At 52.6% G+C, this 57671-nt stretch carries 53 protein-coding genes, 1 tRNA gene and 2 other annotated features (1 of these 56 running past the window's edge); of the genes, 47 read left to right on the plus strand and 7 right to left on the minus strand.

Features of this window, described 5'->3' with window-relative positions; translation table 11 throughout:
• Positions 1-1079, plus strand: a 1079-nt coding sequence (locus EJQ19_RS19345; RefSeq protein WP_206438451.1) for an S-layer homology domain-containing protein, incomplete at its 5' end; no start/stop codon positions are given.
• 894 nt (positions 1080-1973) lie between these two features.
• Here the strand turns inward: EJQ19_RS19345 and EJQ19_RS19350 are convergent.
• Positions 1974-2047 (minus strand) — tRNA-Arg (locus tag EJQ19_RS19350).
• A gap of 154 nt (positions 2048-2201) precedes the next feature.
• Between EJQ19_RS19350 and EJQ19_RS19355 the strand changes: the two genes are divergently transcribed.
• The 6 genes from EJQ19_RS19355 to EJQ19_RS19380 all read left to right on the plus strand — a co-directional run bounded on the left by EJQ19_RS19355 (position 2202) and on the right by EJQ19_RS19380 (position 8789).
• Positions 2202-3125, plus strand: coding sequence for a hypothetical protein (locus EJQ19_RS19355; protein WP_126142884.1), 924 nt, complete (start codon positions 2202-2204; stop codon positions 3123-3125).
• Between the two features lie 123 nt (positions 3126-3248).
• Positions 3249-4550 (plus strand): trigger factor, encoded by a 1302-nt coding sequence (tig, locus tag EJQ19_RS19360; protein WP_126142885.1) that lies wholly within the window; start codon positions 3249-3251, stop codon positions 4548-4550.
• Between the two features lie 202 nt (positions 4551-4752).
• Positions 4753-5343, plus strand: a complete 591-nt coding sequence (gene clpP, locus EJQ19_RS19365; RefSeq protein WP_126142886.1) for an ATP-dependent Clp endopeptidase proteolytic subunit ClpP — start codon at positions 4753-4755, stop codon at positions 5341-5343.
• A gap of 12 nt (positions 5344-5355) precedes the next feature.
• Positions 5356-6624, plus strand: coding sequence for an ATP-dependent protease ATP-binding subunit ClpX (clpX, locus tag EJQ19_RS19370; RefSeq protein ID WP_126142887.1), 1269 nt, complete (start codon positions 5356-5358; stop codon positions 6622-6624).
• Positions 6625-6723: 99 nt separating this feature from the next.
• Positions 6724-7821 carry a flavodoxin-dependent (E)-4-hydroxy-3-methylbut-2-enyl-diphosphate synthase gene (gene ispG, locus EJQ19_RS19375; protein WP_126142888.1) on the plus strand — a complete coding sequence of 366 codons (1098 nt, stop codon included), beginning with the start codon at positions 6724-6726 and terminating at the stop codon, positions 7819-7821.
• Positions 7822-7967: 146 nt separating this feature from the next.
• Positions 7968-8789, plus strand: a complete 822-nt coding sequence (locus EJQ19_RS19380) for a divergent polysaccharide deacetylase family protein (RefSeq protein WP_241242988.1) — start codon at positions 7968-7970, stop codon at positions 8787-8789.
• 1 nt (position 8790) lies between these two features.
• Here the strand turns inward: EJQ19_RS19380 and EJQ19_RS19385 are convergent, their stop codons facing one another.
• Positions 8791-9468 (minus strand): N-acetylmuramoyl-L-alanine amidase family protein, encoded by a 678-nt coding sequence (locus tag EJQ19_RS19385; protein WP_164716634.1) that lies wholly within the window; start codon positions 9466-9468, stop codon positions 8791-8793.
• A gap of 167 nt (positions 9469-9635) precedes the next feature.
• On the opposite strand from EJQ19_RS19385, the gene lonB reads away from it, so the two are divergent.
• The 15 genes from lonB (at position 9636) to hemG (ending at position 27067) form a co-directional block, all read left to right on the plus strand.
• Positions 9636-11363, plus strand: coding sequence for an ATP-dependent protease LonB (gene lonB / locus EJQ19_RS19390; RefSeq protein WP_126142890.1), 1728 nt, complete (start codon positions 9636-9638; stop codon positions 11361-11363).
• Between the two features lie 94 nt (positions 11364-11457).
• Complete coding sequence (lon, locus tag EJQ19_RS19395; protein ID WP_126142891.1) at positions 11458-13809, plus strand: endopeptidase La; 2352 nt, start codon at positions 11458-11460, stop codon at positions 13807-13809.
• 26 nt (positions 13810-13835) lie between these two features.
• On the plus strand, positions 13836-14501 hold the full coding sequence (gene yihA, locus EJQ19_RS19400; RefSeq protein WP_126142892.1) for a ribosome biogenesis GTP-binding protein YihA/YsxC: 666 nt from the start codon (positions 13836-13838) through the stop codon (positions 14499-14501).
• Between the two features lie 265 nt (positions 14502-14766).
• Positions 14767-15357 (plus strand): non-ribosomal peptide synthetase module, encoded by a 591-nt coding sequence (locus EJQ19_RS19405; RefSeq protein WP_126142893.1) that lies wholly within the window; start codon positions 14767-14769, stop codon positions 15355-15357.
• Between the two features lie 308 nt (positions 15358-15665).
• The gene (gene speD / locus EJQ19_RS19410) at positions 15666-16073 is read left to right on the plus strand and encodes an adenosylmethionine decarboxylase (RefSeq protein WP_126142894.1); all 408 of its coding nucleotides are present in this window, start codon (positions 15666-15668) and stop codon (positions 16071-16073) included.
• Between the two features lie 102 nt (positions 16074-16175).
• Positions 16176-16715, plus strand: a complete 540-nt coding sequence (locus EJQ19_RS19415) for a hypothetical protein (protein WP_126142895.1) — start codon at positions 16176-16178, stop codon at positions 16713-16715.
• A gap of 148 nt (positions 16716-16863) precedes the next feature.
• Positions 16864-18267, plus strand: coding sequence for a glutamyl-tRNA reductase (gene hemA, locus EJQ19_RS19420; RefSeq protein ID WP_126142896.1), 1404 nt, complete (start codon positions 16864-16866; stop codon positions 18265-18267).
• A gap of 31 nt (positions 18268-18298) precedes the next feature.
• Positions 18299-19129: a cytochrome c biogenesis protein CcsA gene (ccsA, locus tag EJQ19_RS19425; protein ID WP_126142897.1), complete on the plus strand. Its 831-nt coding sequence runs from the start codon at positions 18299-18301 to the stop codon at positions 19127-19129.
• Positions 19126-19854: a precorrin-2 dehydrogenase/sirohydrochlorin ferrochelatase family protein gene (locus EJQ19_RS19430; RefSeq protein ID WP_164716635.1), complete on the plus strand. Its 729-nt coding sequence runs from the start codon at positions 19126-19128 to the stop codon at positions 19852-19854. The genes ccsA and EJQ19_RS19430 overlap by 4 nt, the downstream gene beginning before the upstream one ends.
• Before the next feature lie 14 nt (positions 19855-19868).
• The gene (gene hemC, locus EJQ19_RS19435) at positions 19869-20816 is read left to right on the plus strand and encodes a hydroxymethylbilane synthase (protein ID WP_126142899.1); all 948 of its coding nucleotides are present in this window, start codon (positions 19869-19871) and stop codon (positions 20814-20816) included.
• Positions 20817-20821: 5 nt separating this feature from the next.
• Positions 20822-22384 carry a uroporphyrinogen-III C-methyltransferase gene (gene cobA / locus EJQ19_RS19440; protein ID WP_126142900.1) on the plus strand — a complete coding sequence of 521 codons (1563 nt, stop codon included), beginning with the start codon at positions 20822-20824 and terminating at the stop codon, positions 22382-22384.
• The gene (gene hemB / locus EJQ19_RS19445) at positions 22362-23354 is read left to right on the plus strand and encodes a porphobilinogen synthase (protein WP_126142901.1); all 993 of its coding nucleotides are present in this window, start codon (positions 22362-22364) and stop codon (positions 23352-23354) included. The genes cobA and hemB overlap by 23 nt, the downstream gene beginning before the upstream one ends.
• Before the next feature lie 197 nt (positions 23355-23551).
• Complete coding sequence (gene hemE, locus EJQ19_RS19450; protein ID WP_126142930.1) at positions 23552-24616, plus strand: uroporphyrinogen decarboxylase; 1065 nt, start codon at positions 23552-23554, stop codon at positions 24614-24616.
• A 1-nt stretch (position 24617) separates the two neighbouring features.
• Positions 24618-25568 carry a ferrochelatase gene (hemH, locus tag EJQ19_RS19455; protein ID WP_126142902.1) on the plus strand — a complete coding sequence of 317 codons (951 nt, stop codon included), beginning with the start codon at positions 24618-24620 and terminating at the stop codon, positions 25566-25568.
• Complete coding sequence (gene hemG / locus EJQ19_RS19460) at positions 25565-27067, plus strand: protoporphyrinogen oxidase (protein WP_126142903.1); 1503 nt, start codon at positions 25565-25567, stop codon at positions 27065-27067. The genes hemH and hemG overlap by 4 nt, the downstream gene beginning before the upstream one ends.
• Here the strand turns inward: hemG and EJQ19_RS19465 are convergent.
• Positions 27062-27724: a Crp/Fnr family transcriptional regulator gene (locus EJQ19_RS19465; RefSeq protein ID WP_126142904.1), complete on the minus strand. Its 663-nt coding sequence runs from the start codon at positions 27722-27724 to the stop codon at positions 27062-27064. The two genes, hemG and EJQ19_RS19465, sit on opposite strands and share 6 nt — an antisense overlap.
• Before the next feature lie 73 nt (positions 27725-27797).
• Between EJQ19_RS19465 and hemL the strand changes: the two genes are divergently transcribed.
• Complete coding sequence (gene hemL, locus EJQ19_RS19470) at positions 27798-29096, plus strand: glutamate-1-semialdehyde 2,1-aminomutase (protein WP_126142905.1); 1299 nt, start codon at positions 27798-27800, stop codon at positions 29094-29096.
• An 863-nt stretch (positions 29097-29959) separates the two neighbouring features.
• On the opposite strand, the gene EJQ19_RS19475 is transcribed toward hemL, so the two are convergent.
• Entirely contained in the window at positions 29960-31474 is a 1515-nt protein-coding gene (locus EJQ19_RS19475) for a phosphodiester glycosidase family protein (protein ID WP_241242989.1), read from the minus strand.
• A 281-nt stretch (positions 31475-31755) separates the two neighbouring features.
• Between EJQ19_RS19475 and EJQ19_RS19480 the strand changes: the two genes are divergently transcribed.
• The 6 genes from EJQ19_RS19480 to EJQ19_RS19505 all read left to right on the plus strand — a co-directional run bounded on the left by EJQ19_RS19480 (position 31756) and on the right by EJQ19_RS19505 (position 41544).
• The gene (locus tag EJQ19_RS19480; RefSeq protein ID WP_126142906.1) at positions 31756-32643 is read left to right on the plus strand and encodes an RluA family pseudouridine synthase; all 888 of its coding nucleotides are present in this window, start codon (positions 31756-31758) and stop codon (positions 32641-32643) included.
• A 117-nt stretch (positions 32644-32760) separates the two neighbouring features.
• Positions 32761-33888, plus strand: a complete 1128-nt coding sequence (locus EJQ19_RS19485) for a LysM peptidoglycan-binding domain-containing protein (RefSeq protein ID WP_126142907.1) — start codon at positions 32761-32763, stop codon at positions 33886-33888.
• Positions 33889-34151: 263 nt separating this feature from the next.
• Positions 34152-34410 (plus strand) — a binding site (T-box leader).
• Positions 34411-34478: 68 nt separating this feature from the next.
• Positions 34479-37139, plus strand: coding sequence for a valine--tRNA ligase (locus EJQ19_RS19490; RefSeq protein WP_126142908.1), 2661 nt, complete (start codon positions 34479-34481; stop codon positions 37137-37139).
• Positions 37140-37208: 69 nt separating this feature from the next.
• Positions 37209-38585, plus strand: coding sequence for a bifunctional folylpolyglutamate synthase/dihydrofolate synthase (locus EJQ19_RS19495; protein ID WP_126142909.1), 1377 nt, complete (start codon positions 37209-37211; stop codon positions 38583-38585).
• A gap of 7 nt (positions 38586-38592) precedes the next feature.
• Positions 38593-39981, plus strand: a complete 1389-nt coding sequence (gene murC / locus EJQ19_RS19500) for a UDP-N-acetylmuramate--L-alanine ligase (RefSeq protein WP_126142910.1) — start codon at positions 38593-38595, stop codon at positions 39979-39981.
• A 165-nt stretch (positions 39982-40146) separates the two neighbouring features.
• Positions 40147-41544, plus strand: a complete 1398-nt coding sequence (locus tag EJQ19_RS19505; RefSeq protein WP_126142911.1) for an SPOR domain-containing protein — start codon at positions 40147-40149, stop codon at positions 41542-41544.
• Between the two features lie 67 nt (positions 41545-41611).
• Here EJQ19_RS19505 and EJQ19_RS19510 read toward each other — a convergent pair whose 3' ends face one another.
• From EJQ19_RS19510 to EJQ19_RS19520, 3 genes are all read right to left on the minus strand, one after another.
• A complete protein-coding gene (locus tag EJQ19_RS19510; protein ID WP_241242990.1) occupies positions 41612-42100 on the minus strand; it encodes a hypothetical protein in 489 nt (162 codons plus the stop codon).
• Positions 42100-42885: a hypothetical protein gene (locus tag EJQ19_RS19515; protein WP_126142912.1), complete on the minus strand. Its 786-nt coding sequence runs from the start codon at positions 42883-42885 to the stop codon at positions 42100-42102. Before EJQ19_RS19515 ends, EJQ19_RS19510 begins: the two co-directional genes overlap by 1 nt.
• Before the next feature lie 143 nt (positions 42886-43028).
• Positions 43029-44282 (minus strand): N-acetylmuramoyl-L-alanine amidase, encoded by a 1254-nt coding sequence (locus tag EJQ19_RS19520; RefSeq protein ID WP_126142913.1) that lies wholly within the window; start codon positions 44280-44282, stop codon positions 43029-43031.
• Between the two features lie 143 nt (positions 44283-44425).
• Here EJQ19_RS19520 and EJQ19_RS19525 point away from each other — a divergent pair, with 143 nt between their 5' ends.
• The 18 genes from EJQ19_RS19525 to obgE all read left to right on the plus strand — a co-directional run.
• A complete protein-coding gene (locus tag EJQ19_RS19525; RefSeq protein WP_126142914.1) occupies positions 44426-44668 on the plus strand; it encodes a DUF4321 domain-containing protein in 243 nt (80 codons plus the stop codon).
• Positions 44669-44732: 64 nt separating this feature from the next.
• Positions 44733-45323 carry a Maf family protein gene (locus EJQ19_RS19530; protein WP_126142915.1) on the plus strand — a complete coding sequence of 197 codons (591 nt, stop codon included), beginning with the start codon at positions 44733-44735 and terminating at the stop codon, positions 45321-45323.
• A 111-nt stretch (positions 45324-45434) separates the two neighbouring features.
• Complete coding sequence (locus tag EJQ19_RS19535; protein ID WP_126142916.1) at positions 45435-45896, plus strand: RrF2 family transcriptional regulator; 462 nt, start codon at positions 45435-45437, stop codon at positions 45894-45896.
• A 108-nt stretch (positions 45897-46004) separates the two neighbouring features.
• Positions 46005-46694, plus strand: coding sequence for a RadC family protein (radC, locus tag EJQ19_RS19540; RefSeq protein WP_126142917.1), 690 nt, complete (start codon positions 46005-46007; stop codon positions 46692-46694).
• Positions 46695-46733: 39 nt separating this feature from the next.
• Positions 46734-47768, plus strand: coding sequence for a rod shape-determining protein (locus EJQ19_RS19545; protein ID WP_126142918.1), 1035 nt, complete (start codon positions 46734-46736; stop codon positions 47766-47768).
• Positions 47769-47795: 27 nt separating this feature from the next.
• On the plus strand, positions 47796-48659 hold the full coding sequence (gene mreC, locus EJQ19_RS19550; RefSeq protein WP_241242991.1) for a rod shape-determining protein MreC: 864 nt from the start codon (positions 47796-47798) through the stop codon (positions 48657-48659).
• A gap of 15 nt (positions 48660-48674) precedes the next feature.
• A complete protein-coding gene (gene mreD, locus EJQ19_RS19555) occupies positions 48675-49202 on the plus strand; it encodes a rod shape-determining protein MreD (RefSeq protein WP_126142919.1) in 528 nt (175 codons plus the stop codon).
• Positions 49203-49274: 72 nt separating this feature from the next.
• On the plus strand, positions 49275-49955 hold the full coding sequence (minC, locus tag EJQ19_RS19560) for a septum site-determining protein MinC (RefSeq protein ID WP_126142920.1): 681 nt from the start codon (positions 49275-49277) through the stop codon (positions 49953-49955).
• 109 nt (positions 49956-50064) lie between these two features.
• Positions 50065-50859 carry a septum site-determining protein MinD gene (gene minD / locus EJQ19_RS19565; protein WP_126142921.1) on the plus strand — a complete coding sequence of 265 codons (795 nt, stop codon included), beginning with the start codon at positions 50065-50067 and terminating at the stop codon, positions 50857-50859.
• 7 nt (positions 50860-50866) lie between these two features.
• Positions 50867-52015, plus strand: coding sequence for an FtsW/RodA/SpoVE family cell cycle protein (locus EJQ19_RS19570; protein ID WP_126142922.1), 1149 nt, complete (start codon positions 50867-50869; stop codon positions 52013-52015).
• A gap of 143 nt (positions 52016-52158) precedes the next feature.
• Entirely contained in the window at positions 52159-53046 is an 888-nt protein-coding gene (locus tag EJQ19_RS19575; protein WP_126142923.1) for a M23 family metallopeptidase, read from the plus strand.
• A gap of 76 nt (positions 53047-53122) precedes the next feature.
• Positions 53123-53914 (plus strand): M50 family metallopeptidase, encoded by a 792-nt coding sequence (locus EJQ19_RS19580; RefSeq protein WP_241242992.1) that lies wholly within the window; start codon positions 53123-53125, stop codon positions 53912-53914.
• A 26-nt stretch (positions 53915-53940) separates the two neighbouring features.
• A complete protein-coding gene (locus EJQ19_RS19585; protein WP_126142924.1) occupies positions 53941-55104 on the plus strand; it encodes an Rne/Rng family ribonuclease in 1164 nt (387 codons plus the stop codon).
• Positions 55105-55157: 53 nt separating this feature from the next.
• Positions 55158-55246, plus strand: a sequence feature (ribosomal protein L21 leader region).
• A gap of 12 nt (positions 55247-55258) precedes the next feature.
• Positions 55259-55570, plus strand: coding sequence for a 50S ribosomal protein L21 (rplU, locus tag EJQ19_RS19590; protein ID WP_126142925.1), 312 nt, complete (start codon positions 55259-55261; stop codon positions 55568-55570).
• Positions 55571-55583: 13 nt separating this feature from the next.
• Positions 55584-55937: a ribosomal-processing cysteine protease Prp gene (locus tag EJQ19_RS19595; protein WP_126142926.1), complete on the plus strand. Its 354-nt coding sequence runs from the start codon at positions 55584-55586 to the stop codon at positions 55935-55937.
• A gap of 4 nt (positions 55938-55941) precedes the next feature.
• The gene (rpmA, locus tag EJQ19_RS19600; RefSeq protein WP_126142927.1) at positions 55942-56253 is read left to right on the plus strand and encodes a 50S ribosomal protein L27; all 312 of its coding nucleotides are present in this window, start codon (positions 55942-55944) and stop codon (positions 56251-56253) included.
• A 189-nt stretch (positions 56254-56442) separates the two neighbouring features.
• Positions 56443-57198: a Spo0B domain-containing protein gene (locus tag EJQ19_RS19605; RefSeq protein ID WP_241242993.1), complete on the plus strand. Its 756-nt coding sequence runs from the start codon at positions 56443-56445 to the stop codon at positions 57196-57198.
• Between the two features lie 14 nt (positions 57199-57212).
• Positions 57213-57671 carry the start of a GTPase ObgE gene (gene obgE, locus EJQ19_RS19610; protein WP_126142936.1) on the plus strand. The gene runs 843 nt beyond the window's last position, so only the first 459 of its 1302 coding nucleotides appear in the window; it begins with the start codon at positions 57213-57215; its stop codon lies off the right edge, out of view.

Here is a 57671-nt window from a genome sequence, read left to right on the forward strand (position 1 = left end):
AGATTGCTGCTGGCGGAGAAGCTGCAATCAAGGTCGGAGGAGACCTTGTGATCTGGACGAAACATTTTACCCTGTTCGCCAGCTATACGCCGGTTGCGCCTGCGCAGAATTCCGGCGGGGGCAGCGGCGCTCCGGTTAACTCCGGATCGATTTCGGCGGCTAGCGGTGGCACGATTACCCTGAACGGCGTCAAAATTGATTTGCCCGCGGGAGCGGGGGAGGGCATCATTCAGGTAACTGTCAGCAAACTGAGCGACGCTTCTCTGCTGCCTGCTGACCGGGCACGGCAATTGGCAGGCGACATTTACGAGATTACGAAGAGCAAGGAAGGCGATTTTAACAAGCCGGCTGTTATCACGCTGCCTTTTGACAAGGCTAAAGTGAACTTTGAGAAATCGACGATCAGTCTTTACTGGTTGGACGGATCAAAGAAGCAATGGGTACAGTTGAGCAATGTGAAGGTAGATGCGGAGAAAGGGAACGTTTCCGGGGCATGGACTCATTTTGGCAAATTCGCTGTATTGGCTTCGGACAAAGTGAAAAGCGAGCAACCGGTCGCGGCCGATTTGACCGACCTTCAAGGACACTGGGCCGAAGCCAGCGTGCGGGAATTGGTGAAACGAGGCGCGATCAACGGCTACCCGGACAACACGTTTAAGCCGGAAAGTCCGATTACGAGAGCCGAATTTGTGTCCGTGATTGTTAAAGCCTTTCATTTTCAGGCCAAAGCCGGCACAAGCTTCGCCGATACGAAAGATCATTGGGCGAAAGAGGCGATTGCGACAGCCGCAGCGCTTGGTGTTGTGACAGGTTACGACGACAATACCTTCGGGCCCGATGCCCAAATAACCCGTGAGCAAATGGCCGTCATCGTGGTTCGTGCAGCCAGCTTGCAGGCGGCGTCCGGCAGCGTCAGCTTCTCGGATAGCGGAGCTATATCTGATTGGGCGCGTGCGGCAATGGCAACGGCTGTGGCCACAGGTTTGATCGGCGGCTATGAAGATGGGACGGTCAAACCGCAGGCGGATACGACGCGCGCGGAGGCGGCGACTATTATTCTGCGGGCTTTGCAGTCTTAATTGCATCATTTAGGTGGTACGGATCGACTGATGGGTCAAACGTATTGTTAACTTTAGTCGACAAAGGGAAGAGATTCCGGGAATCTAGATCCTATATAATTTAACTGACTTTAGGGTGTGAACTCGGTATTGTACCGGGGTCATGCCCTTTCGTCGTGCCTGAATACCGGAGGTATATTGTTAAAGATCGTTCTTTCCTAAATAAGCGTCAGTCTCGCTGAACTGCCAAAGCCTGCGATTAAGCAGGCATTTCCCGAAAAAACGGCATGCTCAGCAAAATACCTGCAAAAGGGCAGTTTTTTGGGCGGGCATTGCGCAAAAGGAGGACTTTCACCCAAAATGCCTGCTTTATCGCAGGCATTTCATCGAAGCGCAAGGGGGATGAGGGAGATTCCTGCCTTTTTGCAGGCATTGTTTCCGGTCCTCTCGTTTCTATTCCCAAGAGCCGCGTGAAAAAGTTCGGTTAAGTGAGCCCTCCACAGTCGAAAACTCCCGTATTCCGACTGCTCGTCGCAGTGTATGGTTTTAAATCATTCATCCTCTCGCGTAAGTTGGCTGTCTCTCCCACGTAACGATCTTTCCGTCAAGATTTCAGATCACATAGATACCTGAAAGCTTTGGGACATCCGTGGCCCATGCAGTTGTTCTATAGAAGTGAATGCGAGGGCAGTTGGCTAATTGACTTTCGACATTGGTACAAAGCCGATCAAACTCGTTCTGTGGCAACATCCTACCCCCTCCAAGTCAATGCAAATACTATTCGTTCAAATGTTGTTGTCATCCTGTTGTCCTAAATCGGACAAGAGGGCACCTGTGGGTAGTATTCATCGTACATCCTATATCCCCGAACAACAAAAAACCGCGCAACCGCGCGGTTTTTTTGTACTTCCGTTACGTCCCAGGAGGGATTCGAACCCCCGACCGCACGCTTAGAAGGCGTGTGCTCTATCCAGCTGAGCTACTGAGACATCTATCACTTCTTACCTCCCAGCACCAGGGCTGCTTGGCGAAGCAAGAGTTAATATATCACAAGGAGGAAAATGAAGTCAACTCCCTCTTTAAAAATTTTGCAATCCCTTAGGGGATCAAGTAAACTGACAGGAGCAGGTTTACCGGAACGAGGTGAAAAGCATAACGGAATCATCGAAAAACAACGTAATTTTATTTCCAAAGACTGCGCAGTATTACGAGGAAGAGCTGGCGAGGCTGCTGCGGAAAGAACAATACAGCGATGCGATGCAACTGCTCGCCTACTTGCTGCAATTCCCGGGAGTGGATCCCGTGAAGCAAGAGCAGTGGGGAGCGCTTCAGCAGTGGCTGCTGACCATGTTTCCGGAAGTGGCGTTTCCGCAAAGTGAGTCGCTAGAGGAAGAGGCCGGCGAAATCGAGTCGGATTTCGTCCGGCAGGCGATCCGCGAGAAATCGGCCGTCGACCAAGGCGAATTCACAGCCAAGCTGCAGCAGATGCTGGTGCAAGGAACGCTCGAGCAGCAGGTAAACGCGCTGGAGCAGATGGCTTTTCTCGATCAACCCGAGCTTGGCCCTTTTGTGACGGGATGGCTGACGGAACGGCCGCGGCATCCCCATATTCAGTTCAAGGCGTTGCAAACGCTTCGAAGGATCGGGGAGCAGGGGACGATCGCGCTGCCGAAGAACGGGCAGCAGGTGCTGCTCGATATCGAGGATACGCCGATTTCCCCGGAGGATTTTCCATCCCGGATTCGTGATATGATTCGCAGGATCGGAGACATTAGTGAAATAAGCCAGCCTGATTTTGTGTACTTTGCCAGCCAGACGTGGCAAGAGTTTCTGGCTTATGCGTACGGCACTCCGCTGTATGCCGAACTGGCGCAGGCCGAAGAGAGCGCGGTGGACGTGTGGGCTTCGGCGCTTCATATTATTTTGCAGGAGAAGCTGTTCGGGATGTCGGTACGGGAGGAGCTCCTTGACAATTATGGGATCGTGGACGGGATGACTTTGCCCTGGAAACGGGCGTACAATACACTGCAAGCGTTTGTAAAGCAGTTCAGCCCCGACCCGGGATGACTCAGAATATCCTGCCAGGCTACTGTCTTGAAATGAAAAAGTTATATGTTATAATAGAGTGGTTATAATGAGCATAACGTGAAAATATATGTCATGGTACATTTTTGGAGGGGAAGGCATAAAATGAAAGCAAGTTGGGAAAAAATAGAGAAGAACGTTGGCGTTCTTGAAGTGGAAGTTGGCGCGGAGCGAGTTGCGGATGCACTCGACAAAGCGTTCAAGAAAATCGTAGCGCGTGTAAACGTGCCAGGTTTCCGTAAAGGGAAAGTGCCTCGTTCGATCTTTGAAGCTAAATTCGGCGTAGAAAGCTTGTACCAAGATGCGCTGGACATCATTTTGCCGGAAGTTTATGTACAAGCGGTGGAAGAAGCCAAGATTGAGCCTGTTGACCGCCCAGAGGTTGACGTAGAGCAGTTCGGCAAAGGACAAGCTTTGAAATTCAAAGCGAAAGTGACTGTGAAGCCGGAAGTAACGCTTGGCGACTATAAAGGTGTTGAAGTCGAAGCGCAAAGCGCGGAAGTTACGGACGAAGAAGTAAACCAAGAGCTTGAGCGTCTGCAACAGCGCCATGCTGAACTGGTAGTTCTGGAAGAAGGACAAGCTGAGAACGGTGACGTTGTTGTCCTTGACTTCGAAGGCTTCGTTGATGAAGTTCCTTTCGAAGGCGGCAAAGCGGAGAAGTACTCGCTTGAGCTTGGTTCAGGTTCCTTCATCCCTGGCTTCGAAGAGCAGCTCGTAGGTCTTGGCAAAGGCGAAGAGAAAGACGTTAACGTTACTTTCCCTGAGAACTACCACTCCGAGGATCTGAAAGGCAAAGCGGCTGTGTTTAAAGTGAAAATTCACGACATCAAACGCAAAAACTTGCCTGCGCTGGACGATGAATTCGCGAAAGACGTCAGCGAGTTCGACACACTGGACGAGTACAAAGCTGAGCTGAAAACACGTCTTGGCGACCGCAAGAAGCAAGACGCTGAAGCGGCGCTGGAAGCGGCAGTTGTGGAGAAAGCAGCAGCTAACGCGGATGTAGAAATTCCTCAAGCTATGGTTGAGTCCGAGCTTGACATCATGGTGAAAGAGTTCGAAAGACGTCTTCGCTCCCAAGGCATGACGCTGGAGATCTACTACCAATTCTCCGGACAAAACGAAAGCGTGCTTAAAGATCAAATGAGAGAAGACGCGGCTAAGCGTGTTCGCAACAACCTTGTTCTTGAAGCTATCGCGGCTGCAGAAAACATCACAGTTTCCGACGAAGAAGTTGATGCGGAGCTTGAGAAATTTGCGCCATCCTATCAAAAAACGACAGCTGAGCTTCGCGAAATGTTCGCTTCCAACGGAAGCCTGGAAGGTCTGAGCAATGATCTTGTGATCAGAAAAACCGTAGACCTTCTGGTTCAAAATAGCAAGCATGTTTCCGCAGCTGTGTAAATAAGGTAAGTAAAGGCACGTACGTAAGCAACGTGCCTTTCTTTTACCCTAATTTACGAACGCAGCGCTTCCACAACATAAGCAAGACCCGCCATACATAGCTGATTTTCGAAAAAATGACTTTGCCGCGCAAACGTGATAAACTGTATGAGAAATCTCATAAAAAGAGAATTTGGCTATTGCCGCAAAAGGAGTTGGTACAATGAGTCTTATTCCTATGGTTGTTGAACAAGAGGCTCGTGGGGAACGTTCTTACGACATCTACTCGCGTTTACTAAAGGACCGCATCATCTTCATCGGAACGGCGATTGATGACGATGTGGCTAATTTGGTCATTGCCCAGCTGCTATTTCTGTCCGCCCAGGACCCGGAAAAGGATATTCACCTCTACATTAACTCACCAGGTGGGTCGGTTACTGCAGGTATGGGGATCTATGATACCATGCAGTTTATTAAGCCGGATGTTTCTACGATCTGCGTAGGCATGGCGGCAAGCATGGGTTCTCTGCTGCTTACAGCTGGGGCCAAAGGCAAGCGGTATGCGCTGCCGAATGCTGAAGTGATGATTCACCAACCGCTCGGTGGTGTGAGAGGTCAAGCGACCGACATTAAAATCCATGCGGATTGGATTATCAAGACGAAGAACAAGCTCAATCAGATCTATGTGGACCGCACAGGTCAACCGCTTGACAAAATTGAAAGAGACACCGACCGAGATAACTTTATGAGCGCTGAAGAAGCGAAAGCATACGGGTTAATCGACGAGGTTATCACTCGAAACGACTTGAAATAAAGGAGTGATCCCATGTTTAAATTTAACGATGAAAAAGGCCAACTCAAATGTTCCTTCTGCGGCAAATCCCAGGACCAAGTTCGTAAGCTGGTTGCCGGGCCGGGAGTTTACATTTGTGATGAATGTATAGAGCTTTGCACGGAAATTGTGGAAGAAGAACTGGGTCATGAAGAAGAGCTGGATCTGAAGGATGTGCCGAAGCCGCAAGAGATTCGCAACATTTTGGATCAATATGTCATTGGTCAAGATCAAGCGAAGAAATCCCTTGCCGTGGCGGTATACAACCACTACAAACGCATCAACTCCCAGAACAAACTGGAAGACGTTGAGCTGCAAAAGAGTAACATTGTGCTCGTAGGGCCAACAGGCAGCGGTAAAACGCTCCTTGCACAAACACTGGCCAAAATTTTGAATGTCCCGTTCGCGATTGCTGATGCTACATCACTGACCGAAGCCGGTTATGTTGGGGAAGACGTGGAGAACATCCTGCTCAAGCTTATTCAGGCTGCCGACTACGATGTGGAAAAAGCGGAACGCGGCATTATCTATATCGACGAGATCGATAAAGTAGCCCGCAAGTCGGAGAACCCGTCAATTACCCGCGACGTATCCGGTGAAGGCGTGCAGCAAGCATTGCTCAAAATCCTGGAAGGTACAGTCGCTTCCGTTCCACCGCAAGGCGGACGCAAGCACCCGCATCAGGAGTTTATCCAAATCGATACGACGAACATTTTGTTTATTTGCGGCGGTGCTTTTGACGGCCTTGAGCAAATTATTAAGCGTAGAATCGGTAAAAAAGTGATTGGCTTCTCTACGGATGGCACGAAAATGGATCTGAAACCTGGCGAATACTTGTCTATGTCTTTGCCGGAAGATCTCCTGAAATTCGGCTTGATTCCGGAATTCGTCGGCCGTTTGCCGGTCATTTCCACCCTGGAGCCGCTGGATGAAGCAGCGCTTGTGCGTATTCTTTCCGAACCGAAGAACGCACTCGTGAAACAGTACCAGAAGTTGCTGGAAATGGATAACGTTACGCTGCAGTTCGAGCCGGAAGCGCTTGACGCGATTGCTAAAGAAGCGATCAAACGCAATACAGGCGCCCGCGGTCTGCGTGCAATCATCGAAAGCATCATGCTGGACGTGATGTTCGAGGTGCCTTCAAGAACGGACGTTTCCACGTGTGTGGTATCCAAGGAAACCGTTCAGAACAAAATTTCACCTGTCTTGACAGCTAAGGACGGTGCGCAGGCTTCCTCCAAGAAGAAGGAAGAAAGCGCCTAACCTTTCAATTTCATCAACCATCATGCAGCCTCCAATCCGGTTCTCTTCTATAGGGAATTGGAGCGGAGGATGTTTGGTGTCATGGGGAGAGAAACCAAAATGTTCCATAGAAGAGACACAAGACCCGTCCGTGTCGGCGATCTGACGATTGGCGGCAGCAACGAAGTCATCATGCAAAGCATGTGTACGACGAAGACAGCGGACGTTAAGGCGACAGTGGCGGAGATTCTCCGTTTGGAAGAGGCCGGCTGTCAAATCGTGCGAGTCACGGTGAACAATAAGGAAGCTGCCGAAGCGATCAAAGAAATCAAAAAGCAGATTCATATACCGCTCGTTTCGGATATTCATTTCGACTATCGGCTGGCGCTTGCCGCGATCGAGAACGGGATTGATAAGGTCCGGATCAACCCAGGCAATATCGGCCGACGTGATAAGGTAGAGGCGGTTGTCAAGGCGTGCAAAGAACGCGGCATTCCGATTCGGATTGGCGTCAACGCAGGCTCGCTGGAAAATCATTTGCTGGAGAAGTACGGCTATCCGACGGCTGAAGCGATGGTGGAAAGCGCCCTTTTCCACATTAACATTTTGGAAGAGCTGGACTTCCACGACATCATCGTTTCGCTCAAAGCGTCGGACGTGCCGATGGCGATTGCCGCCTACTCCCAAGCAGCCAAAGCGTTTAATTATCCGCTGCACCTCGGTATTACTGAGGCAGGCACGCTCTTCACCGGCGCGGTGAAAAGCGCGGCAGGCATCGGTACGCTGCTCAATATGGGCATTGGTAATACGCTGCGTATTTCACTTAGCGCGGACCCAGTCGAAGAGATCAAAGTCGCCAGAGAGCTGCTTAAAACGTTCGGCCTTATTACCAACGCCGCAACACTTGTCTCCTGCCCAACTTGCGGTCGTCTGGACATCGACTTGTTCTCGATTGCAAATGAAGTCGAGGAATATATCGCGAAAATCAAGGTACCGATCAAAGTCTCAGTACTCGGCTGCGCCGTTAACGGCCCTGGCGAGGCGCGTGAGGCTGACATCGGCATCGCCGGTGCCCGCGGTGAAGGCATGTTGTTCCGCTATGGGGAAATGATCCGCAAAGTGCCGGAAGCCGAGCTTCTGAGCGAGCTGAAGAAGGAGATCGACAGCATCGTCACGGCTTATGAGGAAACAGGCGTCATTCCCGGCCGTAAACACTAAACGAAAACCGTTACCATCCGATCCCGGGTGGTAACGGTTTTTTTACATATTTAAGGCGCATCCGACGCATAATGAATCTAGCTGAAAAAAATGGAAGCCATAACGACCATTTCACAGCGCTCTTACGCGATCAGGAGGCGTCTCACATGAAGACAACACGAATCAATACGTTAGTTCGTTCGATGGCTTTTACGGCAATTGCAGGCGTTATGCTGCTGGCTACGCCGCTCAATATGAAGGCGAAGGGACCGGAATTTCCTGCGCCGGGTGGGACAGGTTCAGAACCGCAAGGTGCACCGGGCAAAAAGATCGCCATCGTCATCGACGACTTTGGCAATAACATGGACGGCACGGCAGAAATGTTGAAGCTGCCGATTCCTTTTACCGCGGCGGTGATGCCGTTCCTGCCGTCGACGAAGCAGGATGCCCAGTTGGCGCATGACCGCGGGCTGGACGTGATTCTCCACCTGCCGATGGAGCCGGTGCGGGGAAAGAAGAGTTGGCTGGGCCCCGGCGCCATCACAACGGATTTGTCCGACGCCGAAATTCATAAGCGGATCGTCGCGGCCATTGAAGATGTGCCATATGCTATCGGCATCAATAATCATATGGGCTCCAAGGCGACCGCAGACGAGCGCGTGATGCGGATTCTCGTAGATATTTGCAAGGAGCGCGGACTTCTTTTGCTCGACAGCCGAACCACACCCAAAAGCGTGATCGGCAAGCTGGCCGAAGCCAAAGGAGTTCCTCATGTAGGCAATCAATTGTTTTTCGATGATCTCTATACGTACAGTCACATCAGTAAACAGATGACGAAGCTGAAAAAGCTCATTCACGATAAGGATAGCGTAATTGCCATCGGACATGTCGGCCCGCCGGGCAAGAAAACCGCGCAAGTCATTAAAGAAGCGATTCCTGCGATTCAAAAGGAAGCGACGTTTGTTCCCATTTCTCAAATGGTAAAATAAGTTATTTCGGATGCGTCATGGACATGTATTGTTCCACGGCATGGGTAATCGCTTTGGCTAACTTTGTTTGAAAGTGGCTGTCGTTCAACAGCTTTCGATCCTTGCTATTGGACAGGAAGCCGAGCTCAACGATAACGGAAGGGCATTTCGTGTTTCGCAGCACGTAGTATTTTTTACCGAGCACGGGAAGCTCTTCCGTTTCATACACTTGGTTCAACGCATCTTGCAGCAGGGACGCCAGCAAAATGCTTTCCGACTGGTTCTGGTAAATGACGAGCGGGCCGCGAACGTATGGCTTTCTGGACCAGTTGATGTGTAGGCTTAGCATCATGCGTGGCTGCAGTGTATTCGCGAGTCCTACGCGCTGGGCGAGATCTTTGCGGTGCCGGCCGCCGTAGGACCACGTGTTGTCGTCGCTTAAAGCGTAATCCTCGGTACGGTTGATCATGACACGGAAGCCCCTTTTGCGAAGGGCTTTATATGTTTTTTTGGCAATTGCTAGATTCATAGCTTTCTCTTCGTATTTCCCGAACATCGTTCCGCTGTCGATGCCACCGTGCCCCACATCAAGGAGGACGTCGGCGCTCGGCAGCAAAGGATCTGAATTCGCCATCGCTTGCGACGTAGAAGCACCGACAATCATCATAAGAAGAACTGTGAGTAATGCAAATCGTTTCAAGCCGGCCCACATCCTTTTGCATAAAAATCTACCCTTATCCTTCTTCGATTCGGGCCCTTCCATACGCCAGGCAAAAGTTTGCTTGAATTGGATTAACCTGCATTTCCGCGGGAATACTGGAAGTTATAAGCTTTTCTGACGACGAAAGTTTCAAGGAGGTTAGCACGATGAGTTTGAGTATAATATTGATGGTTATTCAAGTGTTTTTCGCGGTTGTGATCGGGTTGTATTTCTGGAATTTGCTGCGCAATCAACAATCCAATCGGTCTGCTGTCGATAGAGAATCCAGGAAAGAATTGGAGAAGCTGAGAAAGCTGCGCTCCATTTCGCTGACCAAGCCACTGTCGGAGAAAACAAGACCTTCCTCGATGCAGGATATTGTAGGGCAGGTAGAGGGATTGAAGGCCCTAAAAGCCGCGCTGTGCGGTCCTAACCCGCAGCACGTCATCATTTACGGACCTCCGGGTGTCGGTAAGACGGCAGCGGCACGCGTTGTGCTGGAGGAAGCGAAGAAGAACGACGAATCGCCGTTCCGTCCGGATTCCAAGTTCACAGAAATCGATGCGACGACCGCCCGGTTTGACGAACGTGGCATTGCGGATCCGCTGATCGGTTCGGTCCACGATCCGATTTATCAAGGGGCTGGCGCGATGGGCGTTGCCGGCATTCCGCAGCCGAAGCCGGGCGCAGTGACGAAGGCGCACGGCGGCATCTTGTTTATCGACGAAATCGGTGAATTGCACCCTACACAAATGAACAAATTATTAAAGGTGCTGGAAGACCGCAAGGTATTTCTAGAGAGCGCCTATTACAGCTCGGAGGATGCGAACATTCCCGGGTATATTCACGACATTTTTCAAAACGGCCTGCCGGCCGATTTCCGTTTGGTAGGCGCCACGACGCGCACGCCGAGCGAAATTCCGCCTGCGATCCGCTCGCGGTGCATGGAAATCTTTTTCCGTCCGCTGCTGCCTGGCGAGGTCGGTGAAATTGCAAGAAAGGCGCTCGACAAGATCGGGTTCAAAAAATGTGAGGACGCCGTACAGGTTGTCACCAAATATGCGACAAATGGACGTGAAGCCGTTAACGTGATTCAACTGGCAGCAGGTCTTGCGCTGACGGACAAACGCAACGAAATTACGGCAGCCGATGTAGAGTGGGTTGTCAACTCGTCGCAAATTCCGCCGCGCCCGGACCGCAAAGTGCCGGCACAGCCGCAAATCGGTTTCGTCAACGGTCTTGCCGTGTACGGTCCTAACCTCGGAACGCTGCTCGAAATCGAAGTCAGCGCCATTCCCGCTGCCGTTCCGGGTGCAGGCATTTTCAACATCACGGGCGTTGTCGATGAAGAAGAAATGGGCGGGGGCTCCCGTACGATTCGCAGAAAGAGCATGGCGCGTGGTTCTGTAGAAAACGTGCTGACCGTGCTGCGCAAATTGGGGTTCAACACATCGGACTATGACCTCCACATCAATTTCCCAGGCGGTGTGCCCATTGACGGTCCTTCTGCGGGCATCTCCATGGCGACGGCGATCGCTTCGGCCATTCAACGTATCCCTGTGGATAATAAGCTTGCGATGACTGGGGAAATGAGCATTCACGGCAAAGTGAAGCCGGTTGGCGGTGTTGTAGCGAAAGTGGAGGCGGCGTTCCAAGCTGGTGCGACTCGGGTCATTATTCCGAAGGAGAACTGGCAGGCGCTCTTCGAGGATCTGCCGGGGGTTCAAGTGTACGCGGCCGAAACGATTGAAGAAGTGCTAAGTGTAGCCCTGGGCCTTGAATTGCAAGAGAACGTGATTCCAATTCCGCTTGCGCCGGAGAGAGGTCTGGCTTCATCTGCTCTGCCGATTTTGCATGCCAACCCGCAAAGCATCGATGCCAATAAAGGGATGTAAGAAGTTAACACCTGATGTAAGGTGCAAATTGGTGTTTTGCGGTTAGTTTTGTTAAAATGTAAAGGCAACAAGAGGAAAAATGGAGGTGCAGAGGATGGGACCTGGAAAAATCAAGGTGCGCAGATTGCCGCTATTGCCTCTTAGGGGACTACTTGTCTATCCAAGCATGGTCCTACATCTTGATGTAGGAAGGGAAAAGTCGGTTAAAGCACTCGAACGGGCGATGGTAGATGACAGCATGATTCTCCTCTGCTCTCAATCGGAGATCAACATAGAAGAACCAACTACAGAGGATATTTACCGGATCGGCACGATTGCTAAAGTAAGACAAATGCTCAAGCTTCCGAACGGTACGATCCGTGTGCTGGTTGAAGGTGTGCTGCGCGCGGAAATCGTGGATTATTTGTCTAACGACGAATATTACGAGGTGACGGCGAAGGAGCTTCCAGAGCAGGATACGACAGATCCTGAAATCGATGCGCTCATGCGTACGGTGCTTAATCAGTTCGAGCATTACATCAATTTATCCAAAAAAGTAACGCCGGAGACGCTCGCCGCGGTTTCGGATATCGATGAGCCGGGCCGTCTGGCGGACGTCATCTGCAGTCATTTGTCGCTGAAAATCAAGGATAAACAGGAGATTCTCGAAACGGTCGACGTGCGCGAGCGCTTGGAGAAAATGCTGAACATCTTGAATAACGAGCGAGAAGTGCTCGAGTTGGAGCGTAAAATCTCCCAACGCGTCAAAAAGCAAATGGAAAAGACGCAGAAGGAATACTACCTCCGCGAGCAGATGAAGGCCATTCAGAAGGAGCTTGGCGATAAAGAAGGCCGAGCAGGCGAGGCGGATGAGCTGCGTAGCCAACTGGCCGAAGCGGAGCTGCCTGAGAAGGTAAAGGAGAAAGTCGAGAAAGAAATCGACCGTCTGGAGAAAATGCCGGCAACCTCGGCGGAGGGCGGCATCATTCGCAACTACATCGATTGGCTGCTCGGCCTTCCGTGGAATAAGGAAACGGCTGACGATCTTGATCTCGATAAGGCAGAAGAGATTTTGAACGAAGACCATTTCGGACTGGAGAAGCCGAAAGAGCGCGTCCTGGAATACTTGGCCGTGCAGAAGCTCGTGCAGAAGCTCAAAGGCCCGATTCTTTGCCTTGTTGGCCCGCCTGGGGTCGGGAAAACGTCGATTGCGCGTTCCATCGCGCGTTCCTTGAACAGGCAATTCGTGCGCATTTCACTCGGCGGCGTTCGGGATGAAGCCGAGATTCGAGGTCATCGCCGCACCTATGTCGGTGCGATGCCTGGGCGCATTATTCAGGGGATGAAAAATGCTGGAGCAAGCAATCCCGTATTCCTTCTGGATGAAATCGACAAAATGGCGATGGATTTCCGGGGAGACCCGGCGGCCGCACTGCTTGAGGTTCTGGATCCGGAGCAAAACAGCACTTTTAGCGATCATTTTATAGAAGTACCTTATGATTTGTCTAAGGTCATGTTCGTCACTACGGCGAATGCCGTACACAATATCCCGCGGCCCTTGCTGGATCGTATGGAGGTTCTCTATATTCCGGGCTACACCGAAATCGAGAAGCTCCAGATCGCGAAAAAATATTTGCTGCCAAAGCAAAAACGCGATCACGGGCTCCAGGATGACCAGCTCGTTGTCGATGAAGGCGCCTTGATGAAAATCGTGCGTGAGTACACGCGGGAAGCCGGGGTCCGGAATTTGGAGCAGCAGGTAGCGGGGATTAACCGGAAGGCTGCGAAAAAAATCGTATCCGACCCTTCCGAGCCTGTGCATGTCACTGAGGACAATCTGAAGGATTTCCTCGGTCCTGTGAAGTTTAAATACAACGTGGCCGAAGACAAGGATCAGGTTGGCGCCGTGACGGGTCTTGCTTGGACGGAGGTTGGCGGCGACACGCTCGTGATCGAAGTCACGGTCATGCCGGGTACCGGCAAGCTAACGCTAACCGGCAAGCTTGGCGACGTGATGAAGGAATCAGCACAAGCGGCATTCAGCTATACGCGCTCACGGGCGGATGTGATTGGCATTCCGGCGGACTTCCACGAGAAGAATGACATTCACATTCATATCCCGGAAGGCGCGATTCCGAAAGATGGTCCGTCGGCGGGCATTACGATGGCAACGGCGCTGATCTCAGCATTAACGGATATCCCTGTTTCCCGCCATGTGGCGATGACAGGCGAGATTACACTGCGCGGCCGCGTGCTGCCGATCGGCGGTCTGAAAGAAAAATCGCTGGCCGCGCACCGAGCAGGCATCAAAACGGTTTTACTGCCGCAAGACAACGAAAAGGACCTTGTCGATGTGCCGGAGAGCGTACGTGAAGCCATGACGTTCATTCCGGTTTCGCACATGGATCAGGTGCTGGAACACGCATTGGTTCGGAATCGGCCAGGGGCGCCAGTAGGTACCGCTTAAATAAGCTTTTGGAAAGAGTTGAAATCATGAAAGTCAATCAAGCTGAATTCATTATCAGCGCGGTTGGACCTAGTCAATATCCTGAGGACGCCTTGCCGGAGATTGCTCTGGCAGGGCGTTCGAATGTCGGGAAATCCTCGTTGATCAACTGTTTGATCTCGCGGAAGAACTTGGCCAGAACAAGCTCCCAACCGGGCAAAACGCAAACGCTCAATTATTATAAAGTGAATCAGGACTTATACTTCGTCGATCTCCCGGGTTACGGCTACGCCAAGGTGTCCAAGACCAAGCGCGAAGAGTGGGGGAAGTTTATCGAAGGTTATTTGCTGAACCGGGAACCGCTGATGTTGGTCATGCAGCTCGTTGACCTCAGACATCCGCCGACCAAAGACGATATCGCCATGTATGAGTGGCTTCTCCATATGGGAGTGCCCGTGCAAGTGGTTGCGACGAAGGCGGATAAGATTCCGAAAACCCAATGGCCTAAGCATTTAAAAGTTGTGCGTGAGACCCTTGGCATGCCGAAAGGCGTGCAGCCGCTGCTCTTTTCGTCCGAATTGAAGCTCGGAAAAGATGAATTATGGAGCATTCTCGAGCAAGCGATCGGATACGGCGCAAGCGAAGAGTCCGAGGAAACAGTGTCGGTCGAGGGTGAAACTCCAAAAACCGAAGCTGGTACTTCCGCGGAATAAGAATAAGCAAGCCGTCTTGCCAAGCGCAAGGCGGTTTTTATCTCTTCAGGAGTTAACTCTGAATGAGGGAGCATTTCACAAAGAACCCTACAGGAAAGCGAGGTTTTTAAGGGAAAGTGAAGCGCCATTCGAGCTTTCTCCGGTTTTTTCAGAATATTTGGCGGATTATCATGAATGGAAGGCAGGAATATTCGCCAGCCGTGTAGTATAATATAAAACAAGGTAAAGAGTTTATGGCTTGAAAACAAAGAATCGAGGGATTTTTATGGCACAAAGGTTAGCGACTGAATATGTCAAAACCTGCCTCCAGTTAACAGAAGCCGAGATGTTGAAGTTTTTTCAAATGTTTGTCGATCATCAGTTGGCGCTTCAGGTCAAAGTTTTGGAAAACGGGAACCAAGAGGTTGTTTTTCAAGATGGCGCCGACGGTCAAGAGATCGTCCTCTCATTTGAGAAAAAATCGGGCCTTTACGAGTGCACAGGATCCTGCAGATTAAGCAACACGAAACTAGCAAATTTAATGCGCAAGGCTGTCTCGGATTTCAAAGGAAGCGCAATTGTGAACCGCATCTATTCGGCGTATACCATGGTGTATACGTATGCGCATGGCACTGTTGTGAAAATTGAAGAGATAAAAGGTCAGCGCGTCACAGTTATTTATGAGCATAAAGACACGATTGGCCTATTGCAGCAACTGTTCAATCGCCAGGAAATTGAACAAGAAATTGAGATGATCCATGATCAGATCAATCATTTGCTCGACGTGAGAAACATGCTGCAAGAGCCGCTAGAACATGAACAAGTCGACGTTCGTCTCAAGGAATTAACCCACCGGTTATTCGTCTTGGAGGCCTAATTATTCATAAATATGCATGCGATTGAAAGACCCATTTTTGGGTCTTTTTTTGTTGGGGAAGCACCAAACCTTCATTTTCACATAAGTTAGATATGGCGCAAACGTGACAGTTTAGCGGTGGCAAAAAAAAGTATTGCATTTATCGTCGATAGATGTTATTTTTAATCTCGTTGAAAACAATATAGGAACCAGGATTCACTCAGGACATTGAATGTTGCGAGAGATTATACCCTCGGGAAGTGAATGACGTAGGTCCTAGCGGATGAAATTTGTAAGACATTTTATTCCTAGGAAGGGGGAACCGAAAGATGGAAACTGAATACTCAACTTTCGGAAGACACGTTGCTATTGATACTTGGGGGGTAGATTTCGAACTTCTGAACAATGCAGAATGGCTGCAAGCTCAGATGGTTGAAGCTGCCGAGGTATGCGGAGCAACCGTATTATCTGTACAATCCAAGCAATTTGAACCACAAGGCGCAACAGTACTTGTTTTATTGTCCGAGAGTCATCTCTCCATTCACACGTATCCTGAGAGAGGATTTGCTGCACTTGACTGCTATACTTGCGGCGAGACTGTAGACCCTCAGTTAGCGATTGATTTCATGGTATCCGTATTGAAGCCAGAGAAATACTATGCGAAGAAATTGGTTCGCGGTATTGGCGAATTGCAAGTGGAAACTCCAGTCATCAAACAAGCAGAGCTTGTTAAATAAATAAGTTGTTTCATTTATAACCACGGAGAAATCCGTGGTTATTTGTTTGTCCCGTTACCCATACAATGTTACGAAGTCCATATAAGGTGGGGGATGGTAACGGTGTGGAAACAAAAATTGATGCGCAAAGCGATTCTCTATGGCGTTGTGCTGCTCCTTATTCTATGGCCGCTGTATTCCTTGAAGCAGATGCTGACACATCGCGGCGAGTCGCATGACGCCAATCATTTGCTTTTTCAAGTTTCCGTGTTTCAGATGGAAGTACTCAAAAACTATTTGGACGAAGCACCGCAAAGCAAAAGCACGCGCGATCTGGACGCCGTAAAGCAGGCGTTGTATTCGGCTTCCTACACGCACGATCGGCTTGTGCTAGCCGCAGGGGGAAGCGAAGAGCTGACAGGACTCAGCTTTGTGGATCAGCTTTCCCAGTTTGTGCAGCGGATGCAGCTTGGCGGAGCAAGGACGTTGAAGCCGGATGAAATTCAGACGTTGAAGGAGACGCGAGATCAGTACGACAAAATGTACGATATTTATGAGAAGCTGATGGCGTCGAACGGTGACATCGTTTCCTCGCAAAACGCCAAGCTGGCCGAGCTGGACGGCGCTTTAGCTGCTTTTTTAAGAAAAAAGGGGCTTCAATAAGAAGGAAATACAGGTATAGGCGAGGCTGCAGTCGTCAAAACTAACCATCAGAACGCATGCTTTCATAAATTAGTCAAAAAATTTGTCGGTTTCCCGAATTCACTGTGCTATAATAAGGCGTAGCTAAAAGGAAAGGCAGGTGGGAACGTTGCACATTATTGCAGTAGGGCTTAATTATCGGACGGCACCGGTTGAGATTCGTGAGAAGTTTGCATTCGCAGATGCGGATCTTCCGAAAGCAATTGCCGAACTGAAAGTAACGAAGAGCATACTCGAGTGTGTCATTGTCGCCACCTGTAATCGTACCGAGATTTACGCGGTGGTTGACCGCGCTCAACTGTGCAGTCACTATTTGATGCATTTTATTGAACGCTGGTTCGGGGTGCCGAAGGACCAATTTCAAAAGCATCTCTATCATTACGAGAATGAGAAAGCCGCCCAGCATTTGTTCCGCGTGACAAGCGGTCTGGACTCCATGGTGATCGGAGAAACACAGATCCTCGGTCAGGTGCGCGATGCTTTTTTCGCGTCCCAACAATTGAAAGCAACGGGCACTTATTTCAATACACTGTTTAAGCAGGCTATTACGCTCGCGAAAAAGGCGCATTCCGAAACGGACATCAGCAACAATCCGGTGTCGGTCAGTTATGCGGCCGTTGAGCTGGGCAAGCGGATTTTCGGATCCTATTTGAACAAAACGGTCATGATTATCGGTGCCGGCAAGATGAGCGAGTTGACCGTGAAACATCTGTATGCGAACGGCGCGAATAAGGTCATCGTTGTGAACCGTACGTTTGAACGTGCCCAGGAACTCGCGCACAAATTCCAGGGTGTGCCTTGCACGCTTGATGATATGCCGAAGTTTCTGCCGTCTGTCGATATTATCATTTCGTCGACCGGTGCTCCGGGCTATGTGCTGTCCAAGAGCGATATTCAAGCTTATGTGCAAAAAAGAAAATCTCGCCCGCTGTTCATGATGGATATTGCGGTGCCGCGCGACTTGGATCCGCAAATTTCCTCGCTGCCGAACGTGTTCCTTTACGATATCGACGATCTGGAGAACATCGTCGACAAGCATCTGCAAGAACGCCAGAAAGAAGCGGCGAAGATCGAAGTGATGATCGCCTCGGAATTGGCGGCCTTCGAGCAGTGGACGAAGACGCTGGGCGTTAGCCCTGTTATCAGCGCGCTGCAGACCAAAGCCAATAGCATTCATCAGGAAACGATGGATAATATGCTGAAGAAGCTGCCGGATTTGGACGAGCGTGAAATCAAGATTATTCGTAAATTTACGAAAAGTATCGTCAATCAAATGCTTCGCGACCCGATTCTGCGGGTCAAAGAAATGGCCGGCGAGCGCCATGGCGACGAAGCATTGGAGATGTTTACGCATATTTTTGCCTTGGAAGAAACACTTCGACAACAAGAAGAAGCAGATCAAATAGCTCAAGCGCTGGAATCCGCTCACAAAATAGCCGAGAATAAGCTGTCGCTCGAGGACAAGCTGTCCGTTCGCGGTTTACAAAATGCGGATCTAGTAACCCCATCTTGATAAGAGGCGCTAATCGCCTGGGAGAGGTGCCATGGTAACACGAAGCTGGTTGTTTGACGCGATGATTTATATGTATGCCCTGAGCCTGTTGTTTTACTTTTCGGATTTCGCAAGCGCGAACCGGAAGGCGAAACGGATGGGGACGGGGCTGCTTTTGTTTGTATGGGGTTTGCAGACGGCTTACCTTGCAGCCTCACTTTACAATCACTTGACGGAATGGGCCTTTATGAGGTCGGACGTGCTGTTCATGTTCTCTTGGGTCATCGTGACCGTGTCGCTGATTGTGAACCGGTTTTTCCGGATTGAGTTGTTCGTGTTTTTTGTCAATGTGCTGGGCTTTGCGATTCTGGCGTTAAATATATTCGGCAATCCCAATGTCCAGCCAATCAATTCGGGTTGGGACATCAACGACGAGCTCTTATTCATTCATATTTCACTCGCCATTGGCAGTTATGCCGCCTTTTCGTTTGCTGCCATTTTCTCCGGGATGTACGTTTTTCTACATAAAAGCCTGAAGGCAAAAAAGTTCTCGCAAACTGTGATGAGGCTTCCTTCGCTTGAAAAGATTGAGTCCTACACGTACTTGTCGGTCATCATTGGCGCTCCTCTGCTGCTGTTGGCGCTGAGCCTTGGCATCGTTTGGGTGCTCCTGGAAGGCAACTCGGATTTGCTATACGATGCCAAAGTGATCAATTCGTTTTTCGTGCTGGCAGCTTACGCCTTCTATTTGTTTCAAAGAGTGTCGATGCGGATCTCCGGCAATAAACTCGCCGTTTGGAATTTGGCTGCGTTCTGCATCGTCGTCTTGAACTTTGTCGTATCGAATCTCGTATCCGGCTTTCACGGATGGATATGGGATTGACCGAACCGCGGCGCTGGCAGCATCCGTACCCGATTATGGCGAGTTTAACGGGGAGCCGATGTCTGGTCATTGGCGGCGGTCAAGTGGCCGAACGGAAGGTGCGTTCGCTGCTGAACGCCGGCGCTCATGTAACCGTGATTGCGGCGGAATTTTCAGAAGGCCTTGCAGGGCTGTCTGGCGTCGTGCTGCGCAGAGAGACTTTCAATGTGCAGACACTCGATGAGGCCGGCGTTTATTTGCTGCTGGTGGCGGCGACGAACGACAAGGAAGTGAATGCCCGCATCGCAAGGTATGCCATGGAGCGCAGCATGCTCATCAATGTGGTCGATCAGCCGGAGCTGAGCACTTTCATTATGCCCTCGGTCGTTCGCCGAGGCAAGCTGGTCATCGCCGTTTCAACGGCCGGCGCGAGCCCATCAGCAGCACGTAGAATCGTCAAAGAGATTGATGCCGCCTACGGTGAGGAATATGAGATGTATTTGGATTTTTTAAGTCGAGTTCGCTTGCTGGTTCAGGAGCGGGTCACGAATAAAGAAGCAAGACAAAAGCTGTTCAAGGAGATGTTGGACTGGGACTTGCTCGGCATGATCCGGCAAGGCGATTTTGGCGGCTGGTCGGAGGTTTTTTATCAAGCGTTAGAGCAACAGCCCTGGATGAGTGGACAGGGGGAGGCGAAAGAGGCGCCTTCGTGGGCGTTTCTCGCTGCAATCGGATGGCATGCTTAGGAGGCAAGGAGATCATGAGAACGATTATTGTAGGCACAAGGCAAAGTGCACTGGCGTTAACGCAGACAGGACAAGCCGTAGAGTTGCTCAAACAGCTTGCAGAGAAGCACGGCATTGCTTGCCAATTTGAGATCAAGAAAATTGTCACCAAAGGCGACCGCATTCTGGACGTGACACTGTCCAAGGTGGGCGGTAAAGGCTTGTTCGTGAAGGAAATCGAACAGGCGCTCACGGACGGCGAGATCGACATCGCCGTGCACAGCATGAAGGATATGCCTTTCGAACTGCCGGAAGGGCTTGTCATCGGCGCGATCCCGGAGCGCGAGGACCCGCGCGATGCGCTCATTACCCGCGGCGCGAAAAGCCTGGACGACCTGCCGCAGGGCGCGCTCGTCGGCACGAGCTCGCTGCGTCGGAGCTCGCAGCTGCAGCATGTGCGTCCCGACCTGCGGATCGAGTCGCTCCGCGGCAACATCGATTCGAGGCTGCGCAAGCTCGATGAAGAGAACTTCGATGCGATACTGCTCGCTGCCGCCGGTTTACACCGGATCGGCTGGAGGGATCGCATCACGGCGTATCTGCCGCCGGAGCAGTGCCTCCCTGCCGTAGGTCAGGGTGCGCTCTGCATCGAGTGCCGCGGCAGCGACGACTTTGTGCTGGACTTGCTGGGCAAGTTCCAGCATGAACCGACCGCGCTTGCGGTGCGCGCCGAGCGGGCGTTCCTCGGCAGGCTCAATGGAGGCTGCCAGGTGCCCCTCGGCGCTTACGCGAGCGTAAGCGCGGCCGGCGGAGAAGCCGAAGCGCCGGAGCTGACGCTGACCGGCATGGTCGGCTCGCCGGACGGCGCCGTCATGCTCAAGGAGACGGCATCCGGGAGCGATCCGGAGGCGCTGGGCCGGCTTGTCGCAGACAAGCTGATTGCGCAGGGAGCGGAACGTATCCTAAACGAAGCGAGGACGTGAGGGCTGTGAACAAGGGGAGAGTATTTCTGGTCGGTGCGGGGCCGGGAGATCCGAAGCTGATTTCCGTTCGGGGGATGGAGGCGATTCAGCGGGCGGACGTGATCGTGTACGACCGTTTGGCGAATCCGCGGTTGCTGAAGCACCGCAGGCCAGAGGCCGAGCTGATTTTTGTCGGCAAACTGCCGGACAAGCATATTCTGAAGCAGGAAGAAATCAGCCAACTGCTGCTGGATCTTGCGCTGCAAGGCAAAGTGGTCACACGCCTCAAAGGCGGCGATCCAAGCGTGTTCGGCCGCGTCGGCGAAGAGGCCGAGCTGCTGGCGGAGCACGGGGTTACGTTTGACATCATTCCAGGGATTACCTCTTCCATTGCGGTACCTGCGTATGCGGGGATTCCCGTGACGCACCGCGATTTTACATCGTCCGTGGCGATCGTGACCGGACATGAATATCCGAACAAGACCTACTCCAGCCTGAACTGGGATCATTTGGCCAAAGCGATAGGCACAATGGTGTTCCTTATGGGCGTAGCGAATCTGGAGCAAATTTGCCGGGAGTTGATTCGCTGCGGCAAGCCGGCGGACATGCCGGTAGCGCTCGTGCGCTGGGGCACTTGGGCTGACCAGGCGACGATTACGGGGACGCTGGGGGACATTGTGGAAAAAGTTCGCGCCGCGGACTTTAAATCGCCCGCGGTGATCATCGTCGGCGAAGTCGTCAAGCTGCGTGAGAAACTGGCTTGGGTGGAGAAGAAGCCGCTGTTCGGCCGACGGATTATGGTTACGCGCGCCAGAAGTCAGGCTAGCGAATTGGTAGATCTGATCGACGACTTGGGCGGTGAGCCGGTCGAGTTTCCGGTCATCCGCATGCAGCCGCCAACCAAGCCGGAGGTGGTTGCGGCGCTCGACGCTGCGCTGGCGCGATTGCCGGAGTTTGACTGGGTCATCCTGACCAGCGTTAACGGCGTCGAGTATTTCTTCCGCAGCCTGCGGGAACGGGGCATTGATATCCGTAAGCTAGGCGGCGCCCGCATCGTGGCGGTCGGCCCGAAAACGGCCGAAGCACTCGCGGAGCGCGGGATTATCGCCGATGTGATTCCCGCCAAATTTCAAGGCGAAGGCATTCTTGAGGCGCTGGAAGCCGAGCTGCGGGCCGGTCAGAAGGCACTGCTGCCGACGGCGGACCTCGCCCGCGATTATTTGCCTAAGCGGCTAGGCGAGCTGGGGCTTTCAGTGACCGAAGTCGACATCTACGAGAATGTTCTGAGCGTCGACGACGGAGACGAGCTGCTGCAGCTTTTGACAACGCAAAGCATTCATATCATTACTTTTACCAGTTCCTCGACCGTTACGAATTTATTTGAAGCGCTGCGCCAACTCGGGGTGGAAGATCCGCTCTCGCTGCTGCAAGGTGTGGAAATTGCTTGTATTGGTCCGAAAACGGCGGAGACAGCCGCCAAGGCTGGCCTGCCGATTACTTATATGGCCGAGGAAGCGACAGTTGCTTCGCTCGTGCACAGCATGATTCAAGGAGGCGGAATGCATCATGAGTTTTCCAATCGTACGTAACCGCCGGCTGCGCGGCAATGCAGCTATTCGCAATCTCGTTCGCGAGAATCAAGTGACGGTAAACGATGTTGTGCAGCCGATTTTTGTCACCCATGGTACGAACGTCAAATCGGAGATTGCATCGATGCCTGGTGTATACCACTGGTCGCTTGATCGCGTGAAGGAAGAATTGGACGAAATCGTAGGTCTTGGCATTCAAGCGATTTTGCTATTCGGCGTTCCGGATCATAAGGATGCCAAAGGCACATCCGCTTATATGGATGAAGGTATCGTACAGCAGGCTTGCCGTTACATCAAAGAGGTGTACCCGGATCTGCTGATTATTGCCGACACTTGCTTGTGTCAATTCACAGATACCGGCCATTGCGGCGTAATTCACCATCATCCGATGACAGGCGCTGCCGATGTGGCGAACGATCCTTCGCTGGAGCTGTTGGTTCGCACAGCGGTATCTCAGGCCAAGGCAGGTGCGGACATTATCGCACCGTCCAACATGATGGACGGCTATGTGCAAGCGATCCGTTCGGGCCTTGACGAGGCCGGTTACGAGAACACGCCGATTATGGCGTACTCCGTGAAGTATGCGTCCGCCTACTATGGTCCGTTCCGTGACGCAGCCCACTCGACGCCGCAATTCGGTGACCGCAAAACGTATCAAATGGACCCGGCCAACGCCAGGGAAGCGCTGCGCGAAGCGGAATCCGATGTGATTGAAGGCGCAGATTTCCTCATGGTGAAACCGGCGCTGGCGTATATGGATATTCTTCGCACGCTGAAAGACAACTTCGATCTGCCGCTGGTGGCGTATAACGTCAGTGCAGAATATTCAATGGTGAAAGCGGCGGCAGCGAACGGCTGGCTGAACGAAGAAGCGATCGTCATGGAGACGATGACGGGCTTCAAGCGTGCCGGTGCCGACATTATTTTGACATATTTCGCCAAAGATATTGCTCGTTACCTGCAAAAATAATAGGCATGAGAACCATTCGAGCGCTGCTGTCGGGCTGCTTCCTTTATGAAGCAGAGCGAACGAGCCGGCAGAGCCGGGTGGTTCTTTTGTCATACATTTGTCGCATTAGCGAAGCTTACCTCAGTTGTGAGAGCGGGATAATTAGGGCATAATGGATGAGAATAGGAACGGACGATCAGAGGATGGTGTTTGAGCCGATGAGCTACAACGATAATTTTATAAAAGCGTGCCGCAAGGAGCAGGTCGATACGCTGCCTGTGTGGTATATGCGTCAAGCGGGACGTTATGACCCGGATTACCGCAAAATCAAAGAGAAATACTCGCTGCTCGAAATTTGCCGTCAGCCTGAGCTGGCTGTTGAAGTGACGATGATGCCGATCAAGAAGCTCGGCGTCGATGCGGCGATTTTATATTCCGATATTATGAATCCGGTTGCTTCGCTGGGCGTTGATTTTGATATTGTAAAAGATATTGGCCCCGTGATTCATACGCCGGTGCGGACGGCAGAAGATGTATCCAAACTGCGGCCTATCAACGTGGAGCAGGATTTGTCGCACATCATTGAAACGATTCGCATTCTTGACCGGGAGCTGGAGGTGCCGCTCATTTCATTTGCGGGTGCGCCGTTTACGATTGCGAGCTATTTGATCGAGGGCAAACCGTCCAAGAGCTACATCCGTACAAAGCAAATGATGTACTCGGAGCCTGCGGTCTGGTTCGCGCTCATGGACAAGCTCGGTGATATGGTCATCACGTATCTCCGCTCGCATATTGCAGCAGGTGCGAAGGCGGTGCAGGTGTTCGACAGTTGGGTCGGCGCGCTGTCGCCGGCCGATTTCGATGTGTATGTGCGGCCGACGATGATGCGGATTTTTGCCGGTTTGGCGGATTTGAAAGAGCCGAAAATTTATTTCCCAGGGGTCAGTTCCGGCGAGCTGCTGCCGTATTTGAAAGGCATTCAGGCCGACGTGATCGGGCTGGATTGGCGCGTGCCGATCAACGTCGGCCGTGAACGTTTGGATCACCGATATGCGGTGCAGGGGAACCTGGATCCTTACATTTTGACGGCGCCGATGTCGGTCATTGAGAAGCAGGCGAAAGCGATTATGGATGAGGGTATGCAGCATCCGGGCTATATTTTTAACTTGGGCCATGGATTGTTCCCGGAAGCTTCGCTGGAGAAGTTAAAAGAGTTGACCGCGTTCATCCATTCGTATTCCCATTCGGTATTATCCCAGCAAGCAGAAAAGAGTGGTGTTTAACATGTCCAAACAACGGATTGGCGTACTCGTCATGTCGTACGGAACGCCGGAGAGCCTAGATCAAGTTGAAGCGTACTATACCCACATCCGCCGGGGGCATCCGCCGACTGCGGAGCAGCTGCATGAGCTGACGAGCCGGTATGAGGCGATTGTAGGCGGTTTTTTCCCGCTGCGCGAGAACACGAATAAGCAAGTGCAAAGCCTGGAGGCGACGCTTCACCGGGAGCATCCGGAGGTTGAATTCGTCTGCTATCAAGGGTTGAAGCACGCGCAGCCTTATATTGAAGACGGTGTGGATCAAATGGTGAAGGACGGCATTCAGGAAGCCGTCGGCGTTGTACTGGCCCCGCATTACTCGGTCATGAGTGTTGGCGGCTATGTGAAACGTGCGCAGGATAAAGCGGATGAGCTTGGTTTGAAGATCTCCTTCGTTCTTGAGTATCACTTGCATGAGAAGCTGCTCGATGCGCTGCAAACACGCGTGGTGAACGCACTCGCCAAGTTTGATGGCAATCGCGACGAGGTGCGCGTGATGTTCACGGCGCACAGCTTGCCTGCGAAAATTTTGGAGATGAAAGATCCGTATCCGGATCAACTGCTGGCGACCTCTACAGCGATTGCGGATCGCATCGGACTTACGAATTGGCAGTTCGGCTGGCAAAGTGCCGGGCAGACGGCTACGCCGTGGCTCGGACCGGATATTTTGGATGTGATGCAGACGGTAGCGAATGAAGAACATGTGCGCAAAATTTTGCTGTGCCCGATCGGTTTCGTGTCGGATCATCTGGAAGTGCTGTATGACATCGACATTGAAGCGCAGGCGCTTGCGAAGGAACTGGGCATTCAGCTCGAACGAACGGAATCGCTGAACACGGACCCGCTCTATATGGAAACGCTGAGCGATGTGGTCTATAAGAAATGGCAAGAGACAAAAGTGGCTAATCCGTCATGAGTCCACATACTCCTCACTATATGGTAATCGGCGGCGGCATCACGGGCCTTAGCGCAGCTTTTTATTTGCAAAAGCGACTGGAAGCGGAAGGTGCACCCTTCCGTATTTCCGTTGTAGAGAAGTCGGAGAAGCTGGGCGGCAAAATTCACACGCTGGAGCGGGACGGTTTTGTCATTGAAAAAGGGCCGGATTCGTTTCTCGCTCGAAAGAAGCCGATCATTGATCTGGCGTATGAGCTGGGCCTTGAAGGTGAGTTGACTGCGACGAATCCGAAAGCGAAGAAAACGTTCATCGTGCGCCAAGGGAAGTTGCATCCGATGCCGCCGGGCCTCGTGCTCGGCATTCCGACGCAGTGGACGCCGTTTATGAGGACTGGGCTGATCTCGCCACTCGGCAAGGTGCGCGCTGCGATGGATTTCGTGCTGCCTAAGCGCAAGAAACAGACGGATGAATCGTTAGGTCATTTTCTAAAGCGTCGCTTGGGGACGGAAGTGTTGGAGCGTGTCGTGGAGCCGCTGCTCGCCGGCATTTATGCAGGAGACACGTTCAAGCTGAGCTTGAAGTCGACGTTTCCGCAGTTCGGCGCGATGGAGCAGAAGCATCGCAGCGTCATTCTCGGGATGATGGCGAGCCGCAAAAACGTGCCGGAGGAAAGCGCGCATTTGCCACAGTCTGTGCGGCATTCGGTGTTTGTGACGTTCAAGCGAGGCTTGAAAACGATTGTGGAAGGTTTAGAGGCTGCGCTTCGGGAAGGCGGGGCAGAGCTTCGGACAGGCGTGGGCGTAACGAAAGTGACGGCTGCAGCCGGTGACGGTTCCGCTGCGGCTGGCGGGCCTGCGAAGGTGGTCTTTGAGGACGGACATGAGGAAGTCGTCGATGGGCTGATTGTGACGACGCAAACGTATCAGGCGGCCAAGCTGTTGGATGAATTGCCGATTGCGGAGGTGCTGCGGAACATTGCGTATATATCCGTTGCCAACGTCATTATGGCGTTCGACCGAAAAGATATTCCGTTCGAGCTGGACGCTTCCGGTTTCCTGGTGCCGCGCAGCGAGGGCTTGGCCATAACCGCCTGCACGCTGACATCCGCCAAATGGCTGCATACGGCGCCGGATGGCAAAGTTGTGCTGCGCTGCTACATCGGCCGCGCGGGCGAGCAGGAGTGGCCGTCGTTGTCCGACGAGGAGCTTGTGGAACTGGCCCGCAGGGACATTCGCAAGCTGCTGGGTATCGAGGCTTCGCCGCTGTTCAGCGAAGTGACGCGTCTCATGCACTCCATGCCGCAATACCCGGTCGGCCATCTCGAAAAGCTCGCGGATTTTCGCGCGAAGCTCTCGGCTGCAATGCCGCGTGTCTGGGTGACCGGCGCAGGCTTCCATGGCGTCGGACTGCCGGATTGCATCCGTCAGGGCAAGGAAGCGGCGAATGCGCTGGTTGACCGCATAGAAAGCTCCGCGAAGGCGAACTCGGCCAAGGAAGCAGTCAGCGCCGGCTTATGAGCGTAGCTTGGCGAGGTCGAGCTTGAAGTCCGAAGGGGAGAGTGTTAGAATTTTTTTCTCCTCCAGATCGCGGATGACCTGCATCAAGGTTGTTTTCTGAACGGACGCCAGTTGGGAGATTTCATCAAAGTTCAGTACGAGCTTTATTGTGATGATGCTGCCGTTGCGGAGACCGTGCTTGTTCGCCATGGTGATCAGGCTTTTGATCACGCGCGTACGAGCGTCCAGAAAGGTGAGATCGTAGACTTGCTGGTTCGTATCGCGCAGGCGGTGGCTCAGTTCTTGCATGATGCCGAGTGAAATATCAAAATGCGTGCGCAGCAGATCGAGAAAGCTTTGTCCTGTGATGGCGAGGAGCATGCAGTCTTCCAACGTCTGCGCGGAAGCGGAACGCGGCTTCCCGTCGATGAGCGATAACTCGCCGAAGCTTTCGCCGGCTTTGCAGATCGACAAAATTTTCTCTTCTCCGGTCGAGCCGGTCGTATAAATTTTGACGGAGCCGCTGAGCACCATGTAGAAGACGGAGCCGATTTCTTTTTCGGAGAAAAGAACGGTGCCGGCTTTGAAGCTGCGCTTGGTGCTAATCGCCGTCACAGCTTCCAGTTGCGCATCGTTTAATTGTGCGAATAGAGGCACTTGTCGAATAAGTTCCAGCATCTGATATGTACCGCCTTTACAGGTATGATTTCAACTCATTTTATCATAAGATCACAAATTTGGGGGCTATTTCATGGAAAATTCGAGCAGAATCGACACGCGCTCTTCGGCGGCATTTCAAGAGGCCAAGCAGCTGATCCCAGGCGGTGTGAACAGTCCTGTCCGCGCCTTCAAATCGGTCGGGCTTACGCCAATGTTTATGGAAAAAGGTGAGGGCTCGCACGTAACGGACATCGACGGCAACACGTTTATCGATTATGTGGGGTCCTGGGGACCGTTAATCGTCGGTCATACCCATCCGGCCGTACTGGAAGCGATCAAGGCGACGGCGGAAAAAGGCACTTCCTTCGGAGCGCCGACACTTCTGGAAACAGAAATGGCGAAGCTGGTCATTGCGCGCGTGCCGTCGATCGAGATGGTGCGGATGGTGAACTCCGGCACGGAAGCGACGATGAGCGCGTTGCGTCTGGCACGAGGATACACGAAGCGCGATAAAATTCTCAAGTTCGAAGGCAGCTACCATGGGCATGCGGATTCGCTGCTCATTAAAGCAGGGTCCGGTGTGGCGACGCTTGGTTTGCCGGATAGCCCGGGCGTGCCAAGCAGTGTGGCGACGAATACGATCACGGTGCCGTATAATGACCTGGCATCCGTGCAGTATGTGTTTGAGAAATTCGGCGAGGAGATCGCTGCGATTATTGTTGAGCCGGTAGCCGGCAATATGGGCGTTGTTCCTCCGAAGCCCGGCTTCCTCGAGGGGCTGCGCGAGGTTACGACGCGTTACGGCGCCCTGCTCATCTTCGACGAGGTGATGACCGGCTTCCGCGTGCACAAAAACTGTGCGCAGGGCCGTTTCGGCATTACGCCGGATTTGACATGCCTTGGCAAAGTCATTGGCGGCGGACTCCCTGTTGGCGCGTACGGCGGCAAGCTGGAGATTATGTCGCAGATGGCGCCGGCCGGTCCGATCTATCAGGCGGGCACACTGTCCGGCAATCCGCTGGCGATGGCGGCGGGCATTGCGACGCTGAAGCTGCTCGGCGAGCCGAACGTATACGAGGAGCTGGAGCGCAAGTCAGCGCGCATCGAAGAAGGCTTCACCGCCAATGCGCGTGAAGTTGGCGTCGCGTGCACGATCAATCGCGTCGGCTCGATGATCTGCCCGTTCTTTACAGAGCAAGCGGTCACCGACTACGAGAGTGCAAAAACGTCCGATTTGGCGCGTTTCAACGCCTATTTCGGTCACTTGCTGGACCTCGGCGTATCCGTGGCGCCTTCGCAGTTTGAAGGCATGTTCGTCTCCACGGCGCACTCGGATGAGGATATTGAGCAAACGATCGCCGCACACCGCGAGGCGTTGAAGCGGTTGTAGTGGGCGAGCTTGTCCCGCAAAGAGAGATGAACTGGAGAGCTTCCAGTTCATTTTTTTTGTTTCACGGTTTGCCTGAGCACGGCGTAGGGGGAGTTGCTCGTTGGAATGGTGGCAAGATAGACGTGGGTAGAGAGTAGAGTAGCTTGTTGTAGGGTGGCAGGTAGGAGTGAGTATAGTAGCTAGCTTGTTGCGTGGTGACAGGGGGCTTAGGTAGAGTAGTTTGTTGATGTGGCAGGTAGGCGTAAGTGCTAGGTGATAGGTGATAGGCATAGAACCTGCAAAAACTACAGTAAATTCAGCGCAGAAGAGGCGGAACGAATGGAATCCTGCAAAAACTGCAGCAAATTTAAGAGATAATCGGTTTAAAAACGCTATCATGCTTGCTTTGCCCGAAATTTGCTGTACATTCTGCAGGATCTTTCACGAAAAACGCCGATTTCTTCTTCAATTTTTGCTGTAAGAAATGCAGGAACTTGCTGTATTTGAAAGGGGGCAGCCGACCCTCGAAGCGAAAAGCCGATCGAGTCAAGTCAGATCAACCCGACCTCCGTAGCGAAAAGCCGATCGTATCAAGTCAGATCAACCCGACCTCCGTAGCGAAAAGCCGATCGTATCAAGTAGCCAGATCAACCCGAAGTCCGAAGCGGAAGCCGACAGTATCGAGTCAGATCTATCTGACCCCCGAAGCGAAAAGCCGGTCGCATCAGTCAGATCTACCGGTCTGAGCAAATCCGCTCGGCTCCGGTCGAACAGATCACCCCGCCCGCAGCGCCGAGCAGTCCTTCCCGGAGCAGGCGGACGCCTCGCTCCGGCAACAACAAAGAGCCCTCATCTTCTAACAAAGGAAGATGAGGGCTCTCACTTTAATTCGGCTTCGTCGTTGACGTCGGAGCCGTAGATGTTTGCGTGGTCGGAGCTGAGCTGCCTCCCGTGCCGTTCGTCGGCGTCGGCTTCGTCGTCGCCGTACCGCCCGTCGCGCCACCGGTGCCTGCGGCACCGCCGCCAGGCGTCGGTGTTGGCGTGGCGCTAGGTTTCACCGTCGCGCTGCCGCCGGCAGGCGGGCTGCTCGTTGCACCGTCGCCCGGCTGTGTCGTCGGGTTCGAATTTGTCGAACCCGAAGGTCCTGTGGAGCCGGTTGGCGAGCTTCCCGGCTTCGTCGACGTGCCCGGCTTCGCAGAGCCGGAAGGCACGGATGATTCTTTGTCGTCGTCGTTTTTCTCCGTAGACTTCGGTGTCGGTGTTGCCGTAGGCTTCGGTGTCGGCGTTGTTTTGCCTTGCTTCGCTTTCAGTTCAGCTTGCTCACGCAAATAATCCGGATGGTCATACGCGCCGCCTGGATCGATATGCGTCAAGCCTTCCCAGACATTCTTCACTTGGACTTGATCCGGGTGATCGAAGACGAGGAACGCGGACGGCAATCGGCGCTCGCCGTAACGGCTCGAAGGGCTCGTGATCAAATCGTTGTTGTACACCATCTCGGATGAAGCGCCGCCGTCTAGGAAGCCTGCGTTAATGACGCCATCTTCGAGGAAGATGTCCTGTACTTCTTTCAGCGTCGCGCCGACGCTGGACGTTTGACGGCCGTCGATGACGATGAAAATGACGGTTCCGTCCGCTTTTTGACCGATGGCGGTCCGCGGCGCCCGACCCCAACCGCCATCGCCGCTGGTAATCAATCCCTTACCATTGGCGATAACCCGAGGATAGAAGGAAACGGCCTCCGTAACGCCGAGCTTGAGCAGCTCATCGATGGAATATTTGCCGATAATGAGCGTGCCTTCCTTGGTGAAACCGACAATTTGCTGTGGAATGCTGCCTTCTTGGTCGGTATACAAAATGTTGCCGCCGGACATAATAACACCAATAGGGGCAAAACCGTTGCCCAATCCGTCCGGATCGTTAAAGCCTCCGCCGTTAATACCTGCGACCGCTCCCGTTCGCTGCACCATAGACGTAATCCGTTCGCCTTCCCCTTGCTTGGCGGGAACGACAACGCGGATCGTACGCGGATCGTAGACGTACATTTTTTTACCTTTCCAGAATTGCCCGGAAATATCCTCGACCCGCACCAAGCTTTCAATCGAGCGGTTCTTATTAAATTGCACGGCTCCCAGGTCCTGTTTCTCAACAGAGTTGGCCTCGGTCAAGTTCTGAACCTCCGCTACCATTTCATCTCTGCGTTTGGCTCCGACAAATATCCAAGCCCAATCCCGATGCTGAGTCGTGATAACCGTCTGAGCCAAATATTCGCGGATATAGGTTCCCGGCGGTGTCAGAAATAAAAAACTCGAGCTTAAAAATATGCAAATGGCGATGACGAGAAAAATTCGTTTCAGCCAGCTATAGCCTCTGAAATGATTTGCAATTGAAGTAACCACAATAACTCCTCTCCTAAACTTGTGTTTACGAATGTAATAGAATTTGTCGAAAAAAATAGTACAAGATTCATAATATCATATTTTTACATGCAAAGGGTAATGGTAATTGTTAAAATAACGTATAGTTGATCTTTATGCGCCACGAATTTCAAAAGAAGGGGTTACCGTTCGATGAAACGCTATTATTTTTTTGATTTTCCGGTCGACCTGATGGCGGTCGTGCTTGGTTTTCTGTTGCTGCTGGCCGCGATCTTTTTCTTAACACGCCGAGGGACGCGCCGATGATCGCCTGGACGAGAAACGGCGAATGGCTTGAGCTGCCGCTGCCCAGCAGCGGGTGGAAAGCGCTGAAGCCTGGTGCTATAGACGAGCTGGCCGCGATGCTTCCGGTGCCGAGCAAATATTTTCTAAGATTAGCGTCCAAGGGGCTGATTCGCGCCGAGGGCGACCGTATTCGCATCCACGCGTTTCCCCGGGAAGCGGCAAACGTCCCGCCGGAGCCGGGGAAGCTCGACATCGTATTCGAGGACGATTTTTGTCTCGTGATCAATAAGCCTGCAGGTATGTCGGTTCATCCGGCGGAAGCGGGACAGAAGGGGACGCTGGCTGCTGCCGTTGCCCATTATTATATGGAAACGGGGCAGGCGTGCGCGATCCGGCATATTCACCGTCTAGATCAAGATACGACCGGTGCGATTCTTTATGCCAAAAATGAATGGGCGCATGTCCTGTTAGATGAACATCTCCGAGAGAGGCGCATTCACCGTAAATATGAAGCGATTGCTGCGGGCCGCTTCAAGATCGCGCAGGGACGCATCGATGCGCCGATCGGCAAAGATCGGCATACAGCCGGACGCCGAGTCGTGTCGCCCAAAGGCGAGCATGCGGTTACACATTACTGCGTGCTGAAGCGATTTGCCCAAGCCGCGCTCATTGAGCTGGAGCTGGAAACGGGGCGCACGCACCAGATCCGGGTGCATCTTAGCCATTTGGGCCATCCGCTATATGGCGATACCTTGTACGGCGGTTCTTCGCGCGATTTTCACAGGCAGGCGCTTCATGCGAAGCAGCTTTCTTTTCCGCACCCGATTACCGGTGAGATGATCGTGGCCTCGGCGCATTATCCGCAGGATTTTAGTCAATTGCTAGACCGACTCTCGCACGCATAAAAATGTAGTCATGCCTGAACCCTCCCTCCCATATACTTTAGAGACAAACAAGTCTATCACCCAATAATCCGGAGGCATGCTTTCTCGGCCGGATTGACGGAAGGGAGGATTCATTCGGTGTTTGAACAACCGCAACCAGGGCTCAGATTCGATATTTACGAGCGCGTCCATTTGCAGGAAAACGTAGCGGCCATACAAGAGCTGAACGAGGTTGAGCTGCTGCCCCATATTCAGGTCTTGACGCTGGATGAACAAGCGATTCTGAAAGGCAACTTGCTGCTCACCGGCTCTTATACCAGTGAAGACGGCGAGTCGACGCGAACGCTGGAGCATCTGATTCCCGTTGAAATTTCGCTGCCGCTCAGCAGGGTTCATCGCGTGGAGGACATCCAGGTGGATATCGAGAATTTTGACATCGATCTGTTGTCTTCGCGCAGCTTGAATGTGACCGGCGTACTGTCCTTGCAAGGGATCGAAATTATTTCGGCTCCGCAGGAAAGCTGGCGCGAGGAAGAAGAGGTCACCTTCGTGCACCAAATCGACACCCCGCGTTCCGAGCCCGTTGCGCCATACGGGCAAGCGCCTGCGATGGAGCCGGAAACGGTACAGGTTCCGGAGCCGGAGCCAGTTGTCGCCGAGGAACCGCCGGCAGCCCCGATGCCGCAAGTGCAGCCAGTACAGCCGGTCCAGCCAATTCCGCAGGTACAGCCTGCGGTCCCAGAGCCCGTCTACACATCGCCGATCACGGCATCTCCCGCACCTGCCGCAATGTATGCGCCGGAAGTTCAGGGGAGCGACTCCTTCGGCGTCGACGTGGAACAAATCGAATTGAAGGTGACGCCACATGCTGACAGCACGGTTGTTACGGAGGAGAAAAAGGAGCTTAAAGTTGCCTTTGGCAAAAAGGCCTCGGAGGCTAAGGATGTTAACCCCTACGGCATCAAGTCGTTACTCTCAAAGGCAGGCTCGTATCTTTCCGATAAGCGGGATCCGGAAGCTGAAGCGAAAGCGGCTCTTGCGGACGAAGCGCGGATTGACGCTGTAGAGTGGACACGACTCTTCCTTAACAGGCGTGCCGAATCCGAAGAGTTCCGCAAAGTCAAAATGTGCATTGTGCAAAAGGAAGATACGTTGGAAACGATCGCGAAGCGGTATCAGATTACGACGCGCGAGCTTCAGCTCATGAATCGTCTGGGCGATAACGAGATCACCGCCGGTCAAGTCATTTATTTGCCGAAATCATAGTTGGCTTACATAACCATAACCTAAGAACCTCCGGCTGCTTGCGGCTTGGGGTTCTTTGTTGTCAGCGGACGGCGGAGCCTTTTATGTTTGGACGGTTCAGGGATGCGAAAGGTTTATTTTTGCATGGACAGGCTCGCCCACGTATACAATCCGCGCTTTTCCCCTATACTAGGACGTAAACATCAGGAACTGGGCGTACATATATTGACTATGTATCAAATGTTCGTTATCATATAGTGTAATACATTTTGAGTCCAACATATGGAATTGCAAGGATAGGGAGTAGTAGACGGCAATAGCCTTCAGAGAGTGGAGCTGTAACGCTGAGAGGTTCCACAGGATTCATCCGTTCGAAGTCGCCCTGGAGCAGTGAATGTGAGTGAGAAGCCCGAATTAGGAAGGCGCTCAGTAGCATTGACCGGTTACAGCCGTTACCTGTTTGAGTGTCATGTTCAGGCTGCACACTGTGCGCTGGCATGAAATGAAGGTGGTACCACGGAAGCTATACCTTTCGTCCTTTTTGGGCGAGAGGTTTTTTTGTGTCCAGGCAATATTTAGCTAATTTCTATCGATCTATGGAGGTTTTCACAATGACCGAGACCAAGCTACAAACCGAAATGCCGACAACGTATGATCCGAAAGAGGCGGAACGCAAATGGTATGCCTATTGGATCGAAAATGAGTTTTTCAAAGCGGGCAACCGCCCGGACGCGGAAACGTTCACCATTGTGATCCCGCCTCCGAACGTAACGGGGATGCTGCATATCGGGCATGCGCTCGATTTTACGCTGCAGGACATTCTCATCCGCACCAAACGGATGCAAGGCTACGATACACTGTGGCTGCCAGGCTCCGACCACGCAGGCATCGCGACGCAGACGCGCGTCGAGCAAAAGCTGCGTGAACACGGACAAACGCGCTACGACCTTGGCCGTGAGAAGTTCCTGGAGAAAGTATGGGAATGGAAAGAGATGTATGCTGAGACGATCCGTGAGCAATGGGCGAAAATGGGCTTCTCTCTCGACTACTCCCGCGAGCGTTTTACGCTGGACGAAGGATTGTCTCAAGCGGTCCGGGAAGTGTTCGTTTCTCTCTATGATAAAGGCTTGATCTATCGCGGCAATTATATTATTAACTGGGATCCTGCGGCGCGCACGGCGCTATCGGACATCGAAGTTGAGTATAAAGAAGTGCAAGGCGCGCTGTATCACTTGAAATATGAAACAACGGATGGCACAGGTTCCATCGTCGTGGCGACGACGCGTCCGGAGACGATGCTGGGCGATACGGCGGTTGCGGTTCATCCGGAGGATGAGCGTTACAAGCACCTGATCGGCAAGAAGCTGCTGCTTCCGATTGTTAATCGGGAAATCCCGGTCATTGCAGACGAGTATGTAGAAAAAGAGTTCGGAAGCGGCGCGGTGAAAATTACGCCTGCCCACGATCCGAACGATTTTGAAGTTGGCAAACGCCACGATCTGCCGCAAATTCTGGTGATGGACGAATCCGGCACCATGAACGCGAATGCGGGCCCGTACAAAGGCCAGGATCGTTTTGAATGCCGGAAGCAAATCGTCGCCGATCTGAAAGAGCAGGGCGTTCTGCTCAAAATCGAAGAGCACGTGCACCAGGTCGGCCACAGCGAGCGCAGCGGCGCGGTGATCGAGCCATATCTGTCCACGCAGTGGTTCGTTAAAATGCAGCCGCTTGCGGATCAAGCGATTCGCACGCAAAAAGAAGGCAAAGGCGTCAACTTCGTACCGGACCGTTTTGAGAAAACGTATTTGAACTGGATCGAAAATGTTCGCGACTGGTGTATTTCCCGTCAACTGTGGTGGGGCCACCGGATTCCTGCTTGGCACTGCGCGGATTGCGGTCACATTACCGTATCTCGCGAGGATGCGACGGCTTGCTCTTCCTGCCAAAGCACAAACCTGAACCAGGACAACGACGTACTCGACACATGGTTCAGCTCGGCGCTATGGCCGTTCTCGACACTCGGCTGGCCGAATGAGACCGAGGATATGAAGCGTTTTTACCCGACGAATGTACTTGTCACGGGGTATGACATTATTTACTTCTGGGTTGCGCGGATGATTTTCCAAGGGCTTGAGTTTACAGGACAAATTCCGTTCAAAGACGTGCTGATGCACGGTCTCGTCCGCGACAGCGAAGGCCGCAAAATGTCCAAATCGCTAGGCAACGGCGTTGACCCCCTCGAGGTCATTGAGAAGTATGGCGCGGATGCGATGCGCTACATGATTTCCACAAGCAGCACGCCAGGGCTTGACTTGCGATTCCGCTGGGAGCGCGTTGAGCAGGCGCGCAATTTTGCCAACAAGATTTGGAACGCTTCGCGCTTTGCCTTGATGAACCTGGAAGGCGTAACGGCTGCGGACATCGACTTGTCCGGCTCGCTCGGGACGGCTGACCGTTGGATTCTGCACCGTTTGAACGAAACGGTTCGCGATGTCACGCGCTTGATCGACAGCTACGAATTCGGGGAAACCGGCCGTCTGCTGTATAACTTCATCTGGGATGACCTGTGCGACTGGTACATCGAGTTCAGCAAGCTGAGCTTGTATGGGGCAGATCCTGCCGCGAAAAAGCAAACGCAATCTGTGCTCGCTTATGTGCTCGATCAAACGCAGCGTCTGATTCATCCGTTCATGCCGTTTATTTCCGAGGAAATTTGGCAGCATCTGCCGCATGTCGGCGACACGATTACGCTGGCGGCATGGCCGACAGAGAACGCGGCGTTCGAAGCGCCTGACGCGGTTCGCGAGATGGAGCTGCTGATGGAAGCGATCCGTGCGGTTCGGAACATTCGCGCCGAAGTGAACGTTCCGATGAGCAAGAAGATCGAGCTGCTCATGAAGCCTGCGAGCGCAGAGACCGAAGCTATTCTGCGCAGCAACGAAGAATACCTCAAGCGCTTCTGCAACACGTCGCTGCTGCAAATCGACGCTGCCCTTGCCGCGCCGGATAAAGCGATGACGGCGATCATCACCGGCACGGAGCTTTACTTGCCGCTGGCCGGTCTGATCGACATCGCGCAGGAGCTTGCGCGTCTGGAGAAAGAGTTGCAGACGCTGCACGGCGAAGTTGAGCGTATCGAGAAGAAGCTGTCGAACCAAGGGTTCGTAGCCAAGGCGCCGGCCAAAGTCATCGACGAAGAGAAGGCGAAGCTGGCCGATTATGCCGACAAGCGGGATAAAGTGCTTGCACGATTAGCGGAGTTGCGTGGATAATTCGAGCAAAATGTACGATTGTCTAGGTACGCTTACGAGACAATTCATATAGTAAATGAGGATGAGACTATGGAAGCAACAACTAACAAGCCTATAGGGGAGTTCCAGACGGCGGAAGAAGCGATCGATTGGATCGTTGGACGCATGGAGAAGCTCGGCATGAAGCCGGGCCTCCAGCGCATGGAGCTGCTTATGGAGAAGCTCGGCAACCCCGAGCGCAGACTCAAATTCATTCACGTAGCGGGAACCAACGGCAAGGGCTCGACGTGTGCATATCTGGCTTCGGTGCTGCAAGCGTGCGGCTACGATGTCGGCACGTTCACATCGCCTTATCTGGTGCGCTACACGAACCGGATGCAAGTGAACGGCGAGGACATTCCAGACGATGTGCTGCTGCGGTTAGTGAACGATCTCAAGCCGGTCGTGGACGAGGTGGCGGAGACAGAGCTCGGCGCTCCGACCATGTTTGAAATCTCCACGGCGCTGGCGATTTTGTATTTCGGCAAGGTGGCTTATCCTGACTATGTCGTGTGGGAAACGGGGCTTGGCGGAAGACTCGACAGCACCAACATTGTGAATCCGATCGCCACGATCATCACGAACGTCGGGCATGATCACATGGACATTCTCGGCGATACGCTGGAGCAAGTGGCGGCGGAGAAAGCCGGTATTATCAAAGCGGGCGTTCCTGTCATTACGGCGGTCGAGCCTCGCGAGATTTGGCAAGTGATTGAAGCGAAAGCGAAGGAAAAGAAAGCGACGTTGTATACGCTTGGCGATCAATTTTCTTTATCGCGCGTAGAAAGCCAGTTGGACCGGCAGTCGTTCCAGTTTAGCGGCCCGTTCCGCCACATTCCGAATGTGACCATTGGCATGAACGGCGAACATCAGCTCAAGAACGCTGCTGTTGCGTTAATGACGCTGGAAGTGCTGCGTCAATACTACGCTTGCATCGTGGACGATGAGGATCTGTACCGCGGATTTGAAGCCACACGTTGGCCCGGTCGTCTGGAAATGGTGTCGCAGGAGCCGCGTATTCTCATCGACGGGGCGCACAATCCCGAAGGCGCTGCGACGTTGGCCGCAGCTTTGCAGAATGTATACAGCTACCGCAAGCTGCACATGATGATCGGAATGCTGGCGACCAAGAATCATACAGGCTACTTAAGGCATATACTACCATTGGTGGATACCCTTATTTTTACAGAAGCGAATTTTCATAAAAAAGGCGATGCTGCCATGCTCGCGGACCTCGCACGGGAGCTTCTCCGAGAGATGAACCGTGAAGTGGACATTGTGATCGAGCGGGATTGGAAGCAAGCATTGCACGTATTGATAAGCAGAACTGAGCAGGATGATCTGGCGGTCGTATCCGGCACGCTGTATTTAATCTCTGATGTTCGTTCTTGGATAACCTATCAAACCGATTCTGACAAAGGATGGTGAGAACGGCGTGAGTCAAGCACAACACGTACATTTTATTGGAATCGGCGGATACGGCATGAGTGCCATTGCCAAAGTCATGCTGGAAATGGGCTATCGCATTTCCGGTTCGGATCTTGCACAGCAGGAGCTGACGGAGAAGCTGAAAGCCAAAGGCGCGCAAGTATTTATCGGGCATGAGGCAAACAATGTTTCAGGTGCCGATTTGGTCGTTTACTCGACGGCGCTGGCCAAAGATAATGTGGAGATTCAGCAAGCCGAGCAGCTCAATATCCCGATCATTCACCGCTCGCAGATGCTTGCAAGGCTGATGAATGAGCGTAAAGGCATCGCGGTTGCGGGTGCCCACGGCAAAACGACAACCTCTTCCATGATCGCTCTGGTGATGGAGCTGAGTGGACTCGATCCGACGTATATTATCGGCGGCGAGATTATGAACGTCGGCAGCAATGCCAAAGCCGGCAAAGGGGACTACGTTGTCGCGGAGGCGGACGAGAGTGACGGTACGTTCCTTCAATACCACCCGACGCTCGCGCTCGTGAACAATATCGAAGCGGATCATCTGGAGAACTATAATGGCGATTTTGAAAATTTGAAAAAAGCCTATCGGCAGTTTCTCAGCCAAGTTCGGCCGGACGGCAAGGCGATTGTTTGCGGCGACGATGCGTTCTTGCGTGAAATGATTCCGCAGATTCAGAGCGAAGTCATCACGTACGGCATTGAGGCTGATGCGGACTTTGTAGCCACCGGCATTACGTTGGGTGATCGCAAAGTGACCTTCGACGTGCAGCATCAAGGTGAGCATCTCGGAGAAATCAGCTTATCGGTTCCCGGTAAGCATAATGTATACAATGCGCTCGCGACGCTGATCACTTGTCTGCAAGCCGGTCTTTCGTTTGAAGCGGTAGCGAAGGCGATTCAGGAGTTCCGCGGCGCAAAACGTAGATTTCAAGTGCTGGGTGAAGTGCAGGATATCCTGGTGATCGATGACTATGCCCACCATCCGACGGAAATTCAAGCGACGATTTCTGCGGCCAAAGCGACGGGCAAGCGGATTATTGCGGTATTCCAGCCGCAGCGCTATACGCGAACCTATTATTTATTCGAGCAATTCAGCCGTTCCTTTGCGGAAGCGGATGAAGTGATCATAACCGATATTTACTCGCCTGCGGGCGAGAAGCGCATCGAGGGTGTGGATTCCGCCAAGCTGGTCGAGCTGATTCGAAGCAACAGCAACAGCCGCGTGCAGCATATCCCTTCGCGGGAAGAGGTTCAAAGCTATTTGTTCACGCATGTACAGCCTGGCGATCTTGTGCTCACGATGGGTGCGGGCGATATTTGGAAGGCGGCGGACGGCCTGGCCAAAGAACTGCGCAAGAAATACGAAGCGGAGCAATAAAAGGAAGACTGCTGGAAAGCCATTAGGCTGGAGGCGGTCTTTTTTTTATTTGAAGGAAACATATTCATGCGACAACTCTCATACTCTAGTAACAGAAGATTTGGACAAGATGAAGGGCAGTGCGTCCCTGATCCCAATACAGGCTGCGAGGAGTGTGTGGATAGTATGAGCAAAGCGAGAATTACGTACCGATTCGATCCGAAAGAAAGAGCGGAATCCGAGCGAAGAGCGACCAGAGTGCAGCAAGCGGAGGAAACGGTCATTCCGCTCTATCAAGAAGAGTTTCAAGTGATAGAAACGAAAAGAGAAGAGGAGCCTGGGGGCGTCACGCCTTACCAGCAGGCGGAGCGGGAGCAAGTGGAAAGCTTATTCGAATCGCATGCGCTGAATACGTTTACGACCGACTTCGGCAGCTGGAACAGCCCGTTCGAGACGGAGGGCGAGCGTGTCGAGCGTATCATTCGCGATTCGCAGCAAGCGCGGGATGGCGGGGATAAGGAAGCGGCGCGATCACCGCTGTTGCCGTTATCGCAGCACGATCAGCCTCAGCCGCCGTTCTCGCCGCAGCATGATTATCCTAGACAGCCGCATCCAACCAGAATGGATCACCCGGAAAGAACAAGCCCTTATGAGCCCATGGAGCACGATTGGCGCGCGCGCGAGCCGTATCCCGAGCCCGGTCCCGGCATTCGCTACACCAAATCGTCCGGAACCCCGTGGTTCCGAATCGCGACTTCGGTTGCGGGGGCCGTTGTGACCGGCATTGCTTTTGGCTTCTTCGTACTATCCATGTTCTCCTCCGATCGGGAAGTTCCGGGCGGCGTCACCATCACGAACACCGTCGCTTCGCCGGCGCCGAGCGTACAAGCAGGCGCGAAGCCGACGGGAGAGGCAGCGGCGGTTACCGCCACATCAGCCCTGCCGTCAACGGCTGTGCAAATACCGGCCAAATCGTACACCTTTCTGCAAAACGGCGTATTCAGCTCGCTTCAAGGCGCGAAGGCGCTGCAGGACACGATGAGCAAGAAGGGGTTGGCGACGGCGCTTGATACTTCGGATAAAATGACGGTGTTCGTCGGTTTTGGCAAGACACGCGATGACGCGAACGTCCTGAAGCAGCAAGTTCAGGCTGCCGACAAGTCGATTGAAGTCTATTTGAAAAACGTCGACTTTCCGGCGATGACCAGCATCCGTTGGTCCGGCGCGAAGCCGGAATCCGTGCCAAGCTTTATTGCGGAAGGCGATAAGCTGGTGAATACGATCTCCGGACTGACGGTCGTGCACCTGGCCGAAACGAAGCCGACGGCCATCGGCGATGACTCGATGAAGACGATCCGCACGTCGCATCAGACGCTCATTACGATGTCTGCTGCGCTCACCGATGGGGACGAACCGAACGCCAAGTCGTCCATTCAAAAGATGACAACCGCCATGAACAGCGCCGTACAATCCCTGGAGGAGTACAAGAAAGCTCCTTCGCAAGCGATGCTTTGGCAAGCGCAGTCCTCGCTTATGCAGTACATTCTCGCAGAGAAGGCGCTGCTGAGCTTGATCGGAACTTAACAAAAAAACAGCAAGCCCGGTCGCTTTATGCGTGCTGGGTTTGCTGCTTTTTGGTAAGAAGGGTTGCTCATGGATCAACCTGCGTGGGAGTCGGATGCATCCGTGTTTTAGCAACACCGAGTGCCAAGCTCCCCCAAAGGGTTTGCTCAACAAATTGAGATTTCTCATTCGTACACTGGACAATTAAAATAACTTGGGCCAGCTTAGTCTTCACTGTTCTGAGCTTTTTTCGTTTTATTACGGTTTTAATTAAATCGTATAGAAAACCAAGAGTGAACCCGCCCAAAGCTCCAATCAGCCCCCAATAAACGGGACCCCAGTGGAGAACAAAGCCTCTGGCGACCCCGATCGTTCCGCCCATCATAGCCAGGACTAGCCCAATATCGACTAGCGAGGTTCCGTCTGTACCGTGCATGGCATCTATGAGTTTTGTATTCACTGAACGTTCATCAAGAGGAACAGCGTAGATGTCGGTGATTTCATTTTCTTTCAGTTTACTAATGGCAAGTTCGATATAGTGTGAATGCTGAAATGTAGAAAAGAACTGGATGTCCACTAGATTTTTTCTCCTTTGTGTAAAACAAAACTGGGGGATTGGTACTCTCTTTTCAAATAATCCGCTTGTTCACAATCAAACAACTTTGAAAGCTCTACTGCATTGCTGTAGGAATCATAGAGACCATAGAAATAAATAGAAGGAAAGTAAAGGAGCCACTGAGCTCCTAGAACCTCTTTGGTCACCGGTAGGTTTCCAAGCAAAAAGTAGTGCAGCGCTTCGACCATGTTCGAATTAATGACAATAATTAAGGTCATTATTAGCGTCAATGCAGCGGCTACGATTCGGTGTATATAGAGTTGACCAAGACTTGGAATTGTCATTGACCAAATCAAAGCAATCCAAGGACTTTTTTTGTCTAAATAGTTCATTTGGAAAGGGCTTATCGATAAAGTGGGAAATTTGGCATTTTCCCTTCGAGCCAACAGATGAATCTTGTTTTCATCGACAGCCGTTCGGTAACTGTCCCAAATTGCAAATAAATACACGGGGATATAGAGGTAAATATACTTTTCATTTAAAACAGATTTTGCTTCGTCAATATTTCCGTTAATTGAATAGATAATGGCTGAATTTAAATGGGTAACCTGGTTAATATAAAATTCCCAAAAAAACAAGGCAAACCCAGTAACAAATTTGTGGACTAAGAAATGCCCGAATCCAGGGAACGCAACTGACCATAAGGCAATAATCAAGGGGTTTCGTTGGTGAAGCTGGATTGTACCGAACGTGGTGACGTTGGCTAGATAATAACGATTTCTATATTTGTTACGAAAGTTATTCACTGCCTAAACCCTCTCCAAGTGAAACAGTCTTGATGGTATTATTTAGTTAAGCCCTTTTTTTTATTCTTAGGAAAGGGGTTCTCTGGAATTGTTAAATTTCAGAGAAAAAGTAAAGAAAAAGCCTGCTTTTGCAGGCTTTTTCTTTACTTGCTCATATACCGGTCAATCAAAGCGGCGGCCTCCGCCCGGGTCATCCTTTGATCCGGATAAAATTCCGTGTCGGTGTAGCCGTTGATGATTCCCTTGCTCTTTAACGCATAGATGGCCGGTGCGCTCCATAAGGTTGCAGGCACGTCCGTAAAGCCGGCGTTCTTCGGCGCCGCCACCGTCGGCTTTGTGCCCGCCGATTCCGCCAGCAGGCGCTCGAACAAGTACGCGACTTCGCCGCGCGTAATCGCCTGGTTCGGACGGATCGTGCCGTCCGGGTACCCTTGCAGCAAGTTCAGCTTGCTGGCTTTGGTGAACACCGCGCTCGCCCAGTGCGTGGCGGGCAAATCTTTAAAGCTCAGCGCCGGCGCGGGCTGGCAAGCACTGCCGTAGACGCTTCCGGTCACGCTGCCGCTGTACGCGCAGGAGGCCGGAAGGGAGTCCAGCTTGAACACGCGGTCCATCAGCGTGAGGAATTCGGCGCGCGTCAGCGCGCGATTCGGCTCATAGCGGTTGCCGCCGATACCGTCGATGACGCCCTTGCCTTTCATGCGCAGTACGGCGTCGCGGGACCAGTGGCCGAGCAGGTCGGTGAACACGGGCGGCGCGTAGGCGCTGATGCCGTCTGCGATGCCAGTCGCCATGCGCAGGCGTACTGCGTCGTCGGCGAGCAGTGCGGCATCACTTTTATTGGAGAGAAACGCTGTCTCGACGAGGATGCTCGGGATTTCACCCATGCGCGCGACGTAAACGGCGCTCGGCACAAGCCCGAGATCTTTGGTGCCCGCAGCACCGACCAGGCTGTCCAACACCTTTTGTGCCAAATCCTTGCTGTAAGGCGTCAGCTTCTCCATCGCGGCACTCGCAGGATAATCCTCTTGCGGATAGGCGTTGTCATAGTAGAGGACCATCGAGCCCTTAGCGCTCGAGCCCGGATTGGCGTTGGCGTGAATGGAAACGAAGAAATCCGCTTTTTGCTCGGTTGTGTATTGCACACGCTCAGCGAGAGACAAGAATGTATCGTCGGTCCGCGTCAGCACGACTTCATAGCCGCGGTCAAGCAAAGCTTGTTTTAATTTTAGTGTAATGTCCAGGTTGACATCTTTCTCCTTCAGGCCATTGACGCCGACCGCTCCGGAATCTTTGCCGCCGTGGCCGGGATCCAGCACGACTTTGTAAGCGAATGCAGATTGGGGGAAAAGGACGGTCAGCAGAACCATGGAAAGCAGGATGATAGATCGAAAATTCATGATGAGATACCTCCGGTATTTATCTTACTAGGAACGGGCGGCGCTGTAAGCAGGTAAGAAACGGCAGCGCGCATTTTTGGGCATGGAAAAAAGAGGTGGCTGCCCGTATAATAGGCTTGTACATAATAGAGAGGATGGCAGCAATGAAAAAAGGCACGATTACGTTAATCATTTTTCTTATCATCGGCTTAATTACCGGCATCATTGTCGGGCAATTGCTGGCCCCGGTACCTGCGCTGTCGTTTCTCACAAAGTCGGTTCCGATTACTTGGCAGCCCAAAGCCGATCTGCAAGTCATCAAGTATGATATTGACCTGATGATTCGACTGAACCTTTGCAGTATTCTAGGGCTCGTCGGCGGGTTTTTCCTCTATCGAAAACTATAACGTTATTTCGACATTTATCTCGGAATTTTTTAGACAAAATTTGCAAATCGGGAGTTGTGTTACGGTGACTAACAGACTTATCTTAGCTTCCTCTTCCCCGCGAAGACAGGAGCTTATCCAATCTTTCGGTCTTCCTTATATCATTCGTGTCAGCGACGCAGATGAGACCGTCGCGCAAAAAATGTCGCCTGCGCAGTTCGTTGAGACGCTTTCGCTGCGCAAAGCCGCCACAGTTCGAGACATGCTGAGCGTGGACGAGCGCCACGGTGTCATCATCGGTTCCGATACGATCGTTGTGCTTCAAGACGAGATTCTGGGCAAGCCGGTCGATGAAAAGGATGCACACCGTATGTTGAAGGCACTGCAGGGGAATACGCATCAGGTGTACAGCGGCGTTGCTTGCGTCGATGCGGCAACGGGGAGACACATCGTATCCCATTCGATGACGCATGTTCGGATGAAGCCGATGACGGACGAGCAAATCGATCGTTACATTGCGACTGGCGAGCCGCGGGACAAAGCGGGATCGTACGCGATTCAAGGAATCGGAGCGACGATCATCAGCGGCATTGAAGGGGATTATTTTACCGTTGTAGGCTTGCCGTTAGCGCTTCTTAGCGACATGCTGTTAGAGTTCGGGATTGCGGTTCTGTGACGATTGTGCGGAATTGACACCAATCCTTTGAAGGTGCATTGACTGTCCTATCTGTAACGAGTACAATGACAGTAAGCGACATGTCAACACATCTCAGGGAGGTGCATTCCCTTGAATAGTGAATTTACGATAGCGGTTCACAGTCTTGTTTTATTGGCCCATCTACCAGACCATATGGCGACAAGCGAGGAAATTGCGGCGAACGTTTCCACGCACTCGGCGAGAATCCGCAAAGTGATGGGGTTTCTGAGGAAAGCCGGCTATGTGTCCACGAAAGAAGGCATCGGCGGCGGTTTTATCCTCAGCTGCAAGCCGGAGGACGTAACGTTAGGCGAGATTTACCGACTCACTTGTCAAGGCACGCTTAAGCCTAACTGGTGTTCCGGTGACGCTTCCAAGCCTTGCGTGGTTTCGTCCAAAATGGATAAATTGATGGGAAAAGTTTTTTGCGATGCCGAGAAGCAGATGGAGCAGTATTTCGATCGTTTGACGATCGGCGGCATGTTGGAACAGCTGAAACATTTGGATTGCTCGAAACAATCGCCACAATTGCATACGGAAACGTCGTCCTAGAAGCCCTCGGAACTTATTGTCCGGGGGTTTTTGTGCAATTATAGGGACTTTTACATATGAATGGGACGTCGGAAAGTAACACAATCTACATAAGGAAGAAGGGGAAACATGGAAGCTTTGCAACCTATGCTTCGAGAGGTACCGGCTGAAGATCGCCCGAGGGAACGAATGCTTAATTATGGCGCCGGGGCGCTCAGCCACGCCGAACTGTTGGCGATTCTGCTGCGGACAGGGACGGTATCGGAGTCTGCGATTCATTTGGCCAATCGCGTGCTGAGCGAATGCGGCGGCCTGCGCGGGCTCGTGGACATGAGCCGAGATCAGCTGACGCAGATCCGCGGCATCGGGGATGCCAAGGCGCTGCAAATTCAAGCCGGCATCGAGCTTGGTCGACGTTTGGCGAGGAGCACGTTTGATGTGCGGCCCACGATCCGGTCGCCGAAAGACATTGCCGAGTTCATGAGGGAGGATATGCGGTATCTGCAAAAGGAGCATTTTGTTTGTCTGTTTTTGAATACGAAAAACCAAATTTTGGCGAAAGAGACGCTGTCTATGGGAAGCCTGAACGCTTCGATCGTGCATCCGCGGGAAGTGTTCAGGGCGGCCATCAAGTGCAGCTCCGCGTCGATTGTATGTGTACATAATCATCCGAGCGGCGATCCGACGCCGAGTCCGGAAGATGTGAACCTGACTGCGCGGTTAGTGGAGGCGGGCAGCATTATTGGTATTGACGTGTTGGATCATGTTATTATTGGAGATCAGCGATACATTAGTTTGAAGGAACAGGGACTGATGTAATATAATAGTACTCGCTATAGGAAAGGAGCAGCTTTTATTATGTTCGGAGGATTAACGAAAGATCTCGGTATTGATTTGGGAACGGCGAACACGCTGGTTTATGTAAAAGGCAAAGGAATTATCGTGAGGGAGCCGTCGGTGGTTGCCCTGCGTACTGATACAAAAACGATTGAAGCGGTTGGCGACTCCGCCAAACGGATGATTGGACGCACACCGGGGAATATTCGGGCGATTCGCCCGATGAAGGACGGGGTAATCGCCGACTTTGAGACCACTTCGACGATGATCCGCTATTTTCTGAGACAAGCGCAGAAGCAGCGCTGGTTGTTCAAGCGTCATCCGAATGTGATGGTCTGCGTGCCTTCCGGCATCACGGCTGTCGAAAAACGCGCGGTTGAGGATGCGACGAAGCAAGCGGGCGCTAGGGAAGCGTATACGATCGAAGAACCGTTCGCGGCGGCAATCGGCGCGGACTTGCCGGTGTGGGAGCCGACAGGCAGCATGGTCGTCGACATTGGCGGCGGCACCACGGAAGTGGCTGTGATCTCGCTCGGAGGGATCGTGACGTCCCGTTCGATCCGGATTGCCGGCGACGAGATGGACGAAGCCATTATTCAATACATCAAGCGGACGTATAACTTGATGATCGGCGAACGCACAGCAGAAACGTTGAAAATCGAGATCGGCTCTGCGCTTCCGTCCGAAGCGAAAGAATCGCTGGAAATTCGCGGCCGCGACCTGCTGACAGGCCTGCCGAAGACGCTTAGCGTCACTTCGCACGAAATCACGGAGTCGCTTGCCGATACGGTCAATGCGATTGTGGAAGCGGTCAAGGTGACGCTGGAGAAGTGCCCGCCGGAGCTTTCGGCGGATATTATGGATCGCGGCATCGTCCTCACCGGAGGCGGCGGCTTGCTGCGCAATCTGGATCGCTTGCTCGCGCGGGAGACGGGAATGCCGGTGATGGTGGCGGAGAATCCGCTTGATTGCGTCGCCATCGGTACGGGCCGAGCCCTGGAGAATATTCATCTTTTCAAAAGCAAATCAGGGTCCGGTTCCCGCTATAAGGGCTAAAAGATCGATCGTTAGAAGGTGCCAACGTTGTTTAAATTCATGGGAAATAAAAGGCTGTTTTTTCTGATGTCCGGGCTCGTCTGCTTCTTCATTTTAATGGGGCTGACGCTCGGCAACCGGGGGCCGATGACATGGCCGGAGAAATTCGTCAAAGACTCCATTTCATGGACGCAAGGCCTGTTCTACAGGCCCTCGGCCGCTATCGCGGGCTTCTTTGAAGATATTCGTCAGCTTCGCGTCATTTACGAGGAGAACAAGACGCTGAAGCTGACATTGACGCAATATGCGCGCGATACGCAGCGGCTTAATGAACTTGAAGCCCAGAATAAAAGGCTGATGGAAGAGTTGGGCTTCACGGAGCGTCAGCGTCAGCAGAACAATTATACGTACCGGATTGCCGAGGTCGTCACCATCGATCCCGATCCTTACAACAGCACCGTGACGATCAACTTAGGGGATAAGGACGGCATCAAGGAAAATATGGCGGTGATGACTGTCGACGGTCTGGTAGGCCGAGTCAGTAAAGTGTTCGGCTTCCACTCTAACGTGCAGCTGCTCACCGAAACGACGGATACCGATAACAGTTCCAAAGCCATTGCGGTTACGGTCAAAGGGAACGAGAATCAGCCGTTCGGCATGATCGAATCGTACGATCCCAAAACGGGCGAGCTTGTGATGAACAAGGTGGAGCATGCGGACGACATGAAGGTCGGCGATACGATCATCACATCGGGGCTTGGCCAAGTATTTCCAAAAGGGATTGAGGTCGGCACCATCACCTCGATCGGACCTGGGGAATTCGGCATTACGTACAAAGTTATGGTGAAGCCGAAAGCTTCATTCAGCCACATCCGCGAAGTGTTTGTGGTTGAAGTTCCTAAGGTGGAGTGAGGTGAGTCGGCGGAAATGAATCGACACGTAATCTGGCTCATTCTTCTTGGCTTATTGATTGTTCAAGGCTCGCTCATCGTCTGGATGCTGCCTGCGGCCTGGCAGTCCAGCGTCTATGTGACGCCGCATCTGATGCTCGTCTTTATACTTTTTATCGGTCTTTTTCATCATCGTCATGCCGCTTTAATCTACGGACTCGTTTTTGGACTGCTTCACGATTTTACGTACTACGGCGCTATGCTCGGTGTGTATTCCTTCGGCATGGGATTAACCGGGTATTTGGCGGGGCTTGTTCAGCGCAGGCAGCCGAATCTGATTTTTTACAATCTGGTCATTACGACCATCGGTTTGTTTCTGTTTGAATGCATTAATTACGGGATTAATCGGCTGTTCAAGCTCATTACGGTCGACTTCCAATTTGCGCTGACCCATTACATGCTGCCGACTGTGCTTTTCAACTTGCTGATTGCGCTCATTTGTTATGTTCCGATTCGCAAGCTGCTGGAAGGCGGGCGGAAGACTTCCGCCGCTGGTGAAGAATAATTTTCCATCCCGCAAGCAGGAGAATTCACGACTAGAGCCGAAATGTATGGGTTGGGAGGTCGTCATGAAACTATGTCTGCTAGCAAGCACCATGTAATGATTAAAGGGGTCAAGGATGGCCTTGTTTTTTTGCTGAACGATACGTGCGAATGGCAGGATGTGCTCCAAGAATTAAAGCACAAACTGGAGAAGACGCATCAACAAATATTAACGGGACCGATCATCCACGTGAGTATCAAACTGGGCAGCCGGGAGGCGACCGAGGAGCAGAAAGAGGAAATTCGCGCTGTCATTAAGCAAAAGGGGAATTTGCTCATTCAATCGATTGAAAGCGAGCCTCCGAAAGACGCGGCCGCGGAGCTTTCCGCAGCACCCATGACGACACTCAGGGGGATGATTCGTTCAGGTCAGACGCTCCATAATGAGGGGGATTTGCTTTTTTTGGGCGATGTGAACCCCGGGGGCATTATCACGGCGACGGGAAATATCTATATCATGGGCTCGCTGCGCGGCATGGCGCATGCGGGAACCGAAGGCGACGAAGAAGCGATCGTTGCAGCTTCCCATATGCGGCCTACGCAATTGCGGATCGCCGGCATTATTTCCAGGCCCCCCGACGAGTGGGGGATTGACGAAGCTTTTATGGAATTCGCCTACATCAAGGAAGGCAAGATGGAAATTGATAAGCTGCATCAACTGCACCGCATTCGGCCTGATTCCCCAATCAAAACCGCGGTACCGATACAAGGATAATTCGCCGAACTTAGGGAGCTTTCCGAAATTACCGACCTATTTTCAGGCAAAGTCTCCTTATTGTGGCATTCATAGATCATAGCAAGACATTTTGGATGGGGTGAGAAAAATGGGAGAGGCAATCGTTGTCACCTCAGGGAAAGGCGGCGTTGGCAAAACGACGACGTCCGCGAACCTGGGTACTGCACTGGCACTTCTGGGCAAAAAAGTATGCATGGTAGATACCGATATTGGACTTAGAAACCTGGACGTCGTCATGGGACTCGAGAATCGGATTATTTACGATCTTGTTGACGTTGCGGAAGGGCGCTGCCGCTTGCCTCAGGCGCTCATCAAGGATAAGCGGTTCGACGAGCTTTACTTGCTTCCTGCTGCGCAAACGAAGGACAAACACGCCGTGTCGCCGGAGCAAGTGAAGGCGATCATTCTGGAACTCAAAAATGACTTTGAATTCGTCATCATCGACTGCCCTGCGGGCATCGAGCAAGGGTTCAAGAACGCGGTTGCGGGTGCGGACAAGGCGATCGTCGTCACAACGCCTGAGAACGCAGCCGTACGCGATGCGGATCGCATTATCGGCCTGCTCGAGAATGAGCGCATTTCGGCGCCGAAACTGGTCATCAACCGGATTCGCCCCATGATGGTGAAGAAAGGCGAGATGCTGGACATCGATGAAATCTGCACCGTTCTGGCGATTGACCTGCTGGGCATCGTGCCGGATGATGAGCATGTCATCAAGGCGGCGAACATGGGGGAGCCTACGGTGATGAATCCGTCTGCGCGTGCGGCGATCGCATATCGGAACATTGCGAGACGGATGATCGGCGATACGGTGCCGCTGATGCAGCTTGAGGACAAGACCGGCTGGGTCAAACGCATGAAAAAGTTTATGGGAATAGGATGATCGTCCGGTGTTAGCCAAGCTTAAAAACATGGATATTCCCATCATCGTCATTTTGTTCGCCTTCATGGTGATCTCGACGATGATGGTGTATAGCGCCTCAGTAGACCATCCGACTATTAATATCTCCATTACCAAAATTCTTGTGCTGTACGGCGTCAGCCTCGTCGCGTTCATTGGCTGCTCGCTGTTCGACTATCGTGTGCTGATCCGCATTGCGCCGTACTTATACGGCATCGGCATCGTTTCGCTTATTGCGGTTTATTTTTTCGGTAAAAAAATTCACGGCGCCCGCGGGTGGTTTGAGCTCCCCGGGGGCCTTACGTTTCAGCCGGCGGAGCTCGTCAAGCTGATTCTAATCGTGTGCATCACCGCCCTGCTTATGCGGCGCGGCGGCGAGCTGCTGCGCGTGAAGGACGATATCATTCCCGTTGTCGGCGCCGTCCTGCTGCCGTTTATTCTGGTGCTGATTCAGCCGGACCTTGGGAACGCGATTATATTTGTTATCATTCTCATCGGAATGCTGTGGATCGGCAATATCAAATATTCACAGGTGTTTATTTCACTTGTCGTCATCGTCGGCCTCGGATTTTTGATGTTGACGCTGTACAAAATGTTCCATCAGAGCCTCTACGATTTCCTGAAAGGCTTCGGTTTCAGTCACTGGATGGACCGGATCGATACGTACTTGTACCCGCAGGACGTGTCGGACGACGACAACTACCAGGTGAGAAACGCCGTTCGGGCGATCGGTTCCGGCGGGTTGATGGGCGAAGGGTTCTTGCATGGCACCTCAGTGCACAGCAACTTTATTCCTTTTGCCTATTCGGACTCCATCTTCGTCGTCGTTGGCGAGGAGTTCGGTTTCCGGGGCTCCGCCTTGCTGCTGCTGATTTACTTCTTGCTTATCTATCGCATGATTCTCATTTCGATTCAAAGCGCGCAAGTCGGCGGCGCCTATGTCGTGGTGGGCGTCGTGTCGATGTTCGTGTTTCAGATCTTCGAGAACGTCGGTATGATGATTGGCGTCATGCCGCTCACGGGGATTACGCTGCCTTTTGTCAGTTATGGCGGAACGTCGCTGATGATCAACATGCTGTCGCTCGGGCTCGTCATGAGCGTGAAGCTTCATCAGGACAAGGAGCCGGAGTTGTTTTAACCGAATCGGATAACACAGTAGAAGGTGCTCTCACAGCCAAAGTGCTGATGGGGGCGCCTTCTTTTCGCTTTGCCGGGGATTCGTCACATAATCTTGTCCACGCGCTCATACGCTGTAGAGAAGGTTTGTGAGGAGGGGATTCCATGGGGAGTAACGATAAAGTGAAACAACGGCGGAATGAGCGGCTTCGCAGCATTCGGGAATCGTCTGAGGCCGCCCACCGCCAAAGCTACGGCCTTGGCCCGGTACGTTTGCCTGAATATTTGGCTCCGCCGCGGGAACCCGATATGCCGTTGTATGCGGATGCGGAGTGGCGCCGTAAGATGGAGGATCCGGAGTTTGCCTGGAAGCAGAAGCAGCTCATGGACAGACAGCTGTACCGCAGCGGCGGAGATGAAGACGATACGGGCTTGCTGCGGCCGCCCTCTCCCCGGAAAATCGCGATTAAGCTCTTTATCAGCGCGGCGCTGTTCGGGGCCGTATACGGCATGTTCCAACTGCAACAGCCGTGGGCCCAGAAAGGGAAGCAATTCGTAGCCTCAGCGCTCACGGATTCGTATGATTTTACTGCGATTTCCGCTTGGTACACTGAAACGTTTGGAGGTTCGCCGTCGTTTATTCCGAGCTGGAACCGGACAGGCAGCGAGGCGATCAAGGTCTCAACGTCGAAGCGCACGTTATATGTCCCGGCGAAGGGAACAATTATCGTTCCATATGATGGAAATTCGCATAAAGGCGTTAATGTGAGCACCCAGGAATTTGCGCCGGTGTACGCGCTGGATACGGGACAAGTCATTTTTGCCGGAAAAACGCCGGATACCGGCATGACAGTGGTCATTCGGCATCCTGGCGGACTGCAATCGACGTATGGCGGGCTGAGCGAGGTGTCCGTTGCCGCCGGCGACTGGATGAAAGTCGGCGAGCCGATCGGCAAAGCGTCGGAACGGAATGCGGCCAAGGGGACGATGTATTTTGCTTTGACGAAAGAAGGTTTGCCGATCAATCCGACGGATGTGATTTCTTTTGATTAAATGGGCGGGGACTAGGTACCGATTTCATCCTTTGTTTACGTTAATTATGCTTGGTTCCGCCTTTACCGGATATTTCATGGAAGCAATAACCCTGTTCGGCATCGTGCTTGTGCATGAACTCGGTCATTTGACCGCGGCAAACGGATTTGGGTGGCGCGTGCAGGAGGTTCAGCTGCTCCCTTTTGGCGGCGTTCTGGTCGTGGATGAACTGGGGACTGCTTCAACCCGAGAGGAGCTGATTGTGGCGCTCTCAGGGCCGCTGCAGCACGTCTGGATGATCGGGGCGGCGCTGCTGATGAAGTCGCTGGAGCTGGGGAGTGCGAACTGGTGGGATTTTTTTATCGATGCAAACGTGATGATCGCGCTGTTCAATCTGCTGCCGGTGTTGCCGCTCGACGGCGGTAAAGTGATGCAATGTCTGCTCGGCTACGTGGTGTCGTATCATAGCACGATTGTGTATTCGGCGGTAATTTCCATGGTACTGAGCGTGCTGATGATCGGCTTTGCCGGGGTTCAACTGCTTCAAGGCGAGCTGCCCATCAACATTCTGGTGGTGGGGGGCTTCCTGTTGATGTCCAATTGGTACGCCTACCGGCAGGTGCCGTATCACTTCCTTCGCTTTCTGATGGCCCGCGGCCCCAGAGTCAGCCTCATTCTCAGCCGCGGCGCTTTGGCACAGCCGATTGTCATTACGAAGCAGCGAACGATGGCGGAGACGCTGAAGCTTTTTATGCGGGAAAAATATCATCTCATTTATATCATTAACGAGGCGGGGCGCATTCAGGCGGTCGTGCCGGAGCAGCAGATCGTCAGCGGATATTTGGATGGAAAGAAACCGGGGAGTGCAGTTTCGGATCTTTTCATGTAAAATAGCTGATGAGGTGAACGCGATTTATGAAGCAATTGATCATTCACTGTGCACCTGATCTGACGCAAGCCGCTTTGCTGGAGGACGGCAGGCTGGTCGAGTACGACGTGCAGTATCCGCTGGATACGCAGCGCGCTGGCAGCATCTATATGGGGCGCGTGGTCAACGTGCTTCCCGGCATGCAGGCCGCTTTTGTGGATATTGGGCTCACCAAGAACGCTTTTCTTTATATAGACGATCTCTTGCCCGTACATATGGACAAGCAGCCGAAAATCAAGCCGTCCATCACAGAACTGGCGCAGGTCGGCCAGCACATTATGGTGCAGGTGACGAAAGATCCGCAAGGTACCAAAGGCGCGCGGGTATCCACGCACGTCTCGATTCCAGGGCGTTGGGTTGTGTATATGCCAGATGCTGATTATATCGCCGTCTCGCGCAAAATCGATCTCGAAGCCGAACGTCAACGGCTCAAGCTGCTTGCAGAAAGCAATTTGGTGCCGGGCGAAGGCGTCATCCTTCGAACGGGTGCGTTAGGGCAGAGCGAAGAGGCGATTCGCGACGATTTGAACAATTTGCGCGAGCTTTGGAGTGCGATTCTTGCCAAGGCCGAGGAAGCGTCGGCACCGGCGCAGCTCTACCAGGATTTGGACTTGCTTCCGAAGCTGGCGCGGGATGTGATTACCGATGATGTGCATGAGGTGTGGCTTAGCTCGCAGGCCGTCTACGAGGAAATGAAGGGGCTGCTGCGCAAGCAGCTGCCGAGCTGGCGGGGGCGGGTCGCGTACTATGACCGCAAAACGCCGATGTTCGATCAGTTCGGCATTACCGAGGAACTCAATCAGAGCTTCCGACGCAAAATCTGGCTGCCGAGCGGCGGCTATCTGATCGTCGATCAGACCGAGGCGCTCACCGTGATCGACGTGAACACCGGCCGATATACCGGCTCCATTGATCTGGAGCAGACAGTGACGGACATCAACCGCGAAGCGGCGATGGAAATCCCGCGGCTGCTGCGGCTCCGCAACCTTCGCGGCATTATTATCGTGGATTTTATCGATATGAGTTCGGAAGAGAATCGCGCCGCCGTAATGGCTGCCTTGACGCAGGCCGTACGCAAGGACCGTTCAAAAACGACGATCGTCGGGTGGACGAAGCTTGGATTGCTGGAAATGACGCGCAAGCGCAAATAAAGCATTGCATATGAATTTATAACTGTGTTATAATACTCGAAGTGTGTTGTAAGGGCATGCTGTAACCGCGCGAAACGGGTTTAAGTATGACAGGATGGCTTATCCTGCTCATCACCTGGACAAGGCGAGTCTGAGACATGAGGAGGTCATGAAAATGTACGCAATTATTGAAACAGGTGGTAAACAGTACAAAGTTCAAGAAGGCGATGTTCTTTACATCGAGAAATTGAACGCTGCTGAAGGTGAGGTTGTATCCTTCGATCGTGTATTCCTGGTATCCAAAGAGAGTGGTCTGACTGTAGGTGCTCCATTGGTTGCTGGTGCTTCCGTTTCCGCAAAAGTGGAAAAACACGGCAAAGGCGCGAAAGTGATCGTATACAAATACAAGCCTAAAAAGAACTACCACAAAAAGCAAGGTCATCGTCAACCGTACACAAGAGTCGTTATTGAGAAAATCCAAGCGTAATTAGGCGAAGCTTATGATCTATGTGACCATAGAGCGCCAATCACCGGATTTCCCAGAGATTACGTCTTTTGTCGTGGAAGGCCATGCCGAATATGACGTGCCTGGCAAAGACTTGGTCTGCGCCGCTGTATCCGCGATTACCGTGGGTACGTACAATTCGATTGAAACTTTAACTGGCGTGATTCCGATTCATGAGATGGAGCGTGGGCTGATGGATATTTCATTTGCCGACAGCGCAAGACTCGATTCAGGGACGTGGAGTCAAGTACAGCTAATTATAGAATCGATGGTCGTTATGTTACAGACGATTGAAGACAATTACGGTGACTATATAACGATTGAAACAATCTATCACAAAGGAGGATAACACCATGTTGAAATTGGATCTCCAGTTATTCGCTTCCAAAAAAGGGGTAGGTTCCACAAAGAACGGACGTGACTCCCACTCCAAGCGCCTTGGCGCTAAGCGTGCTGACGGTCAAACCGTTACTGCGGGAAGCATTCTGTATCGTCAACGCGGTACGAAAATTCACCCAGGAACAAACGTGGGTATCGGTTCCGACGACACCCTGTTCGCTTTGGTACCAGGCGTCGTGAAATTCGAGCGTCTTGGCCGTGACCGCAAAAAAGTGAGCGTATATCCAGTTGACGTTGCTCCGGTAGCTGCAGCTGTAGAAGCGTAATGAAAATCCCTGGTGAGCGGCCGTTCACCGGGGATTTTTTTCAATAAAGATTGCATCTCGCCTCTAACTGCGATCACACCCCTGTCGGTTGGTCAAGGGCAGAGGTTTTCGCGTTTATTGGTGAAGTTTTCCAGTCCCCGTGGTATACTGGAGGAACGGTTATCAATAGGGAGGACGGAGCGGCGAACAATGAAACAAATGAGCAAGACACAAGTATTTTTTGGCGCGCTTGTGGCAATTGGACTTATCGGCATGATGGCGGCGCCGCATTGGGTGATTCGGGCAGGCGCTCTGCTGTTTACACTGGTAAGCGGATATGCATTCATCAGTATGCAAGCGAGTCGAGCGGAAGAAATATGGCGTTCCCGCTTGAAGACGCAGGAGCAGCAATCGCATGTGAAGTTGATTGGGGTTGTAAATCGGCTCAGGCACGATTGGATGAACGATGCGCAAATTTTATTTGGCTATATTCAGCTCAAGAAATTTGATAATTTGAAACCGCTTATGGAGAAAATAAAAACGACAATGGCACAGGAAAGCAATTTGTCCAAGCTGGGCATTCCATCCTTGGTCGCTTACTTCCTGCAGCTGCGCGTGGAGTCCAAGCGTATCGAGGTTCATATCGAGCTGGAGCAGGAAATCAATCTCGGCCAACTGCCTTTAGCGAGAGGTGCGATCGAGAATGCAATCCGAGATGTATTCGGCGCTGTGGAAGCGTGCTCGAAGGCGGAGGAAGGCGAAGCGGGGCGGCTGAGCTTGGAATTTGATCGGCAGGACGAGGCTTTGCTGCTTGATTGCGTATATGAAGGTCTTTACGATCAGGAGTACCTGGCGCGTACAATCAGGCAGTTGTTTGCCTCGGGGACAGGCCAGGTGCAGCTTGAACAATTGAAAACAGATGAAGAGGAGGCGGAGATTATTCTTCGCATCCCTTATCGCATATAAGCTGAGGTGTAATGATGTTTGTAGATAAGGCAAAAGTATTTGTAAAAGGCGGCGACGGCGGCGACGGGTTGGTGGCGTTTCGCCGTGAGAAATATGTACCCGATGGCGGCCCGGCCGGCGGGGACGGCGGTAACGGCGGCGACGTCGTGTTCCGCGTCGACGAGGGCTTGCGGACACTGGTGGATTTCCGCTACCAGAAGCATTTTAAAGCGGATCGCGGTGAGAAGGGGCGCAATAAGTCGCAGCACGGTGCGAACGCCGAGGACATGATCGTGCGGATCCCGCCGGGAACGACGATTATCGACGACGATTCGCAGATGGTCATTGCCGACTTGACCCGTCACGGGCAAGAAGTCGTTGTTGCCAAAGGCGGCCGCGGCGGGCGAGGGAACACCCGTTTTGTGACCCAACGCATGACGGCGCCGGAAATTGCCGAGAACGGCGAGGAGGGCGAAGAACGCTGGGTTGTCCTT

The organism is Paenibacillus whitsoniae (assembly GCF_003955665.1).
Lineage (GTDB): Bacteria > Bacillota > Bacilli > Paenibacillales > NBRC-103111 > Paenibacillus_E > Paenibacillus_E whitsoniae.

What these genes read in the sequence shown, in the direction of transcription:
- speD (WP_126142894.1), top strand. Translation starts at nt 15,666, where the DNA reads ATGGAAACTGAATACTCAACTTTCGGAAGACACGTTGCTATTGATACT.
- lon (WP_126142891.1), top strand. Translation starts at nt 11,458, where the DNA reads ATGGGACCTGGAAAAATCAAGGTGCGCAGATTGCCGCTATTGCCTCTT.
- EJQ19_RS19585 (WP_126142924.1), top strand. Translation starts at nt 53,941, where the DNA reads ATGAAGCAATTGATCATTCACTGTGCACCTGATCTGACGCAAGCCGCT.
- clpP (WP_126142886.1), top strand. Translation starts at nt 4,753, where the DNA reads ATGAGTCTTATTCCTATGGTTGTTGAACAAGAGGCTCGTGGGGAACGT.
- EJQ19_RS19380 (WP_241242988.1), top strand. Translation starts at nt 7,968, where the DNA reads ATGAAGACAACACGAATCAATACGTTAGTTCGTTCGATGGCTTTTACG.
- EJQ19_RS19545 (WP_126142918.1), top strand. Translation starts at nt 46,734, where the DNA reads ATGTTCGGAGGATTAACGAAAGATCTCGGTATTGATTTGGGAACGGCG.
- EJQ19_RS19595 (WP_126142926.1), top strand. Translation starts at nt 55,584, where the DNA reads ATGATCTATGTGACCATAGAGCGCCAATCACCGGATTTCCCAGAGATT.
- ccsA (WP_126142897.1), top strand. Translation starts at nt 18,299, where the DNA reads ATGGTAACACGAAGCTGGTTGTTTGACGCGATGATTTATATGTATGCC.
- EJQ19_RS19520 (WP_126142913.1), bottom strand. Translation starts at nt 44,282, where the DNA reads ATGAATTTTCGATCTATCATCCTGCTTTCCATGGTTCTGCTGACCGTC.
- hemG (WP_126142903.1), top strand. Translation starts at nt 25,565, where the DNA reads ATGAGTCCACATACTCCTCACTATATGGTAATCGGCGGCGGCATCACG.
- hemC (WP_126142899.1), top strand. Translation starts at nt 19,869, where the DNA reads ATGAGAACGATTATTGTAGGCACAAGGCAAAGTGCACTGGCGTTAACG.
- minD (WP_126142921.1), top strand. Translation starts at nt 50,065, where the DNA reads ATGGGAGAGGCAATCGTTGTCACCTCAGGGAAAGGCGGCGTTGGCAAA.
- hemB (WP_126142901.1), top strand. Translation starts at nt 22,362, where the DNA reads ATGAGTTTTCCAATCGTACGTAACCGCCGGCTGCGCGGCAATGCAGCT.
- EJQ19_RS19480 (WP_126142906.1), top strand. Translation starts at nt 31,756, where the DNA reads ATGATCGCCTGGACGAGAAACGGCGAATGGCTTGAGCTGCCGCTGCCC.
- EJQ19_RS19525 (WP_126142914.1), top strand. Translation starts at nt 44,426, where the DNA reads ATGAAAAAAGGCACGATTACGTTAATCATTTTTCTTATCATCGGCTTA.
- clpX (WP_126142887.1), top strand. Translation starts at nt 5,356, where the DNA reads ATGTTTAAATTTAACGATGAAAAAGGCCAACTCAAATGTTCCTTCTGC.
- mreD (WP_126142919.1), top strand. Translation starts at nt 48,675, where the DNA reads ATGAATCGACACGTAATCTGGCTCATTCTTCTTGGCTTATTGATTGTT.
- EJQ19_RS19505 (WP_126142911.1), top strand. Translation starts at nt 40,147, where the DNA reads ATGAGCAAAGCGAGAATTACGTACCGATTCGATCCGAAAGAAAGAGCG.
- EJQ19_RS19405 (WP_126142893.1), top strand. Translation starts at nt 14,767, where the DNA reads ATGGCACAAAGGTTAGCGACTGAATATGTCAAAACCTGCCTCCAGTTA.
- EJQ19_RS19580 (WP_241242992.1), top strand. Translation starts at nt 53,123, where the DNA reads ATGGAAGCAATAACCCTGTTCGGCATCGTGCTTGTGCATGAACTCGGT.
- lonB (WP_126142890.1), top strand. Translation starts at nt 9,636, where the DNA reads ATGAGTTTGAGTATAATATTGATGGTTATTCAAGTGTTTTTCGCGGTT.
- EJQ19_RS19495 (WP_126142909.1), top strand. Translation starts at nt 37,209, where the DNA reads ATGGAAGCAACAACTAACAAGCCTATAGGGGAGTTCCAGACGGCGGAA.
- EJQ19_RS19575 (WP_126142923.1), top strand. Translation starts at nt 52,159, where the DNA reads ATGGGGAGTAACGATAAAGTGAAACAACGGCGGAATGAGCGGCTTCGC.
- EJQ19_RS19490 (WP_126142908.1), top strand. Translation starts at nt 34,479, where the DNA reads ATGACCGAGACCAAGCTACAAACCGAAATGCCGACAACGTATGATCCG.
- EJQ19_RS19605 (WP_241242993.1), top strand. Translation starts at nt 56,443, where the DNA reads ATGAAACAAATGAGCAAGACACAAGTATTTTTTGGCGCGCTTGTGGCA.
- minC (WP_126142920.1), top strand. Translation starts at nt 49,275, where the DNA reads ATGTCTGCTAGCAAGCACCATGTAATGATTAAAGGGGTCAAGGATGGC.
- tig (WP_126142885.1), top strand. Translation starts at nt 3,249, where the DNA reads ATGAAAGCAAGTTGGGAAAAAATAGAGAAGAACGTTGGCGTTCTTGAA.
- hemE (WP_126142930.1), top strand. Translation starts at nt 23,552, where the DNA reads ATGAGCTACAACGATAATTTTATAAAAGCGTGCCGCAAGGAGCAGGTC.
- rpmA (WP_126142927.1), top strand. Translation starts at nt 55,942, where the DNA reads ATGTTGAAATTGGATCTCCAGTTATTCGCTTCCAAAAAAGGGGTAGGT.
- hemL (WP_126142905.1), top strand. Translation starts at nt 27,798, where the DNA reads ATGGAAAATTCGAGCAGAATCGACACGCGCTCTTCGGCGGCATTTCAA.
- radC (WP_126142917.1), top strand. Translation starts at nt 46,005, where the DNA reads ATGGAAGCTTTGCAACCTATGCTTCGAGAGGTACCGGCTGAAGATCGC.
- yihA (WP_126142892.1), top strand. Translation starts at nt 13,836, where the DNA reads ATGAAAGTCAATCAAGCTGAATTCATTATCAGCGCGGTTGGACCTAGT.
- hemH (WP_126142902.1), top strand. Translation starts at nt 24,618, where the DNA reads ATGTCCAAACAACGGATTGGCGTACTCGTCATGTCGTACGGAACGCCG.
- EJQ19_RS19465 (WP_126142904.1), bottom strand. Translation starts at nt 27,724, where the DNA reads ATGCTGGAACTTATTCGACAAGTGCCTCTATTCGCACAATTAAACGAT.
- ispG (WP_126142888.1), top strand. Translation starts at nt 6,724, where the DNA reads ATGTTCCATAGAAGAGACACAAGACCCGTCCGTGTCGGCGATCTGACG.
- rplU (WP_126142925.1), top strand. Translation starts at nt 55,259, where the DNA reads ATGTACGCAATTATTGAAACAGGTGGTAAACAGTACAAAGTTCAAGAA.